The organism is Streptomyces sp. ISL-43 (genome assembly GCF_018614195.1).
In the GTDB taxonomy this organism is placed as follows: Bacteria; Actinomycetota; Actinomycetes; order Streptomycetales; family Streptomycetaceae; genus Streptomyces.
The window spans coordinates 55670-113221 of record NZ_JAGGOT010000032.1 but is presented as its reverse complement, the minus strand read 5'-3'; the positions used below and the strand labels follow the sequence as shown (position 1 = coordinate 113221).

At 72.2% G+C, this 57552-nt stretch carries 49 protein-coding genes, 2 tRNA genes and 3 pseudogenes (2 of these 54 only partly in view); 44 read left to right on the top strand and 10 right to left on the bottom strand.

Going from position 1 to position 57552, the window contains the following annotated elements; translation table 11 throughout:
* The 3 genes from obgE to galE all read left to right on the top strand — a co-directional run.
* Positions 1–1214 carry the 3' portion of a GTPase ObgE gene (gene obgE, locus J7F03_RS19045; protein ID WP_214950888.1) on the top strand. 232 nt of this gene lie to the left of the window's left edge, so only the last 1214 of its 1446 coding nucleotides appear in the window; its start codon lies beyond the left edge, outside the window; the stop codon is at positions 1212–1214.
* A 130-nt stretch (positions 1215–1344) separates the two neighbouring features.
* The gene (locus J7F03_RS19040) at positions 1345–2967 is read left to right on the top strand and encodes a glycosyltransferase family 2 protein (protein ID WP_214950886.1); all 1623 of its coding nucleotides are present in this window, start codon (positions 1345–1347) and stop codon (positions 2965–2967) included.
* 60 nt (positions 2968–3027) lie between these two features.
* On the top strand, positions 3028–4017 hold the full coding sequence (gene galE / locus J7F03_RS19035) for a UDP-glucose 4-epimerase GalE (RefSeq protein ID WP_214950884.1): 990 nt from the start codon (positions 3028–3030) through the stop codon (positions 4015–4017).
* A gap of 75 nt (positions 4018–4092) precedes the next feature.
* On the opposite strand, the gene J7F03_RS19030 is transcribed toward galE, so the two are convergent.
* Positions 4093–5295: a glycosyltransferase gene (locus J7F03_RS19030; protein ID WP_214950883.1), complete on the bottom strand. Its 1203-nt coding sequence runs from the start codon at positions 5293–5295 to the stop codon at positions 4093–4095.
* Positions 5292–8162 carry a bifunctional glycosyltransferase family 2 protein/CDP-glycerol:glycerophosphate glycerophosphotransferase gene (locus tag J7F03_RS19025; protein WP_214950882.1) on the bottom strand — a complete coding sequence of 957 codons (2871 nt, stop codon included), beginning with the start codon at positions 8160–8162 and terminating at the stop codon, positions 5292–5294. The genes J7F03_RS19030 and J7F03_RS19025 overlap by 4 nt, the downstream gene beginning before the upstream one ends.
* A 157-nt stretch (positions 8163–8319) precedes the next feature.
* On the opposite strand from J7F03_RS19025, the gene J7F03_RS19020 reads away from it, so the two are divergent.
* The 7 genes from J7F03_RS19020 to J7F03_RS18990 all read left to right on the top strand — a co-directional run bounded on the left by J7F03_RS19020 (position 8320) and on the right by J7F03_RS18990 (position 14735).
* On the top strand, positions 8320–9336 hold the full coding sequence (locus J7F03_RS19020; RefSeq protein ID WP_251072131.1) for a glycosyltransferase family 2 protein: 1017 nt from the start codon (positions 8320–8322) through the stop codon (positions 9334–9336).
* Positions 9336–9776 carry a GtrA family protein gene (locus J7F03_RS19015; protein ID WP_214950880.1) on the top strand — a complete coding sequence of 147 codons (441 nt, stop codon included), beginning with the start codon at positions 9336–9338 and terminating at the stop codon, positions 9774–9776. The genes J7F03_RS19020 and J7F03_RS19015 overlap by 1 nt, the downstream gene beginning before the upstream one ends.
* A gap of 79 nt (positions 9777–9855) precedes the next feature.
* Positions 9856–10983, top strand: a complete 1128-nt coding sequence (gene proB / locus J7F03_RS19010; protein ID WP_214950878.1) for a glutamate 5-kinase — start codon at positions 9856–9858, stop codon at positions 10981–10983.
* A gap of 82 nt (positions 10984–11065) precedes the next feature.
* Entirely contained in the window at positions 11066–11479 is a 414-nt protein-coding gene (locus tag J7F03_RS19005) for a hypothetical protein (protein ID WP_374104363.1), read from the top strand.
* A 127-nt stretch (positions 11480–11606) separates the two neighbouring features.
* Positions 11607–12884: a glutamate-5-semialdehyde dehydrogenase gene (locus J7F03_RS19000; protein ID WP_214950876.1), complete on the top strand. Its 1278-nt coding sequence runs from the start codon at positions 11607–11609 to the stop codon at positions 12882–12884.
* Positions 12885–12960: 76 nt separating this feature from the next.
* Positions 12961–13521, top strand: coding sequence for a hypothetical protein (locus J7F03_RS18995; RefSeq protein WP_308379729.1), 561 nt, complete (start codon positions 12961–12963; stop codon positions 13519–13521).
* A gap of 68 nt (positions 13522–13589) precedes the next feature.
* The gene (locus tag J7F03_RS18990) at positions 13590–14735 is read left to right on the top strand and encodes a hypothetical protein (RefSeq protein ID WP_214950874.1); all 1146 of its coding nucleotides are present in this window, start codon (positions 13590–13592) and stop codon (positions 14733–14735) included.
* Here J7F03_RS18990 and J7F03_RS18985 read toward each other — a convergent pair.
* Positions 14719–15822 (bottom strand): M48 family metallopeptidase, encoded by a 1104-nt coding sequence (locus tag J7F03_RS18985; RefSeq protein ID WP_214950872.1) that lies wholly within the window; start codon positions 15820–15822, stop codon positions 14719–14721. The genes J7F03_RS18990 and J7F03_RS18985 overlap by 17 nt on opposite strands.
* A gap of 141 nt (positions 15823–15963) precedes the next feature.
* Here J7F03_RS18985 and J7F03_RS18980 point away from each other — a divergent pair, with 141 nt between their 5' ends.
* The 14 genes and pseudogenes from J7F03_RS18980 to J7F03_RS18915 all read left to right on the top strand — a co-directional run bounded on the left by J7F03_RS18980 (position 15964) and on the right by J7F03_RS18915 (position 30170).
* Positions 15964–16131 carry a hypothetical protein gene (locus J7F03_RS18980; protein WP_214950870.1) on the top strand — a complete coding sequence of 56 codons (168 nt, stop codon included), beginning with the start codon at positions 15964–15966 and terminating at the stop codon, positions 16129–16131.
* A gap of 70 nt (positions 16132–16201) precedes the next feature.
* Positions 16202–16819 (top strand): nicotinate-nucleotide adenylyltransferase, encoded by a 618-nt coding sequence (nadD, locus tag J7F03_RS18975; protein ID WP_214950868.1) that lies wholly within the window; start codon positions 16202–16204, stop codon positions 16817–16819.
* Positions 16820–16844: 25 nt separating this feature from the next.
* Positions 16845–18542: an LCP family protein gene (locus tag J7F03_RS18970; RefSeq protein ID WP_214950866.1), complete on the top strand. Its 1698-nt coding sequence runs from the start codon at positions 16845–16847 to the stop codon at positions 18540–18542.
* A 120-nt stretch (positions 18543–18662) separates the two neighbouring features.
* A complete protein-coding gene (rsfS, locus tag J7F03_RS18965; RefSeq protein WP_214950864.1) occupies positions 18663–19109 on the top strand; it encodes a ribosome silencing factor in 447 nt (148 codons plus the stop codon).
* Entirely contained in the window at positions 19106–19792 is a 687-nt protein-coding gene (locus J7F03_RS18960) for a histidine phosphatase family protein (protein ID WP_214951021.1), read from the top strand. Before rsfS ends, J7F03_RS18960 begins: the two co-directional genes overlap by 4 nt.
* 123 nt (positions 19793–19915) lie before the next feature.
* Positions 19916–19988 (top strand) — tRNA-Ala (locus tag J7F03_RS18955).
* Positions 19989–20124: 136 nt separating this feature from the next.
* Complete coding sequence (locus tag J7F03_RS18950; protein WP_112446589.1) at positions 20125–20358, top strand: hypothetical protein; 234 nt, start codon at positions 20125–20127, stop codon at positions 20356–20358.
* Positions 20359–20511: 153 nt separating this feature from the next.
* A tRNA-Ala gene (locus J7F03_RS18945) sits at positions 20512–20584 on the top strand.
* Between the two features lie 259 nt (positions 20585–20843).
* Positions 20844–23729: a leucine--tRNA ligase gene (gene leuS, locus J7F03_RS18940; protein WP_214950862.1), complete on the top strand. Its 2886-nt coding sequence runs from the start codon at positions 20844–20846 to the stop codon at positions 23727–23729.
* Between the two features lie 147 nt (positions 23730–23876).
* The gene (locus tag J7F03_RS18935; protein ID WP_214950860.1) at positions 23877–24626 is read left to right on the top strand and encodes a hypothetical protein; all 750 of its coding nucleotides are present in this window, start codon (positions 23877–23879) and stop codon (positions 24624–24626) included.
* An 88-nt stretch (positions 24627–24714) separates the two neighbouring features.
* Positions 24715–25560 carry a DegV family protein gene (locus tag J7F03_RS18930; protein WP_214950858.1) on the top strand — a complete coding sequence of 282 codons (846 nt, stop codon included), beginning with the start codon at positions 24715–24717 and terminating at the stop codon, positions 25558–25560.
* Between the two features lie 449 nt (positions 25561–26009).
* Complete coding sequence (locus J7F03_RS18925) at positions 26010–26702, top strand: ComEA family DNA-binding protein (protein WP_308379726.1); 693 nt, start codon at positions 26010–26012, stop codon at positions 26700–26702.
* A gap of 50 nt (positions 26703–26752) precedes the next feature.
* Positions 26753–29152, top strand: a pseudogene (locus tag J7F03_RS18920) (ComEC/Rec2 family competence protein); the annotation flags it as partial.
* Between the two features lie 136 nt (positions 29153–29288).
* Complete coding sequence (locus tag J7F03_RS18915; protein ID WP_214950854.1) at positions 29289–30170, top strand: YceI family protein; 882 nt, start codon at positions 29289–29291, stop codon at positions 30168–30170.
* 21 nt (positions 30171–30191) lie between these two features.
* On the opposite strand, the gene J7F03_RS18910 is transcribed toward J7F03_RS18915, so the two are convergent.
* On the bottom strand, positions 30192–30416 hold the full coding sequence (locus tag J7F03_RS18910; protein ID WP_214951019.1) for a hypothetical protein: 225 nt from the start codon (positions 30414–30416) through the stop codon (positions 30192–30194).
* Positions 30417–30506: 90 nt separating this feature from the next.
* Here J7F03_RS18910 and holA point away from each other — a divergent pair, with 90 nt between their 5' ends.
* The gene (gene holA, locus J7F03_RS18905; RefSeq protein WP_214950853.1) at positions 30507–31499 is read left to right on the top strand and encodes a DNA polymerase III subunit delta; all 993 of its coding nucleotides are present in this window, start codon (positions 30507–30509) and stop codon (positions 31497–31499) included.
* 452 nt (positions 31500–31951) lie between these two features.
* On the opposite strand, the gene rpsT is transcribed toward holA, so the two are convergent.
* The gene (gene rpsT, locus J7F03_RS18900; RefSeq protein ID WP_030384651.1) at positions 31952–32218 is read right to left on the bottom strand and encodes a 30S ribosomal protein S20; all 267 of its coding nucleotides are present in this window, start codon (positions 32216–32218) and stop codon (positions 31952–31954) included.
* A 223-nt stretch (positions 32219–32441) separates the two neighbouring features.
* Here rpsT and lepA point away from each other — a divergent pair, with 223 nt between their 5' ends.
* The 3 genes from lepA to hemW all read left to right on the top strand — a co-directional run bounded on the left by lepA (position 32442) and on the right by hemW (position 37993).
* Positions 32442–34307 carry a translation elongation factor 4 gene (lepA, locus tag J7F03_RS18895; protein WP_214950852.1) on the top strand — a complete coding sequence of 622 codons (1866 nt, stop codon included), beginning with the start codon at positions 32442–32444 and terminating at the stop codon, positions 34305–34307.
* A 320-nt stretch (positions 34308–34627) separates the two neighbouring features.
* Positions 34628–36520, top strand: a complete 1893-nt coding sequence (locus J7F03_RS18890) for a long-chain fatty acid--CoA ligase (RefSeq protein ID WP_214950851.1) — start codon at positions 34628–34630, stop codon at positions 36518–36520.
* A gap of 240 nt (positions 36521–36760) precedes the next feature.
* A complete protein-coding gene (gene hemW / locus J7F03_RS18885; RefSeq protein ID WP_214950850.1) occupies positions 36761–37993 on the top strand; it encodes a radical SAM family heme chaperone HemW in 1233 nt (410 codons plus the stop codon).
* A gap of 43 nt (positions 37994–38036) precedes the next feature.
* Here hemW and J7F03_RS18880 read toward each other — a convergent pair whose 3' ends face one another.
* The 3 genes from J7F03_RS18880 to J7F03_RS18870 all read right to left on the bottom strand — a co-directional run bounded on the left by J7F03_RS18880 (position 38037) and on the right by J7F03_RS18870 (position 40240).
* Entirely contained in the window at positions 38037–38576 is a 540-nt protein-coding gene (locus tag J7F03_RS18880; protein ID WP_214950849.1) for a hypothetical protein, read from the bottom strand.
* A 106-nt stretch (positions 38577–38682) separates the two neighbouring features.
* A complete protein-coding gene (locus J7F03_RS18875) occupies positions 38683–39483 on the bottom strand; it encodes a DUF3097 domain-containing protein (protein ID WP_214950848.1) in 801 nt (266 codons plus the stop codon).
* Between the two features lie 28 nt (positions 39484–39511).
* A complete protein-coding gene (locus tag J7F03_RS18870) occupies positions 39512–40240 on the bottom strand; it encodes an MBL fold metallo-hydrolase (RefSeq protein ID WP_214950847.1) in 729 nt (242 codons plus the stop codon).
* A gap of 141 nt (positions 40241–40381) precedes the next feature.
* On the opposite strand from J7F03_RS18870, the gene hrcA reads away from it, so the two are divergent.
* The 6 genes from hrcA (at position 40382) to J7F03_RS18840 (ending at position 45976) form a co-directional block, all read left to right on the top strand.
* Positions 40382–41401 (top strand): heat-inducible transcriptional repressor HrcA, encoded by a 1020-nt coding sequence (gene hrcA / locus J7F03_RS18865; RefSeq protein WP_214950846.1) that lies wholly within the window; start codon positions 40382–40384, stop codon positions 41399–41401.
* On the top strand, positions 41402–42541 hold the full coding sequence (gene dnaJ / locus J7F03_RS18860) for a molecular chaperone DnaJ (protein WP_214950845.1): 1140 nt from the start codon (positions 41402–41404) through the stop codon (positions 42539–42541).
* A gap of 169 nt (positions 42542–42710) precedes the next feature.
* Positions 42711–43802 (top strand): nitronate monooxygenase, encoded by a 1092-nt coding sequence (locus J7F03_RS18855; RefSeq protein WP_214950844.1) that lies wholly within the window; start codon positions 42711–42713, stop codon positions 43800–43802.
* A complete protein-coding gene (locus J7F03_RS18850; protein ID WP_214950843.1) occupies positions 43799–44542 on the top strand; it encodes a 16S rRNA (uracil(1498)-N(3))-methyltransferase in 744 nt (247 codons plus the stop codon). The genes J7F03_RS18855 and J7F03_RS18850 overlap by 4 nt, the downstream gene beginning before the upstream one ends.
* 165 nt (positions 44543–44707) lie before the next feature.
* Positions 44708–45067, top strand: a complete 360-nt coding sequence (locus J7F03_RS18845; RefSeq protein ID WP_214950842.1) for a histidine triad nucleotide-binding protein — start codon at positions 44708–44710, stop codon at positions 45065–45067.
* Positions 45068–45070: 3 nt separating this feature from the next.
* The gene (locus J7F03_RS18840; protein WP_214950841.1) at positions 45071–45976 is read left to right on the top strand and encodes a ribonuclease Z; all 906 of its coding nucleotides are present in this window, start codon (positions 45071–45073) and stop codon (positions 45974–45976) included.
* 154 nt (positions 45977–46130) lie between these two features.
* Here J7F03_RS18840 and J7F03_RS18835 read toward each other — a convergent pair.
* Positions 46131–47450, bottom strand: a pseudogene (locus tag J7F03_RS18835) (MFS transporter); the annotation flags it as partial.
* Between the two features lie 183 nt (positions 47451–47633).
* Between J7F03_RS18835 and J7F03_RS18830 the strand changes: the two are divergent.
* The 7 genes from J7F03_RS18830 (at position 47634) to J7F03_RS18800 (ending at position 53167) form a co-directional block, all read left to right on the top strand.
* Positions 47634–48773: a carbohydrate kinase family protein gene (locus tag J7F03_RS18830; RefSeq protein ID WP_214950840.1), complete on the top strand. Its 1140-nt coding sequence runs from the start codon at positions 47634–47636 to the stop codon at positions 48771–48773.
* Between the two features lie 210 nt (positions 48774–48983).
* On the top strand, positions 48984–50030 hold the full coding sequence (locus J7F03_RS18825; RefSeq protein WP_214950839.1) for a PhoH family protein: 1047 nt from the start codon (positions 48984–48986) through the stop codon (positions 50028–50030).
* 13 nt (positions 50031–50043) lie between these two features.
* Entirely contained in the window at positions 50044–50541 is a 498-nt protein-coding gene (gene ybeY / locus J7F03_RS18820) for an rRNA maturation RNase YbeY (RefSeq protein WP_214950838.1), read from the top strand.
* Positions 50538–51851: a hemolysin family protein gene (locus J7F03_RS18815; protein ID WP_214950836.1), complete on the top strand. Its 1314-nt coding sequence runs from the start codon at positions 50538–50540 to the stop codon at positions 51849–51851. The genes ybeY and J7F03_RS18815 overlap by 4 nt, the downstream gene beginning before the upstream one ends.
* On the top strand, positions 51848–52210 hold the full coding sequence (locus J7F03_RS18810; RefSeq protein ID WP_214950835.1) for an MmcQ/YjbR family DNA-binding protein: 363 nt from the start codon (positions 51848–51850) through the stop codon (positions 52208–52210). The genes J7F03_RS18815 and J7F03_RS18810 overlap by 4 nt, the downstream gene beginning before the upstream one ends.
* A gap of 73 nt (positions 52211–52283) precedes the next feature.
* Positions 52284–52637 (top strand): cytidine deaminase, encoded by a 354-nt coding sequence (locus J7F03_RS18805; RefSeq protein WP_214950833.1) that lies wholly within the window; start codon positions 52284–52286, stop codon positions 52635–52637.
* A 128-nt stretch (positions 52638–52765) separates the two neighbouring features.
* Complete coding sequence (locus J7F03_RS18800; RefSeq protein ID WP_214950832.1) at positions 52766–53167, top strand: VOC family protein; 402 nt, start codon at positions 52766–52768, stop codon at positions 53165–53167.
* Between the two features lie 40 nt (positions 53168–53207).
* Here J7F03_RS18800 and J7F03_RS18795 read toward each other — a convergent pair whose 3' ends face one another.
* Entirely contained in the window at positions 53208–54554 is a 1347-nt protein-coding gene (locus J7F03_RS18795) for an MFS transporter (protein WP_214950831.1), read from the bottom strand.
* Positions 54555–54624: 70 nt separating this feature from the next.
* Here J7F03_RS18795 and J7F03_RS18790 point away from each other — a divergent pair, with 70 nt between their 5' ends.
* The 3 genes and pseudogenes from J7F03_RS18790 to J7F03_RS41075 all read left to right on the top strand — a co-directional run.
* Entirely contained in the window at positions 54625–55701 is a 1077-nt protein-coding gene (locus J7F03_RS18790; protein ID WP_214950830.1) for a GlxA family transcriptional regulator, read from the top strand.
* A gap of 108 nt (positions 55702–55809) precedes the next feature.
* Positions 55810–57195, top strand: a complete 1386-nt coding sequence (locus J7F03_RS18785; protein WP_214951017.1) for a WxL domain-containing protein — start codon at positions 55810–55812, stop codon at positions 57193–57195.
* Positions 57192–57552: pseudogene (locus tag J7F03_RS41075) on the top strand (WxL protein peptidoglycan domain-containing protein) (its annotated part continues 68 nt past the right edge of the window); the annotation flags it as partial. The gene J7F03_RS18785 and the pseudogene J7F03_RS41075, both read left to right, overlap by 4 nt.

Sequence of the window (57552 nt, the reverse complement as noted above, 5' to 3'; positions counted from 1 at the left end):
ACCGCTCCGGCAAGGACGGCCAGGACCTCGTCCTGCCCGTGCCGGACGGCACCGTCGTCCTCGACAAGGAGGGCAACGTCCTCGCCGACCTCGTCGGTCAGGGCACCACCTTCGTAGCCGCCGAGGGCGGCCGCGGCGGCCTCGGCAACGCCGCGCTCTCCTCCGCCCGCCGCAAGGCGCCCGGCTTCGCGCTCCTCGGCGTTCCGGGCACCACCGGCGACGTCGTCCTGGAGCTCAAGACCGTCGCCGACGTGGCGCTGGTCGGCTTCCCGAGCGCCGGCAAGTCCTCGCTGATCTCGGTGCTCTCCGCCGCCAAGCCGAAGATCGCGGACTACCCGTTCACGACGCTGGTTCCCAACCTCGGCGTGGTCACCGCGGGCTCCACCGTCTACACGATCGCCGACGTCCCGGGCCTCATCCCCGGCGCCAGCCAGGGCAAGGGCCTCGGCCTGGAGTTCCTGCGCCACGTCGAGCGCTGCTCGGTGCTGGTGCACGTCCTGGACACCGCCACCCTGGAGTCCGACCGCGACCCCGTCGCCGACCTCGACGTCATCGAGGAAGAGCTGCGGATCTACGGCGGCGGCCTGGAGAAGCGCCCGCGCCTGGTCGTCCTCAACAAGGTCGACATCCCGGACGGCAAGGAGCTGGCCGACATGGTCCGCCCGGACCTGGAGGCCCGCGGCTACAAGGTCTTCGAAGTCTCCGCGGTCGACCGCACGGGCCTGAAGGAGCTGTCCTTCTTCCTCGCCGAGGGCATCGCGAAGGCCCGTGCCCGCAAGCCGAAGGAGGAGGCGACCCGCATCGTCATCCGTCCGAAGGCCGTGGACGACTCCGGCTTCACCGTCACCTACGACGAGGTCGAGGAGCTCTACCGCGTGCGGGGCGAGAAGCCGGAGCGCTGGGTCCGCCAGACCGACTTCAACATCGACGAGGCCGTCGGCTACCTCGCCGACCGCCTCAACCGCCTCGGTGTCGAGGAAGCGCTGCGCAAGGCCGGTGCCCGTGCGGGTGACGGCGTGGCCATCGGCCCCGACGAGAACGCGGTCGTCTTCGACTGGGAGCCGACCATGATGGCCGGCGCCGAGATGCTGGGCCGCCGCGGTGAGGACCACCGCCTGGAGGCGCCGCGTCCGGCCACCACCCGCCGCAAGGAGAAGGAAGCCAAGCGCGGGGACTCGGCCCAGCAGGAGTACGACGAGTTCCGTCCCTTCTGACCGGACTGTCGACGGGGGACCCGGCCGGGCCTACGGCCGGGTCCCCCGTCGGGTCCGCGGGGTTCCGCTTGCCCCCGTCCGGGTGACTGGTCTTAAGGTCACGTTTACTCGCGTGGCCTAGGATCCACGGGTGACGAGCACCCATACCCCCACAGTCTCCGTTGTGGTGATCGCGTACAACGATGCCGAGCTCGTGGGCGAGGCCGTTTCCTCGGCCCTCGCCCAGGGTCCGGTTGTCGCTGAAGTCATCGCGGTCAACGATGCCTCCTCCGACGGCACCGCACTGGTGCTGGACGAGCTGGCCGCCCGCCACCCACGCGTGCAGGTCGTGCACCGCACGGAGAACAGCGGGGGTTGCGGCACCCCGCGCAATGACGGGATCGCGGCCGCGACCGCCCCGTACGTCCTGTTCCTGGACAGCGACGACGTCCTGCCGCCGGGAGCGGTCGACGCGCTGGTGCGCGCCGCGGATGAGCACCGGGCACCGGTCACGGTCGGCGCCTGCGTCCGCCGCGAGCTGCCCGAGGGCCGAGACGTGCCCTGGGTGCATGGCCTGTACACCGCGGGTGAGGTCATCGAGTCGCCGGCCGACCGGCCGGAGCTGGTCCGGGACACCCTCTGCGTCAACAAGCTGTACGACCGGGCCTTCCTGGACAAGCACGAGATCCGCTTCCCCGACGGCCGGTTCGTCTACGAGGACTTCGTCTTCACCGCCCGCGTACTCGCGGCCGCCCCGCGCATCGCCGTCATCGGCGACCTCGTCTACGTGTGGCACGTGCGCCGGGACGCCGCCCAGGTGTCGATCTCCCTGGACCGCAAGGACGTCGGCAACTGGCGGGCGCGCGTCGAGGCCCACCGCACGGCCTCCCGGATCATCGCCGCGTCCTCGCCCCGGCTGGGCCGGGCCTGCCAGGTCAAGTTCCTGGAGTACGACCTGCGCATGTACCTGCGCGAGCTCGGCAAGGACCCCGAGTACCAGGCCGCCTGGTGGACGCTGACCCGCGACTACGTCGCCGGTTTCGCCGGGGCCGACGTGGAGGCGGCCGGCGCGCACGCCCGCTGGATCGTACGGGTGCTGCGCGCCACCGAGGCTCCGCCCGCCCCCGCCGACCTGCTGCGGCTGACCCGTTTCGCGGCCGACCCGCCCCGGCTGCTGCCCCCGTACGCGACGCGCGCCGACGGGACACCGGTGTGGAGCGAGACCCTGCCGGTGGAGCTGGACCGGCTGGACGAGCTGGAGACCTCCGAGCTGCCCGTCACCGTCGATGCCGAACCGAGCGGCGTCGCCAGGATCCGGCTGCGCGTGCACGACCTGTACGGACGGCTCGCCGCGGCCGGCCCGCGCACCGTCCAGCTGCGCTTCCTGCCCCGCAACGACCCCGGCAAGCCCCTGGTGGCCGAGCCGGTGGAGCTGCGCCCCGCGAGCGACGGCAGCCACTGGACCGCGGAGCTGCCCTTCCGGCTCACCACGCTGGCGACGCTCGGGCGCGGCGAGGGCCGGCGCGGGATGCAGGCGTGGGACGTGAAGGTGGGCGTGGAGTGCGCCGACGGCAGCTCCCTGCTCACTTCCCCGCGCCCCCTGGGCAGCCTGCTCCACCGGCGGGTGCTGCCCAGCAGCCGGTACGGTGTGCTGTTGGCTCAGCCTTACCGCACCGCCGGCGGATCACTGGCGCTGCGGCTCGCGCCCGGTGCCGCGGGAGTCGTGAGCCTGGCACGCAACCGCATCCACCGGGCCCGCAGGAAGGTCGGCTAGCGGGGGCCGGTGGCCGGTGGCCTCGGCAAGAGAGCACGAAAGAGAACTAGGGAGTTACGCATGACGTTTCTGATCACTGGTGGTGCTGGTTACATCGGGGCGCACGTCGTCCGCGCGATGCTGCTCGCGGGTGAGGAGGTCGTGGTTCTGGACGACCTCTCCACGGGCAACGCCGACCGCGTCCCGGAGGGCGTTCCGCTGGTGGTCGGTTCCGTGCTGGACCGGCAGATCCTGGACGAGACCTTCGCCCGGCACGAGATCACCGGCGTGGTCCACCTCGCGGGCAAGAAGCAGGTCGGCGAGTCCGTCGAGAAGCCCCTGCACTACTACCACGAGAACGTGCACGGCCTCACGGTCCTGCTCGGGGCCGTGGCCGCCGCGGGCATCCGCAACTTCCTCTTCTCCTCCTCCGCTTCCGTGTACGGGATGCCCGACGTAGACCTCGTCACCGAGGACACCCCGTGCCTGCCGCTGAGCCCGTACGGCGAGACGAAGCTGGCCGGCGAGTGGCTGGTCCGTGCCGCCGGCAAGGCCCACGGGATCTCCACCGCCTGCCTGCGCTACTTCAACGTGGCGGGCGCCGCGACCCCGAAGCTCGCCGACACCGGGGTCTTCAACCTGGTTCCGATGATCTTCGAGCGCTTCGACAAGGGCGAGGGCGCGCGGATCTTCGGCGACGACTACCCGACCCCGGACGGCACCTGCATCCGCGACTACATCCACGTCGCGGACCTCGCGGAGGCCCACGTGGTGGCGGCCCGCAAGCTCGTCGAGTGGGGCGCGCAGGGCGAGTACAAGGACCTGACCGTCAACATCGGTCGCGGCGAAGGCGTTTCCGTCCGCGAGATGGTCGAGCTGGTGAACGAGACCACCGGGCACACCGATGCCGCCTACGCGCCCGCGGTCTCCCCGCGCCGCGCCGGCGACCCGGCGCAGGTCGTCGCCTCCGCCGACCGGATCACCGCCGAGCTGGGCTGGAAGGCCCGCCACGACGTGCGCGAGATGATCACCTCGGCCTGGGAGGGCTGGGAGGCCCGCGACAAGGCCTGACCAGGCCACCGCCGCGTACGAAGCCGCCCGCCCCGGACACGACCGGGGCGGGCGGCTTCGTACGTACCGTCGGGATCAGCGCTCCAGGAAGGAGAACAGCTGCTCCCACCGGTCGGTGATCTCGGCGCTGGAGTACCGCTGCACGTGGTGGAAGGCGGTGTCGCCGAGCCGGTCGCGCAGTTCGCGGTCCGACATCAGCCGGTCCAGCTGCCCGGCGAGCTCCATCGTGTTGCCGAGCCGGGCCAGCAGTCCGTCCTCGCCGTGCTCGACGATCTCCCGTACGCCCGGCGCGCAGTCGAAGGCGGCCACCGGCACGCCCGCGGCCATCGCCTCCAGCAGCGTGATCGGGAACCCTTCGGCCCGCGAGGCCTGGGCGAAGACCGAGGCCCCGCGCAGCGCGCCCAGTACGTCGTCGGTGCTGCCCATCCACTCCACGGAGTCCTCGACCCCGAGCTCGGCGGCGTGCGCCCGCAGCGCGGGCTCCTCCACGCCCGCCCCGTAGATCCGCAGGACCCACCCGGGGTGGTGCGGCGAGGAATCCGCCCACGCGTCGAGCAGCAGGTCCACGCCCTTCTCGAAGGCGAGGCGGCCGACGCTCGCCACGACCTTCTCGGTGCGCGGGGCGGGGGAGTCGGGCATGAACGGCAGCGGGTTCGGCATGCTGGCGACGTTCTCCATGCCCGACCGGATCCAGAGGTCCGCGTCCTCGGGGGTCAGCACGAGCATCCGGTCGACCTCCCCGTAGAGGCGGCGGACCCGCTGACCGCGGGTGGACTTCTGGCTGGCCTCGAAGGACTCGTGGCTCATGCCGATGACGGTGAACCCCTTGGTGTCGGCGAGGGCCACCCACTCCATCGCCCAGACCTGGGTCACGATCAGGACGCCCCCGGGACGGGCCGCGCGCAGCAGCTCGCCCAGCCGGTCCGCCTTGGCCCGCATCTTCGCCCGGCGGGCCGCCTGGCGGCGCCGCTCGGGCGCGTTGAGTCGGCCCTTGATGCCGCGCAGCCGGCGCGCCGCGGGCGGCGCCGCGTCGTACAGCGTGGTCGTCTCGTACGGCAGGTCGGCGGGCAGCTTCTGGCGGATCTCCTCGGCGACGGGGGCGATGCCGACGACGTGCACCCGGTGTCCGCGCTCGCTGAACAGCCGGGCCATCTGGTGCGACCAGGTCGTCACGCCGCCGAGCTCGTCGACGCTGTTGGAGACGAGGAAGATGTCACGTCCGCCGGCCGGGTCCCGCTGTGCCGCCGCGTTGTGCCCGGAGGCGGTCTGCTGGGTCACTTGCCGCTCCTGGTGAAGAACTTCTCGACGATCCGGGCGGCCGCGTCCCCGCGGTCGTACTCGCCGAACTCGGTGAGGAAGCGCTGGCGCGCCTCGGCGTACTTGGCGTCGGCCTCGTCGAAGGCGGCGAGGGCCTGCAGCAGTTCGTCCGCCGTGGCCACCACCGGGCCCGGGGCCTTCTCCTTCAGGTCGAAGTAGGTGCCGCGGATGTCCGTCGCGTACTTCTCGTAGTCGTACGCGAAGAACAGCATCGGCCGGTCCAGGACCGCGTAGTCGAACATCACGGACGAGTAGTCGGTGATCAGACCGTCGGCGAGCGCCAGCAGCGGCGTGATGTCGTGGTGCCTGGACACGTCGATGACCCGGCCCGCGACCGACGGCGGAAGCGTGACGCTGTTGAGGTAGTGCGTGCGTACGAGCAGCGTGAAGCGGTCGCCGAACCGGTCGGCGAACTCCTCCACGTCGAAGGGGAATTCGAAGCCCTCCACCGCGCCGTCCGCGTTCGCCCGGAAGGTGGGCGCGTACAGCAGCACCTTCTTCTCCGGGTCGATCCCGAACTCGCCGGCGAGGGGCCCGCGGACCCGCTCGCCGCTCTGCGCCTCGGAGCGGTGCGCCGCGACCAGGGCGTCGTTGCGCGGGTAGCCCGTGCGCAGCAGCACCTCGTCGCGCAGCCGGAAGCCCTTGGCGAGGGTGCGGGCGTCGTGCTCGGAGCGGATCAGGAAGTGGTCGAAGCGGTCGACGGCCGCCTGGAAGCGGAGCTGGCCCGCGCGGTCCTGCGCCTTGGTGCGGGGCTCGTGGAAGCCCATCCGCTTGAGCGCCGAGCCGTGCCAGGTCTGGATGTACGTGGTCCCCGGGCGCTTGGCCAGCGCCAGCGGGAAGCCCTGGTTGTCGACCCAGTACTCGGCCTGCGCCAGCGCGCGCAGGTACGGCCAGCTCCAGCGCCGCACCAGGGTGGCCTCCTTGGGGAAGCCGGTGGGCTTGCCGCCCGCGTACGACCAGATCGCCTCGAATGGCACGCCTTGGCGCACCATCTCCTCGTAGATCGCCTTGGGGCTGTCGCTGTACTGCTTGCCCATGTGGCTCTCGAAGACGACCGTGCCCTTCTTGATCGGCAGCTTCGAGAAGACCTCGTGGTAGACCTTCACCTTCTGCTCGCCCGAGCCGAGGTTGCGGCGGGTCCGCAGTGCCTTGCGCAGGCCCCGCTTGACCACGCCCGCGGCCTTGCCGTGCATCGCGCTGTTGATCAGCGTCTGGGTGCGCACGGCGGCGGCGCCCTCGGCGGTCAGGACGTAGGAGAGGTTGCCCTTCTTGGTCACCTCGGGCTCGAAGCGGTCGGAGACCAGCCGCGTCAGCCGGGGACGCACGCGCAGCCGGGCCGCCTTCTCCAGGTCGACCCCGCCGACGGAGACGCGGGTGGTGAGCCGCGAGCCGCCGGCCGTCAACTTCAGGCGTACGTCCCAGACCGCGTCGATGATGCCGAGGGGGCGCACGGTGCTCCCGATGTCGGCCGTGACGTTCCACTCGATCGTGTCACCGGCGTGGCGCACGGTTGCCACCGGGAAGCTGAAGGAGCGGACCCCGATCTGCCGGCGGGCCCGGAATTCGAGCGAGGCCTTCAGTTCCGTTTCGGGGCGGATCCGGCCCAGCGGGTTCACGACGGCGCCGGACAGGGTGACGGTGCCGCGGCCGTCGTCCTCGTAGGAGGTGAGCCGGTTGCCCAGGGTGAGGGAGGTGAGCGGCGTGGTGTCGAAGCCCTGGTCGGTGACGTCCAGTATCCGGCGGGCCTCGGCGTCGTCGAGGTGGGCGGCGCACCAGTAGACGCGGCCGTCGCGCTCGGCGAGCGGGGAGGTGAGCCGGCCCTTGTTGGTCATGGCGTCGGCGGCCGGGAGGAGGTTGTCCCAGTCCTCCTTGCCCAGCAGGTAGGCGCAGATGGCCTGGAGGTTCGTGACGTGGCCGTACGCGGCCGGGTCGATGCCGGCCAGGTAGCCGTTGGCCAGCCGGGCGAACTCCTGGCGGTAGGCGTCCCCGACCAGGGGCAGGTCCCGCAGGTGCAGCACCAGGTCGTGCTTGAGGAACTTGGCGTCCTTCGCGGACTTGATCTCCGTGTGCCCCTTGGCGGCCAGCAGCTCGTCGACGCGGCGGTGGATCTCCATCCGGTGCGCGAAGTTCTCGATCTCGTGGCGCCGGTTGCTGATCGACTTCGCCGCGGCCTTCTCGATCACGTTCCAGAAGTAGACGTGGTTCGGGATGAGCGTGATGCGGCGGGCGGCGACGTAGGCCTGCGCGGAGAACAGCAGGTCCTCGTAGTGGATGCCGACCGGGAACTCCAGGCCCTGCTCCAGCAGGAACTCGCGCCGGTAGCACTTGTTCGTGGAGAGGGTGTCGTAGACCAGCAGGTCGGGGTACTCGGTGATCGACTCCAGCGTGCGGGTGCGCGCGTAGATCCACGGGTACCACTCGGTGGTCTTGCCCCACCGGTTGTCGAGGTGCACGCGGACGCACATGCCCGAGACCAGGTCGGAGCCGGTCCGCTCGGCGGCGTCCAGCATGTTGCGGCAGGCGTTGCGTTCCAGCACGTCGTCGCTGTCCAGGAACATGACGTACGCGCCGGTGGCCTGCTTGATGCCGTGATTGCGCGGGGCGCCGCAGCCCCCGCTGTTCTGTGGCAGCTGGAAGGCGCGCACCCTCCCCGGATGCGCGGCTTCGAGCTCCTGGGCGATCGCGTAGGACCGGTCCTTGCTGCAGTCGTCGACGATCACGACTTCGACCCCGTGCAGGGTCTGGTCCAAAACCGACTGGACGGCTGTCGGCAGACGCTCTGCGTCGTTGTAGACGATGACGACCACGGAGACGTCAGGCACGTGCACCTCGATCCCTTTGTTTCATTCCGTTTATCCAGTCAAAGCTACCGTGTGCCGCACTCACCCCCGGCAGCCCCGCGACCGGCGTGCATACTTCTGAGGAAGAGGTGAGTGGCTGGTCCGGTCGCCGACAATCACCCGTTCGGACCCGCAGGAAGTGTTCATGAAGCTGTCCGTAGTAGTCCCTTGCTACAACGAGGAAGCTGTCATCGACAGCTTCGACACGGAGATCCGCAAGGTCCTGGACGCCCTCCCCGTCGAGTACGAGGTCTGCTACGTCGACGACGGCAGCCGCGACGGCACCCTCGGCAAGCTCCGCAAGATCGCGGCCCAGTACACCGACCAGACCCGCTACGTCTCCTTCAGCCGGAACTTCGGCAAGGAGGCCGGCATGCTCGCGGGCCTGCGCGAGGCGACCGGCGACGCCGTGGTCATCATGGACGCGGACCTCCAGCACCCGCCGGAGCTCATCGCCACCATGCTCGACTACTACCGGCTGGGACACGACCAGATCATCGCCCGCCGCACCCGCGAGGGCGACAAGAAGCTCCGCACGGCGCTGAGCCGCCTCTACTACCGGGGCATCAACCGGTGGGTCGACGTGGAGCTCACCGACGGCGTCGGCGACTTCCGGCTGCTGTCCCGTCCGGCCGTGGACGCCCTGCTGTCGCTGCCCGAGTACAACCGCTTCTCCAAGGGCCTCTTCTCCTGGATCGGCTTCGACACCGTCCACTTCGACTACCGCAACGCGCAGCGCGAGGCCGGCGAGACGAAGTGGAAGTTCGGGTCCCTGCTGAACTACGGCATGGACGGGCTGATCTCCTTCAACAACCGGCCGCTGCGCATCGGCATCTGGGCGGGCGTGTCGCTGGTGGCACTGACCGCCCTGTACGCCGTGTGGATCGCGATCTCGGCGATGACCAACGGCGTGGACTCCCCGGGATACGTCACCCTCGTCGCGATCATCGTCGGCCTCGGCGGCGTTCAGATGATCATGCTGGGGCTGATCGGCGAGTACATCGGCCGCATCTACTACGAGACCAAGCGCCGGCCGCACTTCCTCGTGAAGGAGTCGCACGGCGCCGAGCCGCTGTCCCGGGACGTGCGGGACGCCGGCGACGCCAGGAAGTCCGGTGGCGCCATCGTGTCCGAGAGCGTGATCGCGGAGCGCAGCAGCTGATGCCGAACAAGTCCGACAGGAAGACGCAGCTCGGCCAGATCGTCCGGTTCGCACTGGTCGGCGGCGTCAACACCGGCACCTTCTTCGTGCTGTACCTGCTCCTGCACCCGTTCATGCCGTACTTCGCCGCGTACTCCCTCGCCTTCGTGCTGGCGATGGTCGGCTCGTTCTTCATGAACACCTACTTCACCTACCGGACTCGGCCCACGTGGAAGAAGTTCCTGCTCTTCCCGCTGACCAACATCACGAACTACGTGATCCAGTCCGCCGGCCTGTACGCGCTGGTGACCTGGGCGGGCATGAACACCAAGATCGCGCCGCTGGTCGCGGCCGTCCTGGCCATCCCGTTCACCTTCGTCCTCTCCCGCAAGATCCTCATCCCGGGGACCGCGCGGAAGGCCGGAGAAGAGGGGCAGGCACGCAGTACGTCCACGGTCTGAAACCGGAGGGCGGCCCCGCCCGGCCACCCCGTAGATTGAGCGGGCAGGGTCAGTAACGGCGAGGGGCAAGGGGACCGAAGTGTCAGCGGCTAGGCAGGGTGTGCTCGACGCGCGCAGGATCGTCGTCAAGGTCGGCTCCTCCTCCCTGACCACGGCGGCCGGCGGACTCGACGCCGACCGGGTCGACGCCCTGGTCGACGTACTGGCCAAGGCGCGCAGCGGCGGCGAGAAGGAGATCGTCCTGGTCTCCAGCGGAGCCATCGCCGCCGGCCTGTCCCCGCTCGGCCTGCGCCGCCGCCCCACGGACCTGGCCCGCCAGCAGGCCGCCGCCAGCGTCGGGCAGGGCCTGCTCGTCGCCCGGTACACCGCCTCCTTCGCCCGGTACGGGGTCCGCGTCGGCCAGGTACTGCTCACCACCGACGACACCAGCCGGCGCGCGCACTACCGCAACGCCTACCGGACCCTGGACCAGCTCCTGGCCATGGGCGCCCTGCCCGTCGTCAACGAGAACGACACCGTCGCCACCGACGAGATCCGCTTCGGCGACAACGACCGCCTCGCCGCGCTCGTGGCCCACCTCGTCCGCGCCGACCTCCTCGTCCTGCTCTCGGACGTCGACGGTCTCTACGACGGGGACCCGTCCCTGTCCGGAACCAGCCGCATCGACGAGGTGCACGGCCCCGCGGACATCGCGCACGTCACCATCGGCAGCGTCGGCAAGGCGGGCGTCGGCACCGGCGGCATGGCCACCAAGGTCGAGGCTGCGCGCATCGCCGCGGCGGCCGGCATCCCGGTCGTCCTGACCTCGGCCAGCCAGGCCGCGGACGCCCTGGCCGGGCGGGCGACCGGCACCCTGTTCCACTCCACCGGGCGCCGCTCCACGGACCGGCTGCTCTGGCTCCAGCACGCGTCGGCCCCGCAGGGGCACCTCGTACTGGACGACGGAGCCGTCCGCGCGGTCACCGAGCGCGGCAGCTCGCTGCTGCCCGCGGGCATCGCCTCGGTCGAGGGCGACTTCGTCGCCGGCGACCCCGTCGAACTGCGCTCGGCCGACGGCCGGGCCGTCGCCCGGGGTCTCGTCAACTTCGACGCCAAGGAGCTTCCGCAGCTCCTCGGCCGCTCCACGCGCGAGCTCGCGCGTGAACTCGGACCCGAGTACGAGCGGGAGGTCGTCCACCGGGACGATCTGGTCCTGCTCCAGGGCTGAGGTTCGGCAAAACCGCCGCGCGGTCGGCCGAGGACTGGTCAACTGTGAGGGGCGGGCAGGTAGGGCGCAGACAAGGAGGCGGCTGGTGAGACGAGCGCTGACCAGCGTCGGCACCGGGGACGGTGACGTCGGCGGGAGCGGGGAGGAGCGCGACTCCTCCCGTCTGTGGCACATCACCCTGAGCGTCTCCGGGAAGCCCGCGCCGCTGTGCGAGGTCCGCCGCGGGCTGGAACAGCTCGCCCACGACCACCCCTTCCTCCTGACCAGCCGCTACGCCGACGACCATGCGGAGATCCGCTACTGGGAGGAGGCCCGCGACCTCCACGACGCGGCGGCCGTCGCCCTGCGCCTCTGGGGCGAACACCGCTCCTCGGCGCAGCTCCCGCCCTGGGAGATCGTCGGCCTGGAGGTCATCGACCGGGCCACCTACCACCAGCGCGTGGCCGAGGGCTACGGCCCACCCCCGGCCCACCCGGTGGGCGTACACCCTTACTGACCGGCCGCCGGGCCGGGGATGAGCCGAACTCAGCCCCGTCGGCCCGGTGCGAGCCCCGCGTCGGACAGGCGTCTCGCGGGGTGAAACCCCATCGGCCCCGGCCGGGCCGGGTACTACCCTGGGCGGCATGACCTCGCTCGATGCCACCACCTCGCCCGTGATCGCCACCGCGCAGCGGTCCCGCACCGCCGCCGCGGCCATCGCCCCGCTCCCGCGGTCCGCCAAGGACACCGCCCTCCTGGCCATCGCGGACGCGCTGGAGGCCCGTACGGCCGAGATCGTCGAGGCCAACGCCGTCGACACGGCCAAGGCCCGCGAGGCCGGGACGAGCGAGACCGTCATCGACCGCCTCACCCTCACCCCCGACCGCGTCAAGGCCATCGCCTCCGACGTCCGCGACGTCGCGGCCCTGCCCGACCCCGTCGGCGAGGTCGTCCGCGGCTCCACCCTCCCCAACGGCATCGACCTCCGCCAGATCCGCGTCCCGCTCGGCGTCGTCGGCATCATCTACGAGGCGCGCCCCAACGTCACCGTCGACGCCGCCGCCCTCTGCCTGAAGTCCGGCAACGCCGTCCTGCTGCGCGGCTCCTCCTCCGCCTACGCCTCCAACACCGCCCTCGTCGGCATCCTGCGCGACGCCATCACCGGGGCCGGCCTGCCCGCCGACGCGATCCAGCTCGTACCCGGCGAGTCCCGCGACTCCGTCCGCGAGCTGATGCGCGCCCGCGGCCTCGTCGACGTGCTCATCCCGCGCGGCGGCGCCTCCCTCATCAAGACCGTGGTCGAGGAGTCCATCGTCCCGGTCATCGAGACCGGTACCGGCAACTGCCACGTCTACGTGGACGCACAGGCCGACCTGGCCATGGCCGTGGACATCCTCGTGAACTCCAAGGCGCAGCGGCCCTCCGTCTGCAACTCGGCCGAGACCCTCCTCGTCCACCGGGACATCGCCGCGGCCTTCCTGCCGCTGGCCCTGGACGCCCTCGCCGAAGCCGGCGTGACCGTCCACGGCGACGGCGAGGTGCTCTCGTACGCCGAAGGCACCAAGGTCACCGCGCTGCCCGCCACCGACGAGGACTGGGCCGCCGAGTACCTCTCCTACGACATCGCCGCCGGGGTCGTCGACTCCCTCGACGACGCCGTCGCCCACATCCGCCGCTGGACCTCCGGCCACACCGAGGCGATCGTCACCACCTCGCAGGCCGCCGCGCGCCGCTTCACCCAGCTGGTCGACTCGGCCACGGTTGCCGTGAATGCCTCCACCCGGTTCACCGACGGTGGTCAGTTCGGCTTCGGCGCGGAGATCGGCATCTCCACCCAGAAGCTGCACGCCCGGGGCCCGATGGGGCTCCCGGAGCTCACCTCGACCAAGTACATCGTCACCGGCGACGGTCACGTACGGTAGTCGGCGACTGAACGCCGTGTGGCCGGATTCGGCGCACACCCTGCCCAAAGGTGCCCCTCAGGTCTACGCTGGTTCCGTGCCGGACGACGTGGGGGGCAAAAAGTTCCCGGACGACGGGGAGCCCGACGACGACCGCGGAGGCGCGGACAAGGACTTCGCCTCCGTGGTGTTCGACGAGGACTTCGTCCGGAACGCCGAGATCCGTGAACCGAGCGCCGCGGAGCGCCAGCGGGCCGGCGACCGGGCGCGCGCCGAAGCGGCCGAAGCCGCCCGCGCCGCCTTCGCCGGCGGCTGGACGGGCGACGAGGACTACGACGGGTACGCGTACGGGCACCCCGACGGCTACCTGTCCGATGACTCCGGCTGGGACCACGGCCACGGCTTCGGCTACGCGGACGGCCCCTACGGCGCGTACGGCGGCAGCCTGCGCCCCTACCGGGGCCGCTCGCCCTGGTTGCGCCCCGTCGCCTGGATCCTCGCGTTCGTGATGGGCCTCGGCATGATCGCGCTCGCCTTCAGTGCCGTCTACCGCAGCGCCGCGAGCGACGCGGAACCCGCTCCGGCGCCCGCCAGCACCCCGATGGGTGAAGTCACCGACGCCGGCAAGTTTATGGACCGCGTCGGCCGCCAACCCTGAAGGTACGACCCCGCTCCCTTTCGTCGGAGCCGGGGGCTTCTCTGAAGCGGGGACAGCGGGGAGAAGCGATGGCCGTATCAGGAGATCCACCCAACGGCACCCCCGAAGGCACCGAAGGGGGCGACGACGAGTTCCGGTCGGACGAGTACCGGTCGGTGGTGTTCGACGAGGACTTCGTCCGGGCTGCCCGGCTCCAGGAGTTCTCCGCGCAGGAACGCATGGGCGAGCACGCCCGCGCCGTACGGAGCCGGTCGTTCTGGTCGAGCGGAGGCTCCCCCGGACCGGGCGGCGGCTCCGGCAGGGCGGCGGCCCGGCAGGGCCGGGTCATCGTGCTGTGCATCGCCCTGGCGCTCGCCACCGCCGTCTACATGGGCCTGCGCAATCCCTATGTGCCGCCCCCCGAAGGCCCGGCGGAGGCGCTCACCAGCACCGTCGTGCCGCTAGCGCCTTCCGAAGCCGTCCAGGGCGGGCGCCCGGCCGACCTGTACGCGAAGAGTCCGGCCGCGCAGTACCGCGTCGGGGCGGCCGGGATCACCCTGCCCGCCGTGCGCCGCACCAACCACTTCGCCGACAACCAGGTCCTCGCCGCGCTGACCATCGCCAAGGACTACCTGGTGCAGTCCTCGCTGGACCCCGACATCCTGTCGGGGACCGCCTCCCGGCCCGTGCGGGTCCTGCTCGACCCCGACCAGCTGACCCAGTTCGACCAGAGCATGCTCGCGCCGGCCGGCGACGGGCGGCACGCCATCACGGGCTGGCTGGTCCGCTTCGACCCCGCCGTGGCCCTGGTGGCCGACACCCGGGTCCGGGTCAGCGGCACCCTCGCCTTCCAGGAGGTCACCCCGAACGTGCTGGAGGTGACCACCGACCACACCTTCGTCTACGCCGTGCGCCCGGCGACCGGTCAGCCCGCCGGGGCCGACGGGTCCTCGCTCTTCACCGTCCGCCGGGAGCTGCGGCTCCGCTTCGACCGCGACGACCTCACGGCCCGGCGGGCGGAGCTGGCCTCCGCCTACGTGATGGCCGGTCCGCAGGACTGCTCCGCCGACCCGGCGCCTGGCTTCCGCCCGCTCCTGGCCGGCGCCGGGCCGGCCACGGTCGGCCCGGCCGCGAGCGATCCGTACACCAGCGGCCATCCGCGGCGCACGGCCGGGCTGTGCGGGGTGCTGGCGCCGACGGCCAGCCCGCAGCAGGGCGTCAGCCCTGTTCCGTAGCCCCGCCGGTGCCCGCGCCCTTGCCCTTGTCCTCGCTGCCGGGCGTGGCCGTACCCGGGCCCGTAGCCGTACCCGTGAACCTGTCCCGGAGCTTGCCACCCAGGTCCGCGGTGCCGCCGGCGATGTCGCCGACCAGCTTCATCAGCGGGTCCTTGCTGGTGCGCACCGAGTCGGCGTAGTGCGCGGCGGACTGCCGGAAGGAGTCGGTTACCGAGGTGTCCTTGTCCTCCTCGCGCCGCGGATAGTGGCCGTCCATGATCCGCTGGTAGTCGCGGTTCTGCGACCACTTCTTCAGCTCGGCCGCCCGCACCGTCGTGAAGGGGTGCGTCCGGGGCAGCACATTGAGGATCTTCAGCACGGAGTCGCGCAGGTCCCCGCTCCGCTCGTACTCCTCGGCCTGGGCGAGGAACGCGTCCACATTCATCTCGTGGAGGTGGTTGCCGCCCGCGATCTTCATCAGCCCGCGCATCGAGGCGTTCACGTCCTGCCCCACCAGCAGGCCGGCCCGGTCCGCAGACAGCTCCGACTTGCGGAACCACTCGCGCAGCGCGGTCACGACCGCCGTGATCGCCATGTTGCCGAGCGGGATCCACGCCACCTTGAGCGCCAGGTTCGTCAGGAACAGCAGGATCGTGCGGTACACGGAGTGTCCAGACAGCGCGTGGCCGACCTCGTGGCCCACGACCGCCCGCATCTCCTCCTCGTCGAGCAGCTCGACCAGGCCCGTCGTGACCACGATGATCGGCTCGTCCAGCCCGATGCACATGGCATTCGGCTTGGGATCCTGCTGCACGTACATCTGCGGGACCTTCTCCAGGTCCAGGATGTAACAGGCGTCGCGGAGCATCGCGTACAGGTGCGGGAACTGCGTCTCGCCCACCCGGACGGAGTCCGACAGGAAGAGCAGTCGCAGACTGCGCTCCGGCAGCAGCCCGCTCAGTGCCTTGAAGACCGTGTCGAAGCCGCTCAGCTTGCGCAGGGCAACGAGCGCCGAGCGGTCCGCCGGATGCTCGTACGCCCGTGAGGAAATCCCGGGGAACCTCCTGCGGTCCCGTGCCGGTGCCTTCTCGAAGCCCGTTCCCGTCATAGCGCCCTCCCCGTTGGTCCGTCCGTCTGTCGGTCCGTCTATCCTCTCCAACGCCTGAGTCGGCGTGAGCGTGCCCCAGGCCCCCGCATACGATGTGAGCGAAGTCTCCGCCCGCTCCCCGACTCGATAGGTATCTGCCTGATGAGCCTCGCCTCCACCGCCCACACCCTGGTCGTCCTCGCCTCGGAGGGCGCCGAGCAGCACGGCGGCAACCACGACAGCCTCTCCCCGTACCTGACCGGCGGCGCCGCCTTCGGCATCCTCCTGCTGCTGCTGTGGGTCACCACGCGCCTGAACCGCGACCGCTGAAGCCCGCGGTTCGCGCAAGCGCTCGAAGGCGGGTCCCCGCCGCCCCACCGGGCCAGTAGGCTCTGCGCTCATGGGAGAGCAGGAAATGCCTACCGGCCCGGTCAAGCGCCGGCTCGGGGTGATGGGCGGGACATTCGACCCGATCCACCACGGACACCTGGTGGCCGCCAGCGAGGTGGCCGCGCTGTTCCACCTCGACGAGGTGATGTTCGTACCGACCGGTGAGCCGTGGCAGAAGTCGCAGCGGGCCGTGTCGGCGGCCGAGGACCGGTATCTGATGACGGTCATCGCGACCGCCTCGAACCCGCAGTTCTCGGTGAGCCGCATCGACATCGACCGCGGCGGACCGACCTACACGATCGACACCCTGCGGGACCTGAGCGCCCTCAACGACGACGCCGACCTGTTCTTCATCACCGGCGCCGACGCCCTCGCCCAGATCCTGACCTGGCGGAACGCCGACGAGCTCTTCGCCCTCGCCCACTTCATCGGCGTCACCAGGCCCGGCCACGTCCTCACCGACGACGGTCTGCCCGAGGGCGGCGTCTCCCTCGTCGAGGTGCCCGCCCTGGCCATTTCGTCCACGGACTGCCGCGCACGCGTCGCCGAGGGGGATCCTGTCTGGTACTTGGTGCCCGACGGCGTCGTCCGCTACATCGACAAGCGCGAGCTGTACCGGGGAGCCTGAGCTTCCGGAGAGAGGGGCCACCGCGGTGAACGACCGACAGGAGCCGTACGACCCGTACGTAGGCCAGGAGCGGCAGCTCGTCGGCTATGACGCGTACGGGCGGCCGGTGTACGGCCAGGTGCCCGCGCAGCCCGCCCCTGCCCCCGCTCCTCCGTACGAGCAGCAGCAGTACGAGCAGCAGTCGTACGACCAGCGGCAGTACGAGCAGCAGCACGGCTACGACTACCAGGCGTACGGCCGGCAGCAGCCGCAGCAGCAGTACTACCCGCAGCAGCAGTCGCAGCCGCAGCAGGACTACCCCCAGGCACAGCCCTACGGGTACGACACCCAGGCCACCCAGCAGTGGATCCCGCAGCAGTCCGCCCCGCAGGCACCGGCCCGGGAGCCCGAGCCGGAGTTCCGGCCGGCCGCCGCGCAGGTCCCGGAGCCCCGCCGGGCCGACGGGCCGACCGCGCAGGGGCCCTCGTACCACACGGAGCAGTTCGCCTTCATCGACCAGCCGGACGAGGACTCCGAGGACGTCATCGACTGGCTCGCCTTCACCGAGAGCCGGACCGAGCGGCGCGAGGAGGCCCGCCGGCGCGGCCGCAACCGCGTGGTGGCGCTGATCGTGGTGCTGGCCGTCTTCGTCGCGGGCGGTCTCGGGTACCTCTGGTACGCGGGCAAGCTGCCGTTCCTGGAGGGCCCCGGCAAGGGATCGGGCGCCGCGGCCGCGACCGGTCCGCAGAAGCGCGACATGATCGTCGTCCATCTGCACAACACCAAGAAGGGCGGCACCTCCACGGCGCTGCTCGTCGACAACGTCACCACCAAGCAGGGCGCCACCGTCCTCGTGCCGAACGGGCTGAACGTCACCAAGGACGACGGCACCGGCACCCAGCTGGGCGCGGCGGTCGAGGGCGCGGGCCTGGGCGTACGGGAGTCCCTCGACTCGGTGCTCGGCACCCACATCGGCGGCACCTGGCGCCTGGACACCCCCTTCCTGGAAAACTTCGTGGAGCTGGTCGGCGGCATCGAGGTCGACACCGACGCGGCGGTCCCGGCGGACGACTCGGTGAAGGCCCCCGCCGTCGGCCAGGGCCAGAAGCAGAGCCTCAGCGGTGCCATGGCCGTCGCGTACGCCACGTACCGGGCCCAGGGCGAGCCGGAGGCCAAGCAGCTGGACCGGTTCGGCAAGGTCCTGTTCGCCTTGCTGCGCAAGGTGCCCGGCGATCCGAAGTCGGCGGCCATGACCGTCGAGACCACCGGCCAGATCCTGGATCCGGCGCTGAACGCGCAGAGCCTCGGCGCGCTGCTGTCCAAACTCGGGGAACACGCCAAGGTGGGCGCCTACCGCACCGACGTGCTCGCCCTGAAGCCCAACGGCGGCCTCACCGACGACGCCAACAAGACGGTCGTCAAGGAGGTCCTCGGCGGCACCGCCGCGGAGGCCCAGCCCGGCGCCGCCCCCAGGGTGGGCCTGAAGGACGCCACCGGCGACGACAAGACCCAGACGGCGGCCAAGGCGGCCCTGCTCAACGGCGGCTACACCCTGGTGGACGGCGGCAAGGCCGACAAGCCCGTGCCCGCGTCGCAGATCACCTACCAGGACGACGCCCAGCGGGACAAGGCGGTCGAGGTCGCCAAGACGCTGGGGCTGCCCGAGACGGCCGTCAAGAAGGCCGAGAACGCGGTCAACGCGGACGTCGTGGTGACGCTGGGCAAGGATTACAAACCGTCCTGAGCCTTCTGCGGCAGCGCCTGTGAGGTGCGGGTCCGCCCGCGCGGGACGTTCCGCGCGGGCGGTGTCGGCGGTACATGAGACCCTTGTAAGGATCTGCCCGCCAACCCGAAAGCATGGCCAGTGACCGCCACGGACCGCTCCATCGAGCTCATCACCGCCGCCGCCCAGGCCGCGGCCGACCGGCTCGCGCACGACATCATCGCGTACGACGTCAGCGACGTGCTGTCGATCACCGACGCCTTCCTGCTCGCCTCGGCGCCCAACGACCGTCAGGTCAAGTCGATCGTGGACGAGATCGAGGAGAAGCTCCAGAAGGAGCTGGGCGTCAAGCCGGTGCGCCGCGAGGGCGACCGCGACGCCCGCTGGATCCTGCTCGACTACATCGACATCGTCGTCCACGTGCAGCACAGCGAGGAGCGGGTCTTCTACGCGCTGGAGCGCCTGTGGAAGGACTGCCCCGAGATCGACCTCCCCGAGGACGCCAAGCTCACCAAGGGCAAGGCCGAGGAGCACGCCGCCCTGCGTGCGACGCAGGGCGACGACGAGATGGACGGTGATCTGTTCTGAGCGCCTCCAAAGACGGCACGAACCTCGACGGTACGACCACTCCGGGCAAGACCGGCCGGACGATCGTCCTCTGGCGGCACGGCCAGACCTCGTGGAACCTGGAGCGCCGCTTCCAGGGCTCGACGGACATCGAGCTGACCGAGGACGGTGTGGCGCAGGCGCGCCGCGCCGCCCGGCTGCTCGCCTCCCTGAGGCCCGACGCCATCGTCGCCTCGGACCTGCGACGGGCCTCTGCGACGGCTGCCGAGCTGGCGGTTGTCACGGGTCTGTCCGTGACGCACGACGAGGCGCTGCGCGAGACGTACGCCGGCGAGTGGCAGGGCCTCACGCACGACGAGATCCTCGAGAAGTACGGCGAGCAGTACGCGGCGTGGAAGCGCGGCGAGGCGGTCCGCCGCGGCGGCGGTGAGCTGGAGACCGAGGTCGCCGACCGGGCGGCGCCGGTGGTCCTGGAACACGCCGGCCGGCTGCCCGAGGGCGGCACGCTCGTCGTGGTCAGCCACGGCGGCACCATCCGTACGACGATCGGCCGCCTGCTGGGCCTGGACTCGTACTACTGGGAGGGCCTGGGCGGGCTCTCCAACTGCTGCTGGTCCGTTCTCGGCGAGGGCGCGCGCGGCTGGCGTCTGATGGAGCACAACGCCGGCACGCTGCCGGAACCGGTGCTCGGCGACGACGACTGACACCGCCTCGGGGCGGCTTCCGCCCGGCTCCCACCCGGATTTCACTTTCCGGCTGGTCCCAGGCTAGAGTTCTTCTTGTTCGCAGCGCAGAACACCGGAAACGGGGGGAGCGTCGCGGAGAGCGGGGCTATAGCTCAGTTGGTAGAGCGCCTGCATGGCATGCAGGAGGTCTGGAGTTCAATTCTCCATAGCTCCACAATCAAGATCCCGTCCCCAACAGGGGGCGGGATCTTTGCTTTTGTACCCAGCTGCCCAGGCGAGCACCGGCATGGCAGAATCGGACGGCCGGAGGGGGACGACGACGGCCCGACGCGGGAGGGAGTCGCTGACGGATGGGTGCACACCGGCGGCGGTGCGACTGGTGCAACAACGGCACGCCGATCGTGCGGGACATGGAGCCGATCAACCCCGACTACCAGTACTGGTGCGAGGAATGCGCGCGGGCGCTGATCATAAAAGGCGACCCGATCGAGACCTACCGCGAGCTGGAAGGGGAGCCGATCTACGGCCGGCTGCTCGACGAGCACTGCACGCTGAAGCGGTTCTACCAGTTCGCCCGTGCGTGATTCGTGTATGACTCAGGCGTGACGATATAGGTCAAACCGGACATGGCCCGCGGTCGACGGAAACCGATTTTTGGACCAGGGCCATGACCGTGTAATGTTTGGGACGTCGCCAAGGGGAACCGGAAACGGAGAACGAAGCGGCAAGCAAGACAAGGGGCTATAGCTCAGTTGGTAGAGCGCCTGCATGGCATGCAGGAGGTCTGGAGTTCAATTCTCCATAGCTCCACAGTGAAGAAGCGGGCCACCCGGATCGGGTGGCCCGCTTCTCGTTGTGCGTCCGCGGGCCGGAAGGCCGCAGCGCCCGTAGGGACCGCTGCGGTACCCTGACGCCATGCGTGCCGTACGCCTCCTGCTTACCGAGCCGCGCTGAACAGCACCGACCCCACGAGATGGTCGGCCTCGGCGCGGCGCCCCCTCCTGTGCGAGGGGTTTTTTCGTTTGGGCAGGCAGAGACGGCAGAGACGATCGATGGAGCTTCAGAAATCATGAGCGAGACGAACACCCCGGCCCCCGAGGCGGCCGAGGCGCACCGCTACACGGCTGCCATGGCCGCCGACATCGAGGCACGCTGGCAGGACGTATGGGACGCCCAGGGGACCTACGAGGCTCCGAACCCGACCGGTGACCTGGCCGGGACCGAGGCCTCGCAGGCGGCGGTCGTGGCGCGGCCCAAGAAGTTCATCATGGACATGTTCCCGTACCCGTCGGGCGCGGGCCTGCACGTCGGCCACCCGCTGGGGTACATCGCCACCGACGTCTTCGCCCGCCACCAGCGGATGACCGGCCACAACGTCCTGCACACCCTGGGCTTCGACGCCTTCGGCCTGCCGGCCGAGCAGTACGCCGTGCAGACCGGCACGCACCCCCGCGTGTCCACCGAGGCGAACATCGAGAACATGAAGGTCCAGCTGCGCCGGCTGGGCCTGGGCCACGACAAGCGCCGCTCGTTCGCGACGATCGACCCGGACTACTACAAGTGGACGCAGTGGATCTTCCTGCAGATCTACAACTCCTGGTACGACACCGAGGCGAAGACGGCCCGCCCGATCGCCGAGCTGGTCGCCGCCTTCGAGGACGGCTCCCGCGAGCTGCCCGGCGGCGCCTCCTGGGCCGCGCTGAGCGCGGGCGAGCGGGCCGACGTGCTGAACGAGTACCGGCTGGCGTACGCCTCGGACGCGCCCGTCAACTGGTGCCCCGGGCTGGGCACCGTACTGGCCAACGAGGAAGTCACCGCCGACGGCCGGTCCGAGCGCGGCAACTTCCCCGTCTTCAAGGCCAAGCTGAGCCAGTGGAACATGCGGATCACCGCGTACGCCGACCGGCTGATCGACGACCTGGACGCGCTGGACTGGCCCGAGGCCATCAAGCTGCAGCAGCGCAACTGGATCGGCCGCAGCGAGGGCGCGCGCGTCGACTTCGCGGTCGGCGACGGCGACGCCATCACCGTCTTCACCACGCGTCCCGACACGCTGTTCGGCGCCACCTACATGGTACTGGCGCCCGAGCACGAGCTGGTCGGGAAGATCGTCCCGGCCGAGTGGCCCGAGGGCACCCGCCAGGTGTGGACCGGCGGCGCCGCGACGCCCGCCGACGCCGTGGACGCGTACCGCAAGCAGGCCGCGTCGAAGTCGGACGTCGAGCGGCAGGCCGAGGCCAAGGACAAGACCGGTGTCTTCACCGGCGCCTTCGCGGTCAACCCGGTCAGCGGCGAGCGGGTCCCGGTCTTCATCGCGGACTACGTGCTGATGGGCTACGGCACCGGCGCGATCATGGCCGTCCCGGCGCACGACACCCGCGACTTCGCGTTCGCGCAGGCCTTCGAGCTGCCGATGCGCTGCGTCGTGCAGCCCTCGGACGACCGCGACGCCGATCCGGCCGAGTGGGACGACGCCTTCGCCTCGTACGACGGCACGATCGTCAACTCGACGGGTGAGGGCGTCTCCCTGGACGGCCTGGGCGTGGTCGAGGCGAAGGCCGCGATCGCCGACTGGCTGGCCGGGCGCGGCATCGGCGAGGGGACCATCAACTTCCGGCTGCGCGACTGGCTGTTCAGCCGTCAGCGCTACTGGGGCGAGCCCTTCCCGATCGTCTACGACGAGGACGGCGTCGCGCACGCGCTGCCCGAGTCGATGCTGCCGCTGGAGCTGCCGGAGGTCGAGGACTACTCGCCGCGCACCTTCGAGGCGGACGACGCCACCTCCAAGCCGGAGACCCCGCTGTCGCGGAACGAAGAGTGGGTCGACGTCGAGCTGGACCTGGGCCGCGGCGAGGGCGTCCAGCGCTACCGCCGCGAGACCAACACCATGCCGAACTGGGCCGGCTCCTGCTGGTACGAGCTGCGCTACCTGGACCCGAACAACTCCGAGGCGCTGGTCGACCCGGCGATCGAGCAGTACTGGATGGGCCCGCGCGAGGGCGCGCCGCACGGCGGCGTCGACCTGTACGTGGGCGGCGCCGAGCACGCCGTACTGCACCTGCTGTACGCGCGCTTCTGGTCGAAGGTGCTGTTCGACCTGGGCCACGTCTCGTCGGCGGAGCCGTTCCACAAGCTGTTCAACCAGGGCATGATCCAGGCGTACGCGTACACCGACGCGCGCGGCGTGTACGTGCCCGCGGCCGAGGTCGAGGAGCGCGACGGCGGCTACTTCTACCAGGGCGAGCCCGTCAAGCGCGAGCACGGCAAGATGGGCAAGTCCCTGAAGAACGCCGTCACGCCGGACGAGATCTGCGGGGAGTACGGCGCGGACACCCTGCGCCTGTACGAGATGGCGATGGGCCCGCTGGACGTCTCGCGCCCGTGGGACACCCGGGCCGTGGTCGGCCAGTACCGGCTGCTGCAGCGCCTGTGGCGCAACGTGGTGGACGAGGAGACGGGCGCCGTGACGGTGGTCGACTCGGAGCCGGGCGAGGACACCCTGCGCGCACTGCACAAGGCGATCGACGGTGCCGGCGCCGACATGGCGGCGCTGCGCTTCAACACCGCCATCGCGAAGATCACCGAGCTGAACAACGCCCTGACGAAGGCGGGCCGGCCGCTGGAGCGCTCGGTCGCGGAGCGGCTGGTGCTGCTGGTCGCCCCGCTGGCCCCGCACATCGCGGAGGAGCTGTGGCACCGCCTGGGCCACAGCGAGTCGGTCGTCCACCAGGACTTCCCGGTCGCGGACCCGGCGTACGTCGTGGACGAGACCGTCACCTGCGTCGTCCAGATCAAGGGCAAGGTCAAGGCCCGCCTGGAGGTGCCGCCGACGATCTCCGACGCCGACCTGGAGCAGCTGGCGCTGGGCGACGAGGCGGTTGTGGCGGCGCTGGGCGGGGCCGAGATCCGCAAGGTGATCGTGCGCGCGCCGAAGCTGGTCAACATCGTCGTCTGACGATCGTCGTCCGACGCGCCTCGCCGAGGCTCTCGGAGGCGTCTAGGGGTATTCCCGTACGGGCAGGTTGGGGGTTCGATTGGAACCCGCGGCCTGCCCGTGGCGTTTACGGTGGAAGGGACCTAATCGGCTGGGGAAGGGAACCTCATGGAGGCGGCTTTTATCATCGTGGCCCTGGTGCTGCTGTTCGCCTTTCTGGGGCTCGGGGTCTATGTGACGGCGAAGGTGGTCGGGGCCGCCAAGCGCGGCGTGGACCGGACCATCACCCAGGCCCGCCGCACCGTGGAGGACACCACGTTGAGGGCGCGCAGCTTCGGCCAGGTCGGTGTCACGGGCACGCTGGCACAGCTGCGGCTGGACCTGCGGACGTCGATGCGGGCCACGCAGCAGGCGCTGTACGCGGGGGTCCAGACGGACGCCTCCCTCCAGGAGTCGGTGGGGCTGTTCGAGCGGCTGAGCGCCCATGGGCACGAGCTGGACGACGAGCTGAAGCGGCTGGAGGCTGAGCCGGACCGCAAGCGGATAGAGGCCGGCCTGCCTGACCTGCGGGAGCGTACGGCGAGGATCACGGAGGCGGCGGACTCGCTGCGCTGGGCGGCGCGCGACCGCGCCCGCCGTTTCGCGGCCGACGACCTTTCGGTGCTGTCGGCTCAGATCGAGGTCGAGTCGGGCGCCCTGCGGGACTGGTCCCGTGAATCGATCGACGACCTCACCTACCCGGCGCCGGCCCCGGCTCCGTCTCCGGCACCGCCCTCCCCTCAGGCTCAGGCGCCCTCCGCGGCCGGCTCCTGGGGCGGCCCGCAGACGCCCGAGGCACCCCCGGCGGCGCTGACGCAGCCCGCGGCGGCGCCGCAGTACCCCTGGCAGAAGTCCGCCCGCCCGGAAACGACGACCTGAGTCCCTGAGCGGCGGCGAGGGCGGCGGCGAGGGGCCGGGCGAGGGGCCGGGCTGCCGGAACACCTCGGCTGCCGGTAACCTCCGCCTCATGTCCCGCCATGTCGCGATCGTCACCGATTCCACGGCCTACCTGCCCCAACCGGCCATGTCGCGGCACGGAATCATCTCCGTCCCGCTGACCGTGGTCCTCGGCGACGAGGCCCTCGAAGAGGGCACCGAGATCTCGGCCCGCAGCCTCGCCCTGGCCCTGCAGAAGCGCCGCTCGGTCACCACGTCCCGCCCCAGTCCGGAGGACTTCGTCCGGGCCTACCAGGCGGCCGCGGACGCCGGTGCGACCGGCATCGTCAGCCTGCACCTGTCCGCCGAGTTCTCCGGCACCTACGACGCGGCCGTGCTCGCCGCGAAGACCGCCCCCGTGCCCGTCCGCGTCGTGGACACCGGCATGGTCGCGATGGCCCTCGGCTTCTGCGCCCTGGCCGCCGCGGAGGTGTCCGAGGCCGGCGGATCAGTGGACGAGGCCGTCGCGGCCGCGGAGAAGCGGGCCTCCGGGATGTCGGCGTACTTCTATGTGGACACCCTCGACTACCTGCGCCGCGGCGGCCGGATCGGCGCCGCGCAGGCGCTGCTCGGTTCGGCGCTCGCGGTCAAGCCGCTGCTGACGCTGGACGGCGGACGGATCGAGATGCTGGAGAAGGTGCGCACGGCTTCCAAGGCCATCGCCCGGCTGGAGGAGCTCGCCGTGGAACGCGCCGGGTCCGGCGCCGTCGACGTGGCCGTGCACCACCTGGCGGCTCCGGAGCGCGCGGAAAAGCTCGCGCAGCGGCTCCGGGAGCGGATCCCCGGGCTGGTCGAGCTGCACGTCAGCGAAGTCGGCGCGGTGATCGGCGCGCACACCGGGCCGGGGCTGCTGGCGGCGGTCGTCTCTCCGCGCTGATCACCGGTTCGGGTGGCGGAGATATCCACAACGCGATGGTTATCCACCGGAATTGAAGGTTCCGAACGGGGTTCCGGTTTCGCTCCTACCGTCGTGGCATGACTCTTCGCGCACGTACTTCGTCTTCGTCTTCGTCTCCGTCTCGGTATCCGTCTCCCGTCGGCTCCGGCTCCGGCAGCGGCCCCGGCCGTTCCCGGCTCTCCGACAGCCGTCTGCGTCCCCGCCGGGGTCGTCGCGCCCGCGGCCCCGAGCCCGCCGCGGTGCGCCGCAGGGCCGAGGCGCTGCTCGGCGCCGGCCGTCCTCCGGGGGCTTCGCCACCGCCTTGGGCTGCGGCCGCCGGTCCGGGTGGCGCCTTGCCCGGGGCGGAGGCGGCGGCCCCGGCTGTGCCCGTGCCCGTGCCCGTGCCCGTGCCCGCGCCTCCGCCTCCGCCCCCGCCCGTGTCCCCGCCCGTGCCTGTGCCCGAGGAGGGCGTGCTGCTGCCCGGCGGTATCGGCCGGGGGCTCGCGGTGCGGGAGCGGCTGCCCGTGTGGCTGCAGGCCCGCTGCGGGGTGGAGCCGCGCACGGTGGCCGCGGTCTCGGTGGTACTGGCCCTGGCCGTGGGGTTCGCCGGGCAGCAGTACTGGTCGGCCCGGCCGCGTCCGGTGACCGCTCCTGCCCTGGTGGCGCCCCCACCCGCGCCGGCGGCGGCCGCCCTGCCCGCCGCCGGCGCCGTCGGCACCGGCGCGGGAGCCGGGCCCATCCTGGTCGACGTCAGCGGCAAGGTCCGGGAGCCGGGGGTACGCAGGCTGCCCGCCGGCTCGCGCGTGGAGGACGCCTTGGCCGCCGCCGGAGGAGTGCGGCCCGGGACGGACACCACCAGCCTCAACCGGGCCCGGGTCCTGACGGACGGCGAACAGGTGCTGGTGGGGGCCCCGGCGCCGCCGCCGGCGGGCGGGGGCGGCCCCGCCGCCGGGCCGCTGAGCCTCGGCACGGCCACGGCCGAGCAGTTGGACGGCCTGCCGGGGGTCGGCCCGGTCCTGGCGCAGCACATCGTGGACTTCCGTACGGCGCGCGGGGGTTTCCGTACCGTCGAGGAGCTCCGGCAGGTCAACGGGATCGGCGAGCGGCGGTTCGCCGATCTACGGAAGCTGGTGCGGCCGTGATCCGGGCCGGGGGAGCGGAGCCGAGCCCGGCCGGCCGGGATCCGGCGGACCTGCGCCCGGCGGACCTGCGCCCGGCGGACCTGCGCCCGGCGGACCTGCGCCCGCCGGACCTGCGCCTGGCGGTGCCTGCCGTGGCCGCGTGGGCGGCGGCCGCCGTCGCCCTCGGCGCACCCGCCGCCTGGAGTCTTTGCGCGGCGGGGCTGGGGGCCGTCGGTGCCGGGCTGCTGGTGCTGGCCGGGCACGGGCGCCCCGAGCCGTTCCGGCAGGCCGGGACGGCCCTGGCCGCGGCCCTGCTGTGCGCGGCCGCCGGGGCCGGGGTGGCCGGGCTCCAGCGGGCCGAGGCGCGTGCGGGGCCGGTCGCGGAGCTCGCCCGGGAGCACGCCCGGGTACTGGCGGAGCTGACCATCGGATCCGATCCCCGGATCGCCCGGAGCGGGAGCGGGCCGCCCGTGGCCGTACTCGACGCGGTGGTGACCCGGGTGACCGGGCCCGACGGCGCGCGGATCCGGGTCGCGACCCCGGTACGGGTGCTGGCGGCGCATCCGGGGTGGACGCGGCTGCAGCCCTCGACCCGGGTCGAGGTCGTCGCCCGACTGGCACCGGCCCGGGGCGGGGAGCGGGCCGTCGCCCTGATCCGCCCGGCCGGGGACACACCCCCGGGGGTGACCGGCGGCCCGAACACCGCGCAGCGGATCGCCGGGCGGCTGCGGGCCGGGCTGCGCGAGGTCACCGACGGGCTGGCGCCGGACGCCAGGGCCCTGCTGCCGGGGCTGGTGGTCGGGGACACCTCCCGGGTGGAGCCCGATCTGCACGAGGCGTTCCGGGCCACCGACCTGCTGCACCTGCTGGCCGTCTCCGGCTCCAACCTCACCGTGGTGCTCTTCCTGCTCATCGGGGCGCCGGCCCGGGCGCAGCAGGCCGAGCGGGGAGGCCTTGCGCCGCGCCTCGGGCTCTCGCTGCGGGCGACCGCCCTGTGCGGGGCCGCGCTGACCCTGGCCTTCGTGGTGGTGTGCCGGCCGGAGCCCAGCGTGCTGCGGGCGGCGGCCTGCGGGTCGGTGACCCTGCTGGCCATCGCCACCGGGCGGCGCAGATCCCTCATCCCGGCGCTGGCCGCCGCCGTACTGCTGCTGGTGCTCTACGACCCGTGGCTGGCCCGCAGCCACGGATTCCTCCTTTCCGTCCTGGCCACCGGAGCCCTGCTGACGCTCGCTCCCCGGTGGAGCGAGGCCCTGCGAAGGCGCGGGACGCGTCCGCGCCTCGCCGAGGCGGTTGCGGCCGCGGCGGCGGCCCAGGCGGTGTGCGCACCGGTCGTCGCCGTCCTGTCGGCCCGGGTGAGCCTGGTGGCGGTGCCGTGCAATCTGCTGGCCGAGCTGGCCGCGGGCCCCGCGACGGTCCTGGGGTTCGCCGCGCTGGCGACGGCCCCGCTGTGCCGGCCGGCGGCCGAGCTGCTCGCCTGGTGCGCGGGGGTTCCGGCCGGGTGGATCGCCGCCGTGGCCCGGGGCGGTTCGCGGCTGCCCGGGGCGGAACTGGGCTGGCCCGGCGGAGTGGGCGGAGGCCTGCTGCTCGCCGCCGTCACCCTGGCGGTGGTGGGGCTCGGCATCCGGTTCGGCCGTGAGCGGTGGTTCGCCTGCGCCGTGGCCGTGGCGCTGCTCCTCGCCGTACTGAGGCCGCCGCTCGTGACCCGTACGGTCAAGGGCTGGCCGCCGCCCGACTGGAGCTACGCGCAGTGCGCGGTGGGCCAGGGGGACGCCGCCGTACTCGCCGTCGCCCCGGGCACGGCCGTGGTGGTGGACGCGGGCCCCGAGCCCGGGCCCGTGGACTCGTGCCTGCGGGCGCTGGGGGTGAGACGGGTGCCGCTGCTCGTGCTGACGCACTTTCACGCCGACCACGTGGGCGGGCTGGTGGGGGTGCTGAGGGGCCGGTCGGTGGGTGTGGTGCAAGTCACCGGACTGGAAGAGCCGTCGGGGCAGGCGAAGTTCGTGCGGCGGACGGCGGCGGCCGCCGGGATTCCCGTCGTCACGGCTGCGGACGGGGAGCGGCGCCGGGCCGGGCCGCTGGAGTGGCGGGTGCTGTGGCCGCCGGCGGCGGGCCCGCCCTCCGAGGGGCCCAACGACGCGAGCGTGGCCCTGCTGGTGCGCGGAGCGGGCCTGACCGTCCTGCTGCTGGGCGACCTCGAACCGGCTTCGCAGCAGGCGCTGCTGAGGAACCATCCGGAGCTGGGTCCGGTCGATGTCCTCAAGGTCGCCCACCACGGCAGCGCGCACCAGGATCCCGGCCTGTACGAGCGGGTCCGGCCCCGCCTGGCGATCATCCCGGTCGGTGAGGGGAACCGGTACGGTCACCCGGCGGCGGGTACGCTCGCGCGGCTGCGGGAGCTGGGGACGGCGGTACTGCGCACGGACGAGGACGGGTCGGTCGCCGTGGCGGGCAGCGGCTCGGGACTGCGGGCATTTCCGGCCATTCGGCGACGGACCCGGCGCACGCATACCGGACGTGACCGCTCTGTTTGCCCCCGACCCGACAGCATGATCGAATGCGTTTTCTCCAGAGAGGTCCAAGCTCATACAGCACGGGGGTGCACGAACCATGTTCAGTCGCAGACGGGGGACGGAGGCGGCGGGAAGCGCCAGTCCCCAGACATCCGCGACACTGACGCTTCCCTATACGGCACGGCTGCTCAGCTGCCGGGTTCTCGACACGGTCCACCAGCCCGTCCGGCAGGCCAAGTTCGAGGTGACCGACCCGATCGGCCGACGGATCGTCAGCGGGGAGACCGACCCGTACGGCGGGTTCACGGCGGCCGTGCCGGCGGGCGAGTACCGGCTGTCCGTCACGGCCGAGGGCTACGCGCCCTTCCACGGTGCGACGCTGGTGGGGGACCCGGCGCAGCCCGGTACCGGGGAGATCGTCCTCGACGCGGTGGAGCCGCCGCTGCTGCCGCAGCCCGGCCACTGGGAACTCGACCCGGCGCATTCGTCGATCGGGTTCTCGGCCCGGCACATCGGCTTCGCCCGGATCAACGGCCGGTTCAACACCTTCGCCGGCGCGGTACGGATAGCCCACCGCATGGAGGACTCCTCCATGCACGTGATCATCGACGCGGCGAGCATCGACACGGGGCTGCGGATGCGGGACGACCACCTGCGCTCCGCGGACTTCCTGGACGCGGCCCGCTACCCGACGGTGGAGTTCTACAGCGAGCGGTTCATCCACCGCAGCGGCAGCCGATGGTCCGTGGCGGGTGCCCTCACCCTCCACGGGGTCAGCCGGTCCGTCACCCTGGACACCCGGTACCTGGGCCTGGGCACGGGCCTGGAGGGCGAACCCAGGTCGGCGTGCCGGGCCACGACGGAACTGCACCGCGAGGACTTCACGCTGAACTGGCAGTCGATGCTGGCGCACGGGATCGCGGCGATCGGTTCGAGCGTGGAAGTGGCGCTGGACGTCCAGATCGTGCACAAGGCCTGACACCGGAAGGGCGACAGGACCTCAAGGGGCTTCGAGCCAGCCGTCGTACTCGGCGGCCAGGTCGTCCAGGGCCGTGGTGTCGAGCCGTTCGCGCGGGTCCTCGACGACCACCAGCCACTGGGCGTCCTCGGCGTCGTCCTCACCGGCCAGGGCGTCACGGACCAGCTGCGGCTCCTCCGGGAGGCCGAAGCGGTCGACCACCTCCCGCGCCACCTCCTCGGCCGCGTCGCGGTCGGGCAGGACCATCACATGTCGCACGTTCACCCGGACATTCTCGGGCACGGGCAGGCGGCCGTGGAGCGGGGGCTGTCGGTGCGGCGTGGGATGCTGGATCCGATGGCCACCAGGAAGAATTCCACCGACGATCCGCTCGCCTCGATCACCCTCGCGGTGGGGCAGGAGGATCTGCTGCTCGACCGCGCCGTGCGGGAGGTGGTGGCGGCGGCCCGCGCCGCCGACGCCGATACGGACGTGCGCGACCTCGCGTCGGAGCAGCTCCAGCCCGGCACGCTGTCCGAGCTCACCAGCCCCTCGCTCTTCTCCGAGCGCAAGGTGTTGGTCGTACGCAACGCGCACGACCTGTCCGCGGACACGGTCAAGGAGGTCAAGGCGTACATCGACTCGCCTTACGAGGAGATCAGCCTCGTCCTCCTGCACGCGGGCGGCGTCAAGGGCAAGGGCCTGCTGGACGCCGCGCGCAAGGCGGGCGCCCGCGAGGTCGCCTGCCCGAAGATGACGAAGCCGGCGGACCGGCTGGCCTTCGTACGGGGCGAGTTCCGCACGCTGGGCCGTTCGGCCACGCCCGAGGCCTGCCAGACGCTGGTCGACGCGATCGGCAGCGACCTGCGGGAGCTGGCGAGCGCGGCGGCGCAGCTGTGCGCGGACGTCGAGGGCACGATCGACGAGGCCGTGGTCGGCCGCTACTACACCGGCCGGGCAGAGGCTTCGAGCTTCACGGTCGCCGACCGGGCGGTCGAGGGACGGGCCGCGGAGGCCCTGGAGGCCCTGCGCTGGTCCCTGTCCACCGGGGTGGCGCCGGTCCTGATCACCAGCGCGCTGGCCCAGGCGGTACGGGCGATCGGGAAGCTGGCCTCGGCCCCCCGGGGAGCCCGTCCGGGAGACCTCGCGCGGGACCTGGGCATGCCGCCGTGGAAGATCGACCGGGTCCGGCAGCAGATGCGGGGATGGTCGGCGGACGGTGTCGCGGACGCGCTGCGCGCGGTGGCCGCGGCTGACGCGGGGGTCAAGGGCGGGGGCGATGATCCGGAGTACGCGCTGGAGAAGGCGGTCGTCGCGGTCGCGCGGGCGGCTCGGCCCCAGCGGGCTTAGCCTGGCCGGCTCCGGCCGGGGCTTGATCCGGCCGTCTGGTCCTCCGGGCCCGGGCTCCGCCTTGTACGTCCGCCCTGGCCGGGGGCGGTGGGTCGGGCCCCGGGGCCTGTCCCCGACCCACCCTTCCGCCGTTCCCTGGAGCTCCGCCCCAGACCCCGCGCCTCGAACACCGGCGGGGCTGGCTTCGGGCCCGCCCCAGACCCCGCGCCTCAGACGCCGGCGGGGCTGGTTTCGGCTCCGCCCCAGACCCCGCGCCTCAAACGCCGGCGGGGCTGGTTGCGGACAGCGCGAAGGCCCCGGCGGCACCCTGGGGAAGGGTGGCGGCCGGGGCCTTCGTTACTGCTTGGTTGCACCGCACCCGCGTGGCGAACGCTTCGTGTGCGGCGCGGGGTGCCGGTCGGGAGCGGGAGAGAGGGCCCGCTGGATCCCTACCCGGCGATCACATCAGGAGCTCAGCCCTGAAGGGAGGCAACCTTGGTGGCCAGCGCCGACTTCTTGTTGGCGGCGGCGTTCTTGTGGATGACACCCTTCGAGACGGCCTTGTCGAGCGCACGAGCGGCGGCGCGGGAAGCCACGGTGGCCTTCTCGACGTCACCGGCGACGACGGCCTCACGGGCCTTGCGGATCGCGGTCTTGAGCGAAGACTTGACGGCCTTGTTGCGCAGGCGCGCCTTCTCGTTCGTCTTGTTCCGCTTGATCTGGGACTTGATGTTCGCCACGAAAGAGCCTTTGCAGGTTCAGAGATTTGATCTTCGGATTTGTGTCCCGAAAGCTTAGAGGGCACACGAGACACAGCTGCTCAGGGTACCAGCCACGCTCCCACCGGCCCAAACCGAGCGCACTCTCGCTTCCATGGGACCATGGGAGCCTGCGTACAGATCCGACTTCGCGCAGACCGAAGCCCACTTCGTTCCGACTGCGACCCGAGAATCAGGACACTGCGTGCCCGCGATCCCCAGCCACGTGCCCGAGCCGAGCCGTACCGACCCGGCGCTGATCCGCAATTTCTGCATCATCGCGCACATCGACCACGGCAAGTCGACCCTCGCCGACCGGATGCTCCAGCTCACCGGCGTGGTGGACTCGCGGCAGATGCGCGCCCAGTACCTCGACCGCATGGACATCGAGCGTGAGCGCGGCATCACGATCAAGTCCCAGGCGGTCCGACTGCCCTGGGCGCCGAACACGGGCGAGGACGAGGGCAAGACCCACATCCTCAACATGATCGACACCCCCGGGCACGTCGACTTCACCTACGAGGTCTCGCGCTCCCTCGCCGCGTGCGAGGGCACGGTCCTCCTGGTGGACGCCGCCCAGGGCATCGAGGCGCAGACCCTCGCCAACCTGTACCTGGCGATGGAGAAGGACCTGGCGATCGTCCCGGTCCTGAACAAGATCGACCTGCCGGCCGCCCAGCCGGAGAAGTTCGCCGAGGAGCTCGCGAACCTGGTCGGCTGCCAGCCCGAGGACGTCCTGCGCGTCTCGGCGAAGACCGGTCTCGGTGTGGACGTACTGCTCGACAAGATCGTCGCCACGGTCCCGGCCCCGGTCGGTCCCAAGGACGCCCCGGCCCGCGCGATGATCTTCGACTCGGTCTACGACTCGTACCGCGGTGTCGTGACCTACGTCCGTGTCGTCGACGGCCAGCTCAACAAGCGCGAGCGCATCCGGATGATGTCCACCGGCGCCACGCACGAGCTGCTGGAGATCGGCGTCTCCTCTCCGGAGATGACCCCGGCCGACGGCATCGGCGTCGGCGAGGTGGGCTACATCATCACCGGCGTGAAGGACGTCCGTCAGTCCAAGGTCGGTGACACCATCACCAGCCTGCACAACGGCGCGACCGAGGCCCTCGGCGGCTACAAGGACCCGCGTCCGATGGTCTTCTCGGGCCTGTACCCGCTCGACGGCTCGGACTACCCGGACCTGCGCGAGGCCCTGGACAAGCTCCAGCTCAACGACGCCGCGCTCGTCTACGAGCCGGAGACCTCGGCCGCGCTGGGCTTCGGCTTCCGCGTCGGCTTCCTCGGCCTGCTCCACCTGGACGTGGTCCGCGAGCGCCTGGAGCGCGAGTTCGGCCTCGACCTGATCGCCACCGCGCCCAACGTGGTCTACCGGGTCGTCCTGGAGGACGGCAAGGAAGTCACCGTCACCAACCCGAGCGAGTTCCCCGAGGGCAAGATCTCGGACGTGTTCGAGCCGGTCGTACGGGCCACCCTGCTCGCGCCTTCCGAGTTCATCGGCGCGATCATGGAGCTCTGCCAGCAGCGCCGCGGCACCCTCCTCGGGATGGACTACCTCTCCGAGGACCGGGTCGAGATCCGCTACACCCTCCCGCTCGCCGAGATCGTCTTCGACTTCTTCGACCAGCTGAAGTCCAAGACGCGCGGTTACGCCTCCCTCGACTACGAGCCCACCGGCGAGCAGGCCTCCGGCCTGGTCAAGGTCGACATCCTGCTGCACGGCGACAAGGTCGACGCCTTCTCCGCCGTCACGCACAAGGACGCCGCCTACGCCTACGGTGTGCGCCTCGTCGCCAAGCTGCGCGAGCTCATCCCGCGGCAGGCCTTCGAGATCCCGATCCAGGCGGCCGTCGGCTCCCGTGTCATCGCCCGCGAGACCATCCGCGCCATCCGCAAGGACGTCCTCGCCAAGTGCTACGGCGGTGACATCTCCCGTAAGCGGAAGCTGCTGGAGAAGCAGAAGGAAGGCAAGAAGCGCATGAAGATGGTCGGCTCCGTGGAGGTCCCGCAGGAGGCCTTCATCGCCGTCCTCTCCAGCGACGAGTCCGGCGGCAAGAAGAAGTAGCCCCCCGCTTGTGAGGCAGGCCTCCGTGCTCCGGCGCGGGGGCCTGCTCCGTTTGCGGCGTGCGGCGTGCGGGTGCGGGTGCGGGCGTGGGCGTGGGTGCGGGCGTCGGCGTCGGCGCGTCGCGGAGGGCGCGGTCCGCTTCGTTATGAATCGGCGCCCCAAGGCCTCTTACGCGCCAGGCGGAGGGCCCCTAGTCTGATCACTGCTCGTTGGTTACTCGCCAGTTACAAGCACCTGACTCAGCCACCCACCCTGACCCACCACCCAGTCAGTCCGCCCCTGTGAAGAACAGGCCCTGCCGCGTGGTCCGGAGGATGTCCGTGAGCGACACACAGACCTTGATCGAGAACCGTCCGCCCACCGTGGCGACCCTCTTCCTGGAGCGTGTCGCCGCCACGCCGAACGCCGAGGCCTACCGCTACCCCGTCCCCGCCGCGGACGGCCGGGGCGGCCCGGACGAGTGGAAGTCGCTCAGCTGGGGACAGGCCGCCGAACGGGTTTTCGCCATCGCGGCGGGACTCGTCGACCTCGGAATCCAGCCTGAGCAGCGCGTCGCGCTGGCCTCCAACACCCGGGTGGAGTGGATCCTCGCCGACCTCGGCGTGATGTGCGCCGGCGGCGCCGTCACCACGATCTACCCGAGCACGAACGCCGAGGAGTCGGCGTTCATCCTCTCCGACTCCGAGAGCCGGATCCTGATCGCCGAGGACGCCGCACAGCTGGCCAAGGCCCGCGAGCGGCGCGCCGACCTGCCCGAGCTCGCGCACGTGGTGGTCCTGGACGCCACCGGCGTGGACGCGGCCGAGGGCGACCCCGAGGGCTGGGTACTCTCCCTCGCCGACCTGGAGGCGCGCGGCCGGGAGTACCTCGCCAAGCACCCCGAGGCGGTCAAGGAGCGGATCGCGGCCATCACCGCCGACCAGCTCGCCACCCTCATCTACACCTCCGGTACGACCGGCCGCCCCAAGGGCGTGCGGCTGCCGCACGACAACTGGTCGTACATGGCCAAGGCCATGGTCGCCACCGGGCTGATCGGCAAGGACGACGTCCAGTACCTCTGGCTGCCGCTCGCCCACGTCTTCGGCAAGGTGCTGACCTCGGGGCAGATCGAGGCCGGGCACGTGACCGCGGTCGACGGCCGGATCGACAAGATCATCGAGAACCTGCCGATCGTGCAGCCGACGTACATGGCCGCCGTCCCGCGCATCTTCGAGAAGGTCTACAACGGTGTGGCCGCCAAGGCCCGGGCCGCCGGCGGCGCCAAGTACAAGATCTTCAAGTGGTCGGTCGGCGTCGCCCGGGAGTACGCCAAGGTCACGCAGGACAACTTCCGCCGCACGGGCCGGGCGACCGCCCCCTTCGGCCTCACCACCAAGCACAAGATCGCCGACGCGCTCGTCTACTCCAAGCTCCGCGAGGCCTTCGGCGGAAAGCTGCGCGCCGCCGTCTCCGGTGCCTCCGCCCTGGCGCCCGACATCGGCTACTTCTTCTCCGGCGCGGGCATCCACATCCTCGAGGGCTACGGCCTGACCGAGTCCAGCGCGGCCTCCTTCGTCAACCCGGGCGAGGCCTACCGCACCGGCACGGTCGGCAAGCCGCTCCCCGGCACCGAGGTCCGCATCGCCGACGACGGCGAGGTCCTCCTGCGCGGCCCCGGCATCATGCAGGGCTACCACCAGCAGCCGGAGAAGACCGCCGAGGTCCTGGAGTCCGACGGTTGGCTGCACACGGGCGACATCGGCGAACTGTCCGCCGACGGCTACCTGCGCATCACCGACCGCAAGAAGGACCTGATCAAGACCTCGGGCGGCAAATACGTCGCCCCGGCGGAGATCGAGGGCCAGTTCAAGGCGATCTGCCCGTACGTGTCGACCATCGTCGTGCACGGCGCGGACCGGAACTTCTGCTCCGCGCTCATCGCCCTGGACGAGCCGTCCATCCTGGTCTGGGCCGCCGACAACGGCCTGGAGGGCAAGACGTACTCCCAGGTCCTGGCCGCCCCCGAGACCAACCGGCTGATCGAGACCTACGTCCAGACCCTCAATGAGGGCCTCCAGCGGTGGCAGACGGTCAAGAAGTTCCGCCTCCTGCCCCGCGACCTCGACGTCGAGCACGGCGACCTGACGCCCAGCCTCAAGCTGAAGCGACCGGCCGTCGAGCGTGAGTTCAAGCACCTGATCGAGGAGATGTACGAGGGCTCGCGCGAGGCGTAGCCCCTGCGGCGAGCTGGGCCGGGCGGGGCGGCGGACCGCCCCGCGAACCCCGGCGCCCGCGGGTCCCGCCGGCTGCCTTCGGCCGCCGTGCACGGACCCGCGGGAGCGGTCCGGGACCGGCCTGCCCCGGCCCGCGCAGTCGGCCCGTCCGGCGGGCCTGCCCGGGACGGGCCCCGTCCCGGGCAGGCCCGCCGGCCGTGGCCGGGGACGGTGGGGTCGGGGGTGCGGGACAATGGGGGTATGCCTTCCGCACTGCCCGACGGTGAACCCATGCCCGAAGACGGCTCGCTGCCGTCGCACGCCCTGGTGGGAGCCGGGGAACGGCCGCTCGGGTTCTACCTGCACGTCCCGTACTGCGCCACGCGCTGCGGGTACTGCGACTTCAACACCTACACGGCCACCGAACTGCGGGGTACCGGCGGCGTGCTCGCCTCCCGGGAGAACTACGCCGACACGCTGATCGACGAGGTCAGGCTGGCCCGCAAGGTCCTCGGGGACGACCCGAGGGCCGTGCGGACGGTGTTCGTGGGCGGCGGCACGCCGACGCTGCTGCCCGCGGGGGACCTCGTACGGATGCTCGCGGCGATCCGCGACGAGTTCGGGCTGGCCGAGGACGCGGAGATCACCACCGAGGCCAATCCGGAGTCGGTGGACCCGCGGTACCTGGCGGAGCTGCGCGCGGGCGGATTCAACCGGGTCTCCTTCGGCATGCAGAGCGCGAAGCAGCACGTCCTGAAGGTGCTGGACCGCACCCACACCCCCGGGCGGCCCGAGGCGTGCGTCGCGGAGGCGCGGGCGGCGGGCTTCGAGCACGTGAACCTGGACCTGATCTACGGGACGCCGGGCGAGTCGGACGAGGACTGGCGGGCGTCGCTGTCGGCGGCGCTGGGGGCCGGACCGGACCACATCAGCGCCTACGCGCTGATCGTGGAGGAAGGCACGCAGCTCGCGCGGCGGATCCGCCGGGGCGAGGTCCCGATGACGGACGACGACGTGCACGCGGACCGGTACCTGATCGCGGACTCCGTGATGGCCGAGGCCGGCTACTCCTGGTACGAGGTGTCGAACTGGGCCACGTCCGAGGCCGGGCGGTGCCTGCACAACGAGCTGTACTGGCGCGGGGCCGACTGGTGGGGCGCGGGGCCCGGTGCCCACTCGCACGTGAGCGGGGTGCGGTGGTGGAACGTGAAGCACCCGGGCGCCTACGCGGCCGCGCTGGCGGAGGGGCGCTCACCGGGCGCGGGGCGCGAGCTCCTGTCCGCGGAGGACCGGCGGGTGGAGCGGATCCTGCTGGAGGTGCGGCTGGTGGACGGCTGCCCGCTGTCGCTGCTCGCCCCCGCCGGCCTTGCCGCCGCCGGGCGGGCGTTGGCGGACGGCCTCCTGGAGCAGGGCCCGTACGAGGCGGGCCGCGCCGTACTGACGCTGCGCGGCCGCCTCCTGGCCGACGCGGTGGTCCGCGACCTGGTGGACTAGGCCGGGCGATCGCCCGGACAGGACCTGGCCCCGCCGGTCGCCGCTAGTAGCCCCAGCGGGCCTGGCTGCCGTCCTGGCGGCAGTAGATCATCCGGCCGTTCCCGGCGTGCGTGGAGCGGCCGATGTCGGCCTTGCGGCAGAACTGGCCCGCGTTGTAGCAGTTCCCCGCGTTCGAGACGATCTCGCAGTCCGCGGCCGCGGGCGGCGGTTCCGGGGCCTTGGTCGTGGGTTTCGGTGTGGGCTTGGCGGCCGCCCGGGTCGTGGGGGCGACGGGCGCCTTCCGGTCGGTGCCGGAGGCGGGGGCGGTGGTGGCCGCCGGGGCCGGGACCGGCGAGGGGGTGGCCGAGGGCGGTGGGGACGGAGTCGGAGTCGGTGTCGGCGAGGCCGTCGTCGGGGCCGCCGAGGTGAGGGACGGCGGCGCGGACACCGCGGGGCCCTCGCTCGCGGCCGGAGCGCAGGCGACGGCCGCGCCCGCCACCAGGAGGGCGACCAGCGCCCGCCGGATCCGGTCCCCGGGACGTATGCGGCCTCTCGGGCCGTCGCTGTCGCTGCTGTTGCCGTCGCTGCCGTCGCTGCCGTGCATCGGTGCCCCCACCTGAAAGTCACTCAAAGGAGGCACATCATATGAACGGCCGTCTGGCTGCGAGGGGTTTCGCCGCAATCGTGACCGACAGCCTTTTCCCCGCGTGCTACGGCGCCGTGACGTGGTCGATGAGGTGCTCCACCGCGCCCAACAGGGTGGGCTCCAGGTCCTTGTAAGAGGTCACGCGGGACAGGATGTGCCGCCAGGCGGCGCCCGTGTTCTCCGGCCAGCCCAGCGCCCGGCAGATGCCCGTCTTCCAGTCCTGGCCGCGCGGGATCACCGGCCATGCCGCGATGCCCAGCGCGGACGGTTTCACCGCCTGCCAGACGTCCACGTACGGGTGGCCCACGATCAGGACGTGCGGGGAGGTCACCGACGCGGCGATGCGGGATTCCTTCGAGCCCGGCACCAGGTGGTCCACGAGGACGCCCAGGCGGGCGTCCGGGCCCGGGGCGAAGTCGGCGACCACCGACGGGAGGTCGTCGATGCCCTCCAGGTACTCGACCACCACGCCCTCGATCCGCAGGTCGTCGCCCCAGACCCGTTCCACGAGCTCGGCGTCGTGGCGGCCCTCCACGTAGATCCGGCCGGCCCGGGCCACCCGCGCCCGCGCGCCGGGCACGGCCACGGAGCCGGACGCGGTGCGCACCGGGGCCGAAGGGGCGCGGACCGGGCGGGTCAGCGTCACCACCGCGCCGTCCAGGAGGAACCCGCGGGGCTCCAGCGGGAAGACCCGCCGCTTGCCGAAGCGGTCCTCCAGGGTGACGGTGCCCGCCTCGCACCCCACCACCGCGCCGCAGAAGTCCGTACCCGCCACCTCGACCACCAGGTCGGGGTCGGCCGGCACCTCCGGAACGGGCTTGGCGCGCTTCCACTGGGGTGTCAGGTCGGGGGAGTACTCACGCATCCGGCCGAGGGTAGGAGAGCGGGCGCGTTCAGGCGTCCGACACGCCGAAACGGGCCGCCAGTGTGGCGCGTTGCTCACGGACGAAGGCGGCGTCGACCACCGCTCCGTGACCCGGCACGTACAGCGCGTCGTCGCCGCCCAGGGAGAGCAGCCGGTCCAGCGCCGCCGGCCACTGGCGGGGTACGGCGTCGGGGCCGGCCTGGGGCTCACCCGACTCCTCGACGAGGTCGCCGCAGAAGACGACCTCCCGACCGCCGCCCGGGACGAAGGCGGCCAGATCGTGCCGGGTGTGCCCGGGCCCCACGTTGGCCAGCAGCACCTGCACGCCACCCAGGTCGAGCGTCCACTCGCCCGACACCAGGTGCCGGGGGACCACCAGCAGGTCCACCGCCTCGGCGGCCTCGGCCGGTGCCAGGCCGTGCCGGACCGCGTCGGCCCGCAGGTCGTCATGGCTGACGGAGAGCAGGGTGTCCAGGCCGACGGGACCGTAGACCTCCGCCCCCGCGAACACCGCACCGCCCAGCACGTGGTCGAAATGTCCGTGTGTGAATGCGATATGAGTCACGCGCCGGCCCGCCAGTCGCTCCGCCTCGGCCCGCACCAGGGCGCCTTCCCGGACGGAGGAACCGGGGTCGATCAGGAGGGCCGAATCATCGCCCACCACCAGTCCCACCGTGCAATCCCACACCGGCAGCCGCCGCCGGCCGGCCCGATCGGTGAGCCGTTCCCAGCCCGCCTCTTCCCAACGCACGTCCATGCCGCGACGCTACCTTGGCGGGCCACCCTTGCTACGGGTACACCACCCCGCCGTACACTGACCGGGGGATCTCTGGCACTCGAACGCTCAGAGTGCCAACAGTCCCAGCCGCGAACGACGGAAACGATGGAGGTGTGCGCGATGCTCAGCGAACGCAGACTCGAAGTGCTGCGCGCCATCGTCCAGGACTACGTCGGGACGGAGGAGCCGGTCGGCTCCAAGGCGCTCACGGAGCGGCACCGGCTCGGCGTCTCGCCCGCCACCGTGCGCAACGACATGGCCGTGCTGGAGGAGGAGGGCTACATCGCCCAGCCCCACACCAGCGCCGGCCGGATCCCCACCGACAAGGGCTACCGCCTCTTCGTCGACAGGCTGGCGGGGGTCAAACCGCTGTCGACGCCCGAGCGCCGGGCCATTCAGAACTTCCTCGACGGCGCCGTCGACCTCGACGACGTCGTCGGCCGGACCGTACGGCTGCTCGCGCAGCTGACCCGGCAGGTCGCTGTCGTCCAGTACCCGAGCCTGACCCGGTCCACCGTCCGGCACGTGGAGCTGCTCTCGCTGGCCCCGGCCCGCCTCATGCTCGTCCTCATCACGGACACCGGCCGGGTCGAGCAGCGGCTCGTCGACTGCCAGGCCCCCTTCACGGAATCCTCGCTGGCCGATCTGCGGGCCCGTCTCAACAGCCGCGTCGTCGGCCGCCGGTTCACCGACGTGCCGCCGCTGGTGCAGGACCTTCCGGAGTCCTTCGACTCCGGGGACGACCAGGCGACGGTCAAGGACGTCCTGGCGACCCTCCTCGAAACGCTGGTGGAGGAGGCGGAGGAGCGGCTGATGATCGGCGGCACCGCCAACCTCACCCGCTTCGGACACGATTTTCCCCTGACGATCAGGCCGGTGCTCGAAGCGCTGGAGGAGCAGGTCGTGCTCCTCAAGCTGCTGGGCGAGGCCAATGAGTCGGGAATGGCCGTAAAGATCGGGCATGAGAACGCCTACGAGGGACTGAACTCCACGTCCGTCGTCTCGGTCGGCTACGGTTCGGGCGGCGAAGCAGTCGCCAAACTCGGCGTGGTCGGACCGACCCGCATGGACTACCCCGGAACGATGGGAGCGGTACGCGCAGTGGCACGTTACGTCGGACAGATCCTGGCGGAGTCGTAAGTGGCCACGGACTACTACGCCGTTCTCGGCGTGCGCCGCGACGCATCGCAGGACGAGATCAAGAAGGCCTTCCGCCGCCTCGCGCGTGAACTCCACCCGGACGTGAATCCGGACCCGAAGACGCAGGAGCGCTTCAAGGAGATCAACGCGGCCTACGAGGTGCTCTCGGACCCGCAGAAGAAGCAGGTCTTCGACCTCGGCGGCGACCCGCTGTCCTCCTCCGGAGGAGGCGGCGGCGCGGGCGGATTCGGGGCCGGTGGCTTCGGCAACTTCTCCGACATCATGGACGCCTTCTTCGGCCAGTCCTCGCAGCGCGGACCGCGCTCGCGGACCCGCCGCGGCCAGGACGCCATGATCCGCCTCGACCTGGAGCTGGACGAGGCCGCCTTCGGCACCACCAAGGACATCCAGGTCGACACGGCCGTCGTCTGCACCACCTGCTCCGGAGAGGGCGCCGCCCCCGGCACCTCGGCGCAGACGTGTGACATGTGCCGCGGCCGCGGCGAGGTCTCGCAGGTCACCCGGTCCTTCCTGGGCCAGGTCATGACCTCGCGCCCCTGCCCGCAGTGCCAGGGCTTCGGCACCGTGGTCCCGACCCCGTGCCCCGAGTGCGCGGGCGACGGCCGGGTCCGCTCCCGCCGCAGCCTCACGGTCAAGATCCCTGCCGGTGTCGAGAACGGCACCCGGATCCAGCTCGCGGGCGAGGGCGAGGTCGGCCCCGGCGGCGGCCCCGCCGGCGACCTGTACGTGGAGATCCACGAGCTGCCGCACGCGACCTTCCAGCGGCGCGGGGACGACCTGCACTGCACGGTCACCATCCCGATGACCGCGGCGTCCCTGGGCACCAAGTGCCCGCTGGAGACGCTGGACGGCCTGGAGGAGATCGACATCCGGCCCGGCACCCAGTCCGGCCAGGCCATCCCGCTGCACGGCCGGGGTGTCACGCACCTGCGCGGCGGCGGGCGCGGCGACCTCATCGTCCACGTCGAGGTCACCACCCCGAGCAAGCTGGACGCCCAGCAGGAGGACCTGCTGCGCCAGCTGGCGAAGCTGCGCGGCGAGGAGCGGCCGACGGGCCAGTTCGCGCCGGGCCAGCAGGGGCTCTTCAGTCGCCTGAAGGACGCCTTCAACGGGCGCTGAGCCACCCGCGGACGTACGTACGCGAACACCTGCGAGCCCGGTCCGGGGATGCCCCGGACCGGGCTCGCGGCGCAGGTGACGGCGGGTTCTCGCCGATCCGGTGAAGGGGACTATGCCAGGCGAATGCCGTGATTCGGCCCCCTGCGCGGGACGTGGCACGATGCAGCTCATGTCCTCCGCACCGAACGGTCTCTTCGCGTACCCGATCGTGCAGGCTCCCATGGCGGGCGGCGCGTCCTGCCCGCCGCTCGCGGCCGCCGTGTGCGAAGCGGGCGGACTGGGCTTCCTGGCCGGCGGCTACAAAACCGCCGACGGCATGTACCAGGAGATCAAGCGGCTGCGCGCGCTCACCCGCCGCCCCTTCGGTGTCAACCTCTTCATGCCGCAGGCCTCCTCCGTGGACCCGGCCGCGCTGGAGGTGTACCGCGGACAGCTCGCGAGCGAGGCCGGATGGTACGGGATCTCCCTCGCGGAGGAGGACCTCCTCGGCACTTGCGACGACGGCTACGACGCGAAACTCGCCATCCTCATCGAAGACCCGGTACCCGTGGTCTCGTTCACCTTCGGACTGCCCTCGCCCGCGGCCTTCACCTGCCTGCGCAAGGCCGGTACGTACACGATCGCCACCGTGACCTCGGTCGAGGAGGCCCGCGCCGCGCAGAGCGCCGGGGCGGACGCCGTCTGCGTCCAGGGCCTGGAGGCCGGTGGCCACCAGGGCACCCACCGCGACGACCCGCAGGCCGACGGCACGGCGGGCGTCGGCCTGCTCGCGCTCGTGGCGCAGGTACGCGAATCGGTGGCCCTCCCGATCATCGCGGCGGGCGGTCTGATGCGCGGCTCGCAGATCGCCGCGCTGCTCGCGGCGGGCGCGGAGGCCGCGCAGCTCGGCACGGCGTTCCTGGCCTGCCCGGAGTCCGGCGCCGACCCGCTGCACAAGAAGGCGCTGACCGACCCGCTGTTCGTCCGCACGGAGCTGACCCGGGCCTTCTCGGGGCGGCCGGCCCGGGGGCTGGTCAACCGGTTCATGCGCGAGCACGGCCCGTACGCCCCGGCCGCGTACCCGCAGGTCCACCACCTGACCTCGCCGCTGCGCAAGGCCGCCGCCGCGGCCGGGGACCCGCAGGGCATGGCCCTGTGGGCGGGTCAGGGGCACCGGCTGTCGCGGGCGATGCCCGCCGGGGAGCTGGTGGAGGTGCTCGCGGCGGAACTCGCCGCAGCGCAGCACGCGTTGAAGACAATGCAGATGAGGAGTGCGTCATGACCGCCCCCGTGTTCGTGGTCGAGGAGGTCCCCGCGGGGCCGGAGTTCGTCCTGGACGGCCCCGAGGGCCGGCACGCGGTCTCCGTGAAGCGGCTGACCCCGGGCGAGGCCGTCGTGCTCGCCGACGGCCGGGGCGGCTGGGCCGAGGCCGTAGTGAAGGCGGCCGAGGGCAAGGACCGGCTCGTGGTCTCGGTGTCCGGGGTCTTCGAGGAGGCGGAGCCGGCCGTCCGGATCACCGTCGTCCAGGCCCTGCCCAAGGGGGACCGCGGCGAGGTCGCCGTCGAGACCATGACGGAGACCGGCGTCGACGCGATCGTGCCCTGGCAGGCCTCGCGCTGCATCACCCAGTGGCGCGGCGACCGCGGTGCCAAGTCCCTCGCCAAGTGGCGGGCGACCGCGCGGGAGGCGGGCAAGCAGTCCCGCCGGGTGCGCTTCCCCGAGGTCGCGGAGGCCATGTCGACCAAGCAGGTCGCGGCGCTGCTCGCCGGGGCCGACCTGGCGATGGTCCTGCACGAGGACCGCGACACCCCCTCGGGCGCCCTGGCCACGGCGCAGCTGCCCGCCGCGGGCTCCGTCGTCCTGGTGGTCGGGCCCGAGGGCGGAGTCTCGCCGGAGGAGCTCGCCGCCTTCGCGGCGGCCGGGGCCCACCCGTACCGGCTGGGCCCCTCGGTGCTGCGCACCTCCACGGCCGGCACGGCGGCCGCCGCGGTCCTGCTGGCCAGGACGGGCCGCTGGTCCTGACGGACTGCCGGTCCTGACGGACTGCCGGTCCTGACGGACTGCCGGTCCTGACGGACTGCCGGTCCTGACGGACTGCCGGTCCTGACGGGCCGCTGGTCGTGACGGGTCCGACCGGCGACGGTGGATACGATGCCGGAACCGATCACTGTCACGAAGGGCTCAGCAATGGCCGGGGAACCGCAGGCCGACTGCCTGTTCTGCAAGATCGCCGCGGGGAAGATCCCCGCGACGATCGTCCGCGAGACCGAGACGACCGTCGCCTTCCGCGACATCAACCCGCAGGCGCCCACCCACGTCCTCGTCATTCCGAAGGTGCACTACCCCGACGCCGCCTCCCTCGCGGCCGCCGAGCCCCAGATCACCGCCGACGTGCTGCGCGAGGCAGGCGAGGTCGCCGCCGAGGAGGGGCTCACCGGCCGCGGCTACCGGCTCGTCTTCAACACCGGCCCCGGAGCCGGCCAGGTCGTCTTCCACGCCCACGCGCACGTCCTGGGCGGCCGCGGCTTCGAGTGGCCCCCGGGATAAGCCGTGTCCGTACGAGAGTTCGTGGTCCTGGGCACCGCCAGCCAGGTGCCCACCCGCCACCGCAACCACAACGGCTACCTGCTGCGCTGGGACGGCGAGGGCATCCTCTTCGATCCCGGCGAGGGCACCCAGCGCCAGATGCTGCGCGCCGGAGTGGCCGCCCACGACATCAACCGGATCTGCGTCACCCACTTCCACGGTGACCACAGCCTCGGCCTCGCCGGGGTGATCCAGCGCATCAACCTCGACCGGGTCCCGCACCCCGTCAGCGCCCACTACCCGGCCTCCGGGCAGAAGTTCTTCGACCGGCTGCGCTACGCCACGGCCTACCGCGAGACCGTGGAGATGGCCGAGGAACCGGTGGCCGGGGACGGCGTGCTGGCGCGCACCGACTCCTACACCCTGGACGCCGTACGGCTCTCGCACCCGGTGGAGTCCTTCGGCTACCGGGTCACGGAGCCCGACGGCCGCCGGATACGGCCCGAACTGCTCGCGCTCCACGGGATCAAGGGGCCCGACGTGGGCCTCATCCAGCGCGAGGGCCGCCTCGGGGAGGTCACCCTCGAAGACGTCAGCGAGCCGCGCCCCGGGCAGCGGTTCGCCTTCGTGATGGACACCCGGCTCTGCGAGGGCGTCGAAACGCTCGCGGCGGGCTGCGACATGCTGGTGATCGAATCGACGTTCCTCGACGAGGACGTCCGGCTGGCCACCGACCACGGCCACCTCACCGCCGGACAGGCCGCCCGGGTGGCGCGGGACGCGGGCGTGCGGCACCTCGTGCTGACGCACTTCTCGCAGCGCTACGGCGATCCGTCGGAGTTCGAACGCCAGGCCCGAGCGGCCGGCTTCGAGGGCGAGCTGACGATCGCCGCCGACCTCGTACGGGTTCCCGTGCCGAAGCGGGCCTGAGAGCCGGCCCGGTGCCGGGGCCGGGGTCCGACCCCGGACCCGGCCCGGTCGTTGCGCAGACTCCGGACCGGACCCGCCGCGAAGCCTGCTCGCGTGAGCGGCGGGCGGCCGCCGGGGAGAGCAGCAGCACCCGCAGCGGGGGCCGGCCCGGGGAGCGCGCGCGGCGGAGCGCGATCTCGGCGACCTCCAGCTCGGGCGCGCCGACCCGGGGCACCGCACCCGTCGGGGCGCCCGCGCCGGCGGCCGGCACGGCCGCCGGGGCCCCTCCGCGCCGCCACACCGAGCCGGGGACCAGCGGGCGTCCGCCGACGTGCAGGGCGACGGCGGTCATCGGCGCGGCCACGGCCAGCAGCAGGCCGCCGAGGACCAGGCCCATGCCCGGGAACCCGGCGCCCTCGGCGAGCAGGCTCCCGGTGACGGGCCCGCAGGCCACGCCGAGCGAGGACGCGGAGCCGACCAGGACGGCCCAGCGGCCGCGCGGGTCGAGGGCGGCCGCGAGGCCGATGGCGTAGGAGAGCACGACGGGGTAGACCGCGTTCCAGAAGATCTCCCCGGCGGCGAAGGCGGCCAGGCCGTCCGCCCGGGAGGCCAGCACCACGCAGCAGGCGATGACCGCCGTGCCCGCGCCCACCGGGACCGCCCGGCCGAGGCGGGCCCCGAACGCGGAGGCGGCGGTGACCCCGAGCAGCCCGGCGCCGAGCGAGGCGGCGAAGACGACGCCGAGGGTGACCTCGGACAGGCCCGCCTGCTGCGCGCCGATGCGGCCGCTGACGCCCCACAGGGCGTTCTGCGCGAGGGACCACAGCACAAGGGCCCCGGCCAGCACCACCCCGGCGAGCGGGTACGGCAGCCGCCCGCAGACCCGTACGGCCCGGCGGCTCCGCGGGCCCTGCGCGGCGGCTCCGCCGAGCCGGCCCGTCGCGGGCCAGCACACCGCCGCGACCAGGGCGATCGCCGCGAAGGGCAGCCCGTGGCCGCCGCCGAGCCGGGGCAGGGTCAGGTACAGGGCCCCGGCGGTCGCCGACACCGACAGCAGCCCCAGCGCGGAGGTGCGGTGCGGGTCGCGCTGCGCGGCGATCCCGGAGGCGGCCACGGCGGTCGCCGCGCCCGAGCCGAAGCCGCCGACGACGGCGCCCGCGACGACGAGCGGGAGCAGCGGGGTGGCGGCCGCGGTGCCGTAGCCGAGGACGGACAGCAGCAGCCCGAGCCGGGCCGGCGGCCGTGGACCGTGGCGGGGGATGCGGGAGGCCAGGGTGAAACCGGCGGCGGCGGAGCCGAGCAGCAGGACCGAGCCGATCAGTCCGGCCTGCGCGGGGCTCAGCGGGAGGTGTGCATCGAGCCGCCCGACGACGGTCGGCAGCAGGTACGGGGCGACGTAACCGGCGGCGAAGAGCGCGACGAGCGGCCAGGCGGCGGGCGGCGCGGGGTGCGGTCGGGCACGGGTGTTCCAGGTGACAAAGGTGGAGCGTGAGATTCCGCAAGAGCGCGGGGCTCATATCCACCAACCGGCCGGATCTTCGGAGAAGGGCGTTCAGGTGGTGATCTGCGTCACACTGTATTCCGGGTCCACCCGGGAGGGAGGGGCCGCACGGCGGGCGTGTGTTAACCCCATTGAAGAAACGACCCGCCAAGAACGTCGACCGGAAACGTCGAGCAGATGACCACGCCAGCGAAACGCGTGCCGAACGGGGAGTACATCGTGAGCAGTCGCACCAGCCGGGACAGCCGCACCGCCGCCGTGGACCCGCTCGGCCCGCTGCGCGACCCCCAAGAGCCGGACTGCGACGTCTTCCTGACGGGCGCCGTGTTCCTCGACATCATCTTCACCGGCCTCGACTCGGCCCCCGTGCGCGGTACGGAGTCCTGGGCGCGCGGCATGGGCTCCAGCCCCGGCGGCGTCGCCAACATGGCCACCGCCCTCGCCCGCCTCGGCCTGCGCACCTGCCTCGCCGCCGCCTTCGGGGACGACCACTACGGCGAGTACTGCTGGGACGCGCTCGAACAGGGCGAGGGCATCGACCTGTCGATGTCACGGACCGTGCCCGGCTGGCACAGCCCCGTCACCGTCTCGATGGCCTACGAGGGCGAGCGCACGATGGTCTCGCACGGCCACGAGGCCCCGCCCCCGGCGGGCCCCGGGCCGTTCCCGCAGTGTCCGCCCCGCACCCGCGCGGCCGTGGCCTCGCTCGGCCTGGGCGGAGGCGAGCCGTGGGTGGCCGAGGCGGCCCGGGACGGGGCGCGGGTCTTCGCCGACGTCGGGTGGGACGAGAGCGGGCGGTGGGACCTGGGGGCGCTGGCCGACCTGGAGCACTGCGAGGCGTTCCTGCCCAACGCGGGGGAGGCGATGGCCTACACGCGCACCGACTGCCCGCGCGCGGCGGCCCGGGCGCTGGCCGAGAAGGTCCCGATCGCGGTGGTGACCATGGGCGCCGAGGGCTCGTACGCGGTGGACGGGCGGACCGGGGAGACGGCGCAGGTCCCGGCGATCACGGTCGACGCCCTCGACCCGACCGGCGCGGGCGACGTGTACGTGGCGGGCTTCCTCACCGGCACCCTCGCCGCATGGCCGCTGGCGGACCGGCTCGCCTTCGCGGGCCTCACGGCGGCCCTGTCGGTGCAGGAGTTCGGCGGCTCGCTGTCGGCCCCCGGCTGGCCGGAGGTAGCCCACTGGTGGCGCACCGCACCCGAAGAACTGCGCGGGCGGTACGGCTTCCTCGACGACCTGGTCCCGCCGGGCGCGGCCCCGGCCAGCCGGCGCCGGGCGGTCCCGACGATCGGCTTCCGGCGGCCGGCGTAGGGGCGGGGTGGCGCGCGGGGCGGGTGCGGGGCCGGGTGTGAGGGGCCGGGGCCGGTTTGGGGGCCGCGCGCAGCCCCGTGGGGGGCCCGGCGCGGGACCCGGTAAAACCCCTCGGGGATGCGGCGGCGGCGACGTACGCTTGGAAGTCCGGAGGCCGTCGATCGGCGCGGCCCCTCAGTGGGAGGTATGCGCAGGCCACAGTGCCGGCCCATGACTCAGACACCGACAGCCCAGACCCCCGCGCCGGGGCAGGCGCGAGCCCACTTCACCGTCCCGGCAGCCCACCCGATGGTGTCCGTCCTCGGCTCGGGCGACGCCCTGTTGCGCGTGATCGAGAAGGCCTTCCCGGAGGCCGACATCCATGTTCGGGGCAATCAGGTCAGCGCGCTCGGGCTGGCGGCGGAAGTCGCTCTGATCCAGCGCCTGTTCGACGAGATGATGCTGGTGCTCCGCACCGGGCAGCCGATGACGGAGGACGCAGTGGAACGCTCGATCGCCATGCTCAAGTCGAGCGGCAACGGCGAGGGACCGGACGAGACGCCCGCGGAGGTGCTCACCCAGAACATCCTCTCCAGCCGCGGCCGCACCATCCGTCCCAAGACCCTCAACCAGAAGCGGTACGTCGACGCGATCGACAAGAACACGATCGTCTTCGGCATCGGCCCCGCCGGTACCGGCAAGACCTACCTCGCCATGGCCAAGGCGGTCCAGGCCCTGCAGTCCAAGCAGGTCAGCCGGATCATCCTGACCCGCCCCGCCGTCGAGGCCGGCGAGCGCCTCGGCTTCCTGCCGGGAACGCTCTTCGACAAGATCGACCCGTACCTGCGCCCGCTCTACGACGCGCTCCACGACATGATCGACCCGGACTCGATCCCGCGGCTCATGGCGGCGGGAACCATCGAGGTGGCCCCCCTCGCGTACATGAGGGGTCGCACCTTGAACGAGGCGTTCGTCGTCCTCGACGAGGCGCAGAACACCAGCCCCGAGCAGATGAAGATGTTCCTGACCAGGCTCGGCTTCGAATCGAAGATCGTCGTCACCGGTGACGTCACCCAGGTCGACCTGCCGGGCGGCACCAAGAGCGGTCTGCGCCAGGTACAGGAGATCCTCGAAGGGGTTCCGGACATCCACTTCTCGCGGCTCACGTCCGAGGATGTCGTCCGGCACAAGCTGGTCGGCCGTATCGTCGACGCGTACGAGAAGTACGACGACAGCCAGGACGCGAAGCAGTCCCGGAACGGCTACCAGCGGAAGTAGACCCCAGCGCACCATGTCGATCGACGTCAACAACGAGTCCGGAACCGAGGTCGACGAGCAGGCGATCCTCGACATCGCCCGCTACGCGCTCACCCGGATGCGGATCCACCCGCTCTCGGAGCTCTCCGTCATCGTCGTCGACGAGGAGGCGATGGAGCAGCTCCACATCCAGTGGATGGATCTGCCCGGACCCACCGACGTCATGTCCTTCCCGATGGACGAACTGCGTCCGCCGTCGAAGGACGACGAGGAGCCCCCGCAGGGGCTCCTCGGTGACATCGTCCTCTGCCCCGAAGTGGCGAAGAAGCAGGGCGAGGACGCGCCGACGCGGCACTCCATGGACGAGGAGCTCCAGCTCCTGACCGTCCACGGGGTGCTGCACCTGCTCGGCTACGACCACGAGGAGCCGGACGAGAAGGCCGAGATGTTCGGCCTCCAGGCGGCCATCGTCGACGGCTGGCGCGGCGAGCGCGGCGTGACCGGCCCGTCCCCGGCACCGACCGTCTCGTGACCGGCGCCCCTCAGCTGATCACCGGGGCCGTCCTGCTCGTCGTGGTGGCCTGGTTCGCGGCATGCGCCGAGTCCGGGATCGCCCGGATCTCCGCCTTCCGCGCCGAACAGGCCGTACGGGAGGGCCGGCGCGGCAGCGCGAAGCTCGCCCAGGTCGCCGCCGACCCCACCCGCTACGTCAACGTCGCGCTGCTGGTCCGCGTCACCTGCGAGATGGCGGCGGGCGTGCTCGTCACGTACGTCTGCCTCGACGAGTTCGGGGAGAACTGGACCGCGCTGTTCGTGGCCATCGCCGTGATGGTGCTGGTCTCGTTCGTGGCGGTCGGCGTCTCTCCGCGCACCATCGGCCGCCAGCACCCGCTGAACACCGCGACGGCGGCCGCGTACGTCCTCGTACCGCTCGCCCGCGTCATGGGGCCGATCCCGCAGCTGCTGATCCTCATCGGCAACGCGCTCACGCCCGGAAAGGGCTTCCGCAAGGGGCCCTTCGCCTCCGAGGCGGAGCTGCGCGCCATGGTCGACCTGGCGGAGAAGGAATCGCTGATCGAGGACGACGAGCGCCGGATGGTGCACCAGGTCTTCGAGCTGGGCGACACCCTCGTGCGCGAGGTCATGGTGCCCCGCACCGACCTGGTCTGCATCGAGCGGTACAAGACGATCCGTCAGGCGACCACGCTCGCACTGCGGTCCGGCTTCTCGCGCATCCCGGTGACCGGGGAGAACGAGGACGACATCGTCGGCATCGTGTACCTCAAGGACCTGGTCCGCAAGACGCACATCAGCCGGGAGGCGGAGACCGACCTGGTCTCGACGGCGATGCGGCCGGCGGTCTTCGTACCGGACACCAAGAACGCGGGCGACCTGCTGCGCGAGATGCAGTTGGTGCGCAACCACGTGGCGGTCGTCATCGACGAGTACGGCGGCACCGCCGGAATCGTCACCATCGAGGACATCCTCGAGGAGATCGTCGGCGAGATCACCGACGAGTACGACCGGGAGATCGCGCCGGTGGAGGAGCTGGGCGCGGACCGCTACCGGGTCACCGCGCGCCTGGACATCACCGACCTCGGTGAACTGTTCAAGGTCGACTCCTTCGACGACGAGGACGTGGAGACGGTCGGCGGACTGCTCGCCAAGGCGCTGGGCCGGGTGCCGATCGCGGGCGCCTCGGCGGTGGTGGACCTGCCGGACGGGCGGCCGCTGCGGCTGACCGCCGAGTCCCCGGCGGGACGGCGGAACAAGATCGTGACGGTGCTGGTGGAGCCGGTGGTCGCTTCGGCGGGCACGGGCGAGGGCGAGGACGGCGAATGACGCCGGCGGAGCTGCGCGACTTCTGCCTGGGCTTCAACGCGGCGGTGGAGGAGTTCCCCTTCACGCCGGAGACCTCGGTGTTCAAGGTGCTGGGGAAGGTGTTCGCGCTGACGGCCCTGGACGCCGATCCGCTGAAGGTCAACCTCAAGTGCGAACCGGAGCTGGCGGTGCGGCTGCGCGAGGAGCACGAGGCGATCGTGCCGGGCTGGCACATGAACAAGCGGCACTGGAACACGGTGACGGTGGGCGGGCCCGGCGCCCTGCCCGACTCCCTGGTCCGTGAACTGGTCGAGGACTCGTACGACCTGGTCGTCGCGGGCCTGCCGAAGGCGGAGCGGCTGCGGCTCGACCGGCCGTAGCGGGGGTGGAGGGGAGAGTGCGTCCGCGGGGTCGTCGTGCGGCCGCGCCGACGCGCTCCCTATGCTTCGGGCTATGACCGACAGCACCGGGATCGACCCCGAAGACAGCAAGATCATCACGTTGGCGCGCAGCGCCCGGGCCCGCAACGGCGTGCCCGAGGGGGCGGCGGTCCGGGACGAGACCGGCCGTACGTACGTCGCCGGAACGGTGACACTGGACTCCCTGAAGCTGAGCGCGCTCCAGACGGCCGTCGCGATGGCGGTGGCCAGCGGCGCCCAGTCCCTGGAGGCGGCGGCGGTCGTCAGCGCGGCCGACGCCCCCGCCGACGCCGACCGCGCGGCGGTCCGCGACCTCGGCGGCCCGGACACCCCGGTCCTCCTGGCGGCCCCGGACGGCACCCTCAAGTCCACGACGCCGGCGGGCTGACCCGGCCTCCCGGCCTCCCCGCCTCCCCGCCTCACCTCCTTGTCCGCGGGCGGTCCTGCCAGGCGGGCTGATCTTGGGCGACGTAGCCTGGGAGCGGGGGGCGGCGCACCCTCAAGGAGGTGGAAGCCATGCCCGAGGTACCTGGTGTCGGGCACATCGTGCTGTCCGTGAGTGACGTCAAGCGCAGTACGGAGTTCTACAACGAGCTCTTCGGAACGCAGACGGTGAAGGACGTGGAGGACGAGTTCGGGCCCTTCATGGTCAGCGCCTCCCCGGCCCTCATGATCGGCTTCCGTACGCACGGCACGACGAATACGGCGGACTCCTTCGACCCCGCGCGGGTCGGCCTGGACCACTTCGCCTTCCACGTCGGCGGCCGGAGCGACCTGGAGGCGTGGAAGGCCCTGCTCGACGAGAAGGACGTGTCCCACTCCGGCATCGTCGAGGACCCGTCCGGACTGCACCTCTGCTTCAAGGATCCGGACAACATCGCCCTGGAGTTCTACTGCCCGCCGCCTCAAGAGGGTTGAACTCGGCAGGGCTGCTCCTGCGCAGGGCTGAGGGCCGGGCTCAGCCGGTCGCCGAGGGCACGGCCACGGGCACGGGCACGGGCCGGCGGCGGATGACCATCGCCATCAGCGCGGCCATCGCGCACAGCGCGCCCGACGCGTACCAGACGGGGTCGTACGAGCCGAAGGCGTCGCGGGCCAGGCCGCCCAGGAAGGCCACCAGCGCCGCGCCGACCTGGTGCGAGGCCAGGACCCAGCCGAAGACGATGGCGCCGTCCTCGCCGTAGTGCTCGCGGCACAGCGCGATCGTCGGCGGGACGGTCGCGACCCAGTCCAGGCCGTAGAAGACGATGAAGAACACCATCGGCGGGTGCACGGACGGGGCCAGCAGCATCGGGAGGAAGAGCAGCGAGACCCCGCGCAGGGCGTAGTAGACGGCGAGGAGGCGGCGCGACTCGAAGCGGTCCGTCAGCCAGCCGGAGAAGACGGTGCCGATCACGTCGAACACGCCGATGACCGCCAGCAGTCCGGCCGCCGCCGTCACCGGCATGCCGTGGTCGTGGGCCGACGGGATGAAGTGGGTCTTGACCAGGCCGTTGGTCGACGCTCCGCAGATCGCGAAGGTGCCCGCGAGCAGCCAGAAGGGGCCTGTCCGGGCCGCCTTGGCCAGGACCGTCACCGCCCGGCGGGCGGCTCCCGGGACGGGTGCGGGCTTGGCCGCGTACGTGCCGCCGTACGGGGCGAGCCCGACGTCCGCCGGGTGGTCGCGCAGCAGGAGCCACACGAAGGGCACGACGGCCAGGGCCGCAAGCGAGACGGTGACCGACGCCGGGCGCCAGCCGTGGTGCTCGACCAGCCAGGCCAGCAGTGGCAGGAAGACCAGCTGTCCGGAGGCGCCGGCGGCGGTCAGGATGCCGGTGACCAGGCCGCGCCGGGCGGTGAACCAGCGGTTGGTCACCGTCGCCGCGAAGGCCAGCGCCATCGAGCCGCTGCCCAGGCCGACCAGGACGCCCCAGTACAGGATCAGCTGCCAGGAGGCGGTCATCCAGACCGTGGCCACCGAGCCGCCGGCTATGACGGTCAGCGCGACCGCGACGACCTTCCGGATGCCGAAGCGGTCCATCAGCGCGGCCGCGAACGGCGCGGTGAGCCCGTACAGCGCGAGGTTCACGGAGACGGCGAGGCCGATCGTGCCGCGCGACCAGTCGAACTCCTCGTGCAGCGGCTCGATGAGCAGCCCGGGGAGGGAGGCGAAGGCGGCGGCGCCGATGATCGTCACGAAGGCGACGGCCGCGACGAACCAGGCGCGGTGGACGCGGTGCGGCCGCCGGGGCGCGTCGGCGGGCGCGTCCGCGGGTGCGGGCGTGGAGGCGGGGGAGGGGCCGGGGCCGGGGGCTGTTTGCGTCACGACGACAGTTTCCGGTCGGCGGGGTCCCTACGACAGTGGCCTGACCGACACCCTTCGATATGATCGGGCCATGGAGACTCGCGCGCACCGTGTCGTCGTCCTCGCCCTCGCCGGGCTGCTGCCCTTCGAGCTCGGGATCCCGCACCGGATCTTCGGCCGGGCCAAGGACCGGGACGGGCGTCCGCTGTACGAGATCCTCACCTGCGCGATCGCCCCCGGACGGGTGCCCACGGACGCCGACTTCGACATCCACGTCGAGCACGGCCCGGAACTGCTGGCCACGGCCGACACGGTGGTGGTCCCCGCCTCCTACGAGCTGGGCCCGGTCCACGAGGAGGGCCGGCTCACCCCCGAACTCACCGCCGCCCTCGCGCACATCAGACCCGGTACGCGGCTCGTCTCCATCTGTACGGGCGGCTACGTGCTGGCCGCCGCCGGGTACCTGGACGGCCGCCGGGCCACCACCCACTGGGCCTCGGCGGGCCACTTCCAGCAGATGTTCCCGGCCGTGCTGGTCGACCCGGGCGTGCTCTACACCGACGACGGGGACGTGCTCACCTCGGCCGGAGTCGCCGCAGGCATCGACCTGTGCCTGCACATCGTGCGCCGCGACCACGGCGTGGCCGTCGCCAACGACGTGGCCCGGCGCACCGTGGTACCGCCGCACCGCGAGGGCGGTCAGGCGCAGTTCATCGAGCGCCCGGTGCCGCAGCCGCAGCGGTCCGCCACCACCGCGGCCCGCGCGTGGGTACTGGACCGGCTGCACGAGCCGCTGCGGCTGACCGACCTGGCCAGGCAGGAGTCCATGTCGGTACGGACCTTCACGCGCAGGTTCCGCGAGGAGTCGGGGCTCAGTCCCGGTGAGTGGATCGTCGGGCAGCGGGTGGAGCGGGCCCGCTCGCTGCTGGAGCAGACGGACCTGCCGATGGAACAGGTGGCGCGCGAGGCGGGCTTCGGGACGGCGCAGTCGCTGCGCAAGCACGTACAGGCGGCGATCGGGGTGAGCCCGACCGCGTACCGGCGTACGTTCCGAGAGACCGGGACGGGTGCGGGTGCGGGCGTCGGGACGGGTGCGGCCGCGGCCCCGAGGGCCGTCATCCTGCCATCTCCTGATGGGACATCAGTTGCTGCCGGATCCGTGCATTGACTTATCCCGCCGCCCGCTCGTGAATGGCCCCCAGTCGGGGTACGGGATCCCAGGGGGCGGGCAGTGCGGACATCGGCGCGGAGCAGGGGATGGTCGGCGGCCGTCGGCATGGCGGTGCTGGCAGCCGCCACCGGGGGCGCCCTGAGCTCGCCCGCCGCAGCCGAAGGGGAGCCGCCCCCGGGCCACGTGCCCGGCCAGGTGACCTTCCCGACGCACTGCCTGCCGCCCCAGGAAGCCGGACTGCCGCCCGCCGACGGACCCACCACCGCCCGGATCACCGTCGACGACCCCGCGCCGCGCGTGGGCGACACCGTCACCGTGACCTACCAGGTGACCAGGACCCCTGCCGTGAACCCGCTCGCCGTCGACCTGCCCGCCGACGTGCTCACCCCGACCGGGCGGATCGTGCTCGGGGGCGCGCAGAGCGGCGAGGTCACGGTCGTCGGAGCCAAGCGCAACGACCCCGTCAAGGCGGGCGAGGCGCTGCCCGCCGTCACCATGACCGGCACCTTCACCGTCACCGCACCCGGTGAGATCACCCTGGCTCCGGGCGGCTACACGCTGCACACCGGTCACCTGCTCGACCTCGACACCACCTGCGCGGCCGCCTCGACCCCCGTCCCGGATCCGGATCCGTCACCGAACCCGTCGCCGGATCCGTCCCCGTCCTCGTCCTCGAATCCGTCGCCGTCGCCGCCGCCGTCCCCGGTCGCGCAGCGGATCACCGCGACCCCGCTGCCGACGGCCAACCTCCGGTCGGTCGCACTCGCCGTGGCCGCGGGCGGACCGGGCACCAAGGTCAAGGTCACCGGCGCCGGGTTCGTCCCCGGCGCGGCCGTCACCGTGGCCGGCCGGGCGGGAGCGGCCGAGACCGCGGACCGGGTGTCGGCGAAGGCCGACGAGCTGGGCGTGGTCCTGGCCGAGCTGACGGTCACGGACAAGGCGACCACCGCCGTCGTCGCGTACGAGGGCGCGGCCTGGTCGCCCACCCAGGGCTCCGGGCCGGCCGCCTACGCGGTGATCGACACCGCCCCGACGGCGCCGGGCACCCAGAAGGTGACGGCGGTCGTGGAGCCCGGTGCGCTGGGCCTGACCCAGGAGGGCGCGACCGTGACCCTGGGCGCGGTCCCGTACGGGGACGGCGGCGCCGCGGCCGGCCGGATCGGCACCGTCACCGTCAAGGACGCCCGGGGCGGCCCGGCGGGGTGGTCGCTGATCGGCAAGGTCACCGACTTCCGCGGAGCCGGCGGCGTCCGCATCCCGGGCGCCTCCCTGAGCTGGACCCCGTCGTGCGCGGCCGCCCCCGGCAGCCCCAGCGCGTGTACTCCGGGCAGCGCGGGCACGGTCGGACCGGACGGGGCGGTACTGGCCTCCACCGGGGACGCCGCGCTCACCGGGGGCACCTTCACCATCGACGCGACCGTCGCCCTCCAGGTCCCCCCGTACACCCCGCCGGGCGCCTACACGGCGGTGCTGACCCTCACCCTGTCGTGACCGCCCGCGCACGGGCCGCGGCGGGGACGGTCCTGGCCCTCCTCGCCGGGCTCGGCGTCCTGCTGCTCGGCGGAGCCGGACCCGCCGTCGCCGCCGACAACGGGCAGTGGTCCGTGCTGCCCGCCGCCAACAAGCTCGGGCAGCGCCCCTACTTCTACCTCTCCGCGGCCCCCGGCCAGGCCGTCACCGACTCCGTCACCATCGCCAACCGCACCGACCTGCCCCGCACCTTCCGCCTCTACGCCGCCGACGCCTACAACACCGCCCGCGACGGCGGCTTCGCCCTGCGCGGCCCCGACGAGCCGCGCACGGCCACCGCCGCCTGGGCGAAGCTCGAACGGGAGCGGATCACCGTCC

What these genes read in the sequence shown, in the direction of transcription:
- J7F03_RS18935 (WP_214950860.1), top strand. Translation starts at nt 23,877, where the DNA reads ATGGAGGCGGCTTTTATCATCGTGGCCCTGGTGCTGCTGTTCGCCTTT.
- J7F03_RS18910 (WP_214951019.1), bottom strand. Translation starts at nt 30,416, where the DNA reads ATGGTCCTGCCCGACCGCGACGCGGCCGAGGAGGTGGCGCGGGAGGTG.
- J7F03_RS18880 (WP_214950849.1), bottom strand. Translation starts at nt 38,576, where the DNA reads ATGCACGGCAGCGACGGCAGCGACGGCAACAGCAGCGACAGCGACGGC.
- J7F03_RS18800 (WP_214950832.1), top strand. Translation starts at nt 52,766, where the DNA reads ATGCCCGAGGTACCTGGTGTCGGGCACATCGTGCTGTCCGTGAGTGAC.
- J7F03_RS18845 (WP_214950842.1), top strand. Translation starts at nt 44,708, where the DNA reads ATGGCCGGGGAACCGCAGGCCGACTGCCTGTTCTGCAAGATCGCCGCG.
- J7F03_RS18855 (WP_214950844.1), top strand. Translation starts at nt 42,711, where the DNA reads ATGTCCTCCGCACCGAACGGTCTCTTCGCGTACCCGATCGTGCAGGCT.
- J7F03_RS18985 (WP_214950872.1), bottom strand. Translation starts at nt 15,822, where the DNA reads ATGACGGGAACGGGCTTCGAGAAGGCACCGGCACGGGACCGCAGGAGG.
- J7F03_RS18830 (WP_214950840.1), top strand. Translation starts at nt 47,634, where the DNA reads ATGACCACGCCAGCGAAACGCGTGCCGAACGGGGAGTACATCGTGAGC.
- J7F03_RS19000 (WP_214950876.1), top strand. Translation starts at nt 11,607, where the DNA reads ATGACCTCGCTCGATGCCACCACCTCGCCCGTGATCGCCACCGCGCAG.
- J7F03_RS18805 (WP_214950833.1), top strand. Translation starts at nt 52,284, where the DNA reads ATGACCGACAGCACCGGGATCGACCCCGAAGACAGCAAGATCATCACG.
- J7F03_RS18950 (WP_112446589.1), top strand. Translation starts at nt 20,125, where the DNA reads ATGGGTGCACACCGGCGGCGGTGCGACTGGTGCAACAACGGCACGCCG.
- J7F03_RS18850 (WP_214950843.1), top strand. Translation starts at nt 43,799, where the DNA reads ATGACCGCCCCCGTGTTCGTGGTCGAGGAGGTCCCCGCGGGGCCGGAG.
- J7F03_RS18790 (WP_214950830.1), top strand. Translation starts at nt 54,625, where the DNA reads ATGGAGACTCGCGCGCACCGTGTCGTCGTCCTCGCCCTCGCCGGGCTG.
- nadD (WP_214950868.1), top strand. Translation starts at nt 16,202, where the DNA reads ATGGGAGAGCAGGAAATGCCTACCGGCCCGGTCAAGCGCCGGCTCGGG.
- J7F03_RS18785 (WP_214951017.1), top strand. Translation starts at nt 55,810, where the DNA reads ATGGCGGTGCTGGCAGCCGCCACCGGGGGCGCCCTGAGCTCGCCCGCC.
- J7F03_RS18870 (WP_214950847.1), bottom strand. Translation starts at nt 40,240, where the DNA reads ATGGACGTGCGTTGGGAAGAGGCGGGCTGGGAACGGCTCACCGATCGG.
- holA (WP_214950853.1), top strand. Translation starts at nt 30,507, where the DNA reads ATGGCCACCAGGAAGAATTCCACCGACGATCCGCTCGCCTCGATCACC.
- J7F03_RS18990 (WP_214950874.1), top strand. Translation starts at nt 13,590, where the DNA reads ATGGCCGTATCAGGAGATCCACCCAACGGCACCCCCGAAGGCACCGAA.
- J7F03_RS19020 (WP_251072131.1), top strand. Translation starts at nt 8,320, where the DNA reads ATGAAGCTGTCCGTAGTAGTCCCTTGCTACAACGAGGAAGCTGTCATC.
- J7F03_RS18875 (WP_214950848.1), bottom strand. Translation starts at nt 39,483, where the DNA reads ATGCGTGAGTACTCCCCCGACCTGACACCCCAGTGGAAGCGCGCCAAG.
- J7F03_RS18915 (WP_214950854.1), top strand. Translation starts at nt 29,289, where the DNA reads ATGTTCAGTCGCAGACGGGGGACGGAGGCGGCGGGAAGCGCCAGTCCC.
- J7F03_RS18930 (WP_214950858.1), top strand. Translation starts at nt 24,715, where the DNA reads ATGTCCCGCCATGTCGCGATCGTCACCGATTCCACGGCCTACCTGCCC.
- J7F03_RS18810 (WP_214950835.1), top strand. Translation starts at nt 51,848, where the DNA reads ATGACGCCGGCGGAGCTGCGCGACTTCTGCCTGGGCTTCAACGCGGCG.
- ybeY (WP_214950838.1), top strand. Translation starts at nt 50,044, where the DNA reads ATGTCGATCGACGTCAACAACGAGTCCGGAACCGAGGTCGACGAGCAG.
- leuS (WP_214950862.1), top strand. Translation starts at nt 20,844, where the DNA reads ATGAGCGAGACGAACACCCCGGCCCCCGAGGCGGCCGAGGCGCACCGC.
- J7F03_RS18980 (WP_214950870.1), top strand. Translation starts at nt 15,964, where the DNA reads ATGAGCCTCGCCTCCACCGCCCACACCCTGGTCGTCCTCGCCTCGGAG.
- J7F03_RS18825 (WP_214950839.1), top strand. Translation starts at nt 48,984, where the DNA reads ATGACTCAGACACCGACAGCCCAGACCCCCGCGCCGGGGCAGGCGCGA.
- hrcA (WP_214950846.1), top strand. Translation starts at nt 40,382, where the DNA reads ATGCTCAGCGAACGCAGACTCGAAGTGCTGCGCGCCATCGTCCAGGAC.
- hemW (WP_214950850.1), top strand. Translation starts at nt 36,761, where the DNA reads ATGCCTTCCGCACTGCCCGACGGTGAACCCATGCCCGAAGACGGCTCG.
- J7F03_RS19015 (WP_214950880.1), top strand. Translation starts at nt 9,336, where the DNA reads ATGCCGAACAAGTCCGACAGGAAGACGCAGCTCGGCCAGATCGTCCGG.
- galE (WP_214950884.1), top strand. Translation starts at nt 3,028, where the DNA reads ATGACGTTTCTGATCACTGGTGGTGCTGGTTACATCGGGGCGCACGTC.